48 protein-coding genes and 7 pseudogenes (1 of these 55 running past the window's edge) are annotated in these 57671 nt (G+C 69.5%); 27 read left to right on the plus strand and 28 right to left on the minus strand.

Annotated features, from left to right (window positions below; all coding sequences use genetic code 11):
* Positions 1–880, minus strand: an 880-nt coding sequence (locus ACGF4C_RS26500) for a LysR family transcriptional regulator (RefSeq protein ID WP_393569306.1), incomplete at its 3' end; no start/stop codon positions are given.
* Between the two features lie 71 nt (positions 881–951).
* Between ACGF4C_RS26500 and ACGF4C_RS26505 the strand changes: the two genes are divergently transcribed.
* The 3 genes and pseudogenes from ACGF4C_RS26505 to ACGF4C_RS26515 all read left to right on the plus strand — a co-directional run bounded on the left by ACGF4C_RS26505 (position 952) and on the right by ACGF4C_RS26515 (position 4120).
* Entirely contained in the window at positions 952–1908 is a 957-nt protein-coding gene (locus ACGF4C_RS26505; RefSeq protein ID WP_393569307.1) for an NAD-dependent epimerase/dehydratase family protein, read from the plus strand.
* Positions 1909–1922: 14 nt separating this feature from the next.
* A pseudogene (locus ACGF4C_RS26510) lies at positions 1923–2483 on the plus strand (aldo/keto reductase); the annotation flags it as partial.
* Between the two features lie 239 nt (positions 2484–2722).
* Complete coding sequence (locus tag ACGF4C_RS26515) at positions 2723–4120, plus strand: amino acid permease (protein WP_393569308.1); 1398 nt, start codon at positions 2723–2725, stop codon at positions 4118–4120.
* A gap of 1016 nt (positions 4121–5136) precedes the next feature.
* On the opposite strand, the gene ACGF4C_RS26520 is transcribed toward ACGF4C_RS26515, so the two are convergent.
* Positions 5137–5706, minus strand: coding sequence for a TetR/AcrR family transcriptional regulator (locus ACGF4C_RS26520; RefSeq protein WP_393569309.1), 570 nt, complete (start codon positions 5704–5706; stop codon positions 5137–5139).
* A gap of 86 nt (positions 5707–5792) precedes the next feature.
* Here ACGF4C_RS26520 and ACGF4C_RS26525 point away from each other — a divergent pair, with 86 nt between their 5' ends.
* Complete coding sequence (locus ACGF4C_RS26525) at positions 5793–6644, plus strand: patatin-like phospholipase family protein (RefSeq protein WP_393569310.1); 852 nt, start codon at positions 5793–5795, stop codon at positions 6642–6644.
* A 445-nt stretch (positions 6645–7089) separates the two neighbouring features.
* Positions 7090–8364, plus strand: a complete 1275-nt coding sequence (locus ACGF4C_RS26530; RefSeq protein ID WP_393569311.1) for an APC family permease — start codon at positions 7090–7092, stop codon at positions 8362–8364.
* 41 nt (positions 8365–8405) lie between these two features.
* Here ACGF4C_RS26530 and ACGF4C_RS26535 read toward each other — a convergent pair whose 3' ends face one another.
* Positions 8406–8528: a hypothetical protein gene (locus ACGF4C_RS26535; RefSeq protein ID WP_393569312.1), complete on the minus strand. Its 123-nt coding sequence runs from the start codon at positions 8526–8528 to the stop codon at positions 8406–8408.
* 303 nt (positions 8529–8831) lie between these two features.
* Entirely contained in the window at positions 8832–9737 is a 906-nt protein-coding gene (locus ACGF4C_RS26540; RefSeq protein ID WP_393569313.1) for a LysR family transcriptional regulator, read from the minus strand.
* A gap of 123 nt (positions 9738–9860) precedes the next feature.
* Between ACGF4C_RS26540 and ACGF4C_RS26545 the strand changes: the two genes are divergently transcribed.
* The 3 genes from ACGF4C_RS26545 to ACGF4C_RS26555 all read left to right on the plus strand — a co-directional run bounded on the left by ACGF4C_RS26545 (position 9861) and on the right by ACGF4C_RS26555 (position 11346).
* Positions 9861–10367 (plus strand): nuclear transport factor 2 family protein, encoded by a 507-nt coding sequence (locus tag ACGF4C_RS26545; RefSeq protein ID WP_393569314.1) that lies wholly within the window; start codon positions 9861–9863, stop codon positions 10365–10367.
* A gap of 83 nt (positions 10368–10450) precedes the next feature.
* Positions 10451–10951, plus strand: coding sequence for a cupin domain-containing protein (locus ACGF4C_RS26550; protein WP_393569315.1), 501 nt, complete (start codon positions 10451–10453; stop codon positions 10949–10951).
* Positions 10948–11346, plus strand: coding sequence for a VOC family protein (locus ACGF4C_RS26555; protein WP_351531577.1), 399 nt, complete (start codon positions 10948–10950; stop codon positions 11344–11346). Before ACGF4C_RS26550 ends, ACGF4C_RS26555 begins: the two co-directional genes overlap by 4 nt.
* Positions 11347–11356: 10 nt before the next feature.
* On the opposite strand, the pseudogene ACGF4C_RS26560 reads toward ACGF4C_RS26555, so the two are convergent.
* The 5 genes and pseudogenes from ACGF4C_RS26560 to ACGF4C_RS26580 form a co-directional block, all read right to left on the minus strand.
* Positions 11357–11458: pseudogene (locus ACGF4C_RS26560) on the minus strand (Tn3 family transposase); the annotation flags it as partial.
* Between the two features lie 311 nt (positions 11459–11769).
* Positions 11770–12063, minus strand: a complete 294-nt coding sequence (locus ACGF4C_RS26565; protein ID WP_393569316.1) for a hypothetical protein — start codon at positions 12061–12063, stop codon at positions 11770–11772.
* Between the two features lie 460 nt (positions 12064–12523).
* Positions 12524–13462, minus strand: a complete 939-nt coding sequence (locus ACGF4C_RS26570) for a sigma-70 family RNA polymerase sigma factor (RefSeq protein ID WP_393569317.1) — start codon at positions 13460–13462, stop codon at positions 12524–12526.
* Positions 13463–13472: 10 nt separating this feature from the next.
* A complete protein-coding gene (locus ACGF4C_RS26575; RefSeq protein ID WP_393569318.1) occupies positions 13473–14663 on the minus strand; it encodes an NAD(P)/FAD-dependent oxidoreductase in 1191 nt (396 codons plus the stop codon).
* A gap of 379 nt (positions 14664–15042) precedes the next feature.
* Positions 15043–15492, minus strand: a complete 450-nt coding sequence (locus ACGF4C_RS26580) for a MarR family winged helix-turn-helix transcriptional regulator (RefSeq protein ID WP_393569319.1) — start codon at positions 15490–15492, stop codon at positions 15043–15045.
* A gap of 101 nt (positions 15493–15593) precedes the next feature.
* Here ACGF4C_RS26580 and ACGF4C_RS26585 point away from each other — a divergent pair, with 101 nt between their 5' ends.
* Complete coding sequence (locus tag ACGF4C_RS26585) at positions 15594–15998, plus strand: nuclear transport factor 2 family protein (RefSeq protein ID WP_393569320.1); 405 nt, start codon at positions 15594–15596, stop codon at positions 15996–15998.
* Positions 15999–16099: 101 nt separating this feature from the next.
* The gene (locus ACGF4C_RS26590) at positions 16100–17653 is read left to right on the plus strand and encodes an FAD-dependent monooxygenase (protein WP_393569321.1); all 1554 of its coding nucleotides are present in this window, start codon (positions 16100–16102) and stop codon (positions 17651–17653) included.
* On the opposite strand, the gene ACGF4C_RS26595 is transcribed toward ACGF4C_RS26590, so the two are convergent.
* From ACGF4C_RS26595 to ACGF4C_RS26610, 4 genes and pseudogenes are all read right to left on the minus strand, one after another.
* Positions 17650–18528, minus strand: coding sequence for a GNAT family N-acetyltransferase (locus ACGF4C_RS26595; protein ID WP_393569322.1), 879 nt, complete (start codon positions 18526–18528; stop codon positions 17650–17652). The genes ACGF4C_RS26590 and ACGF4C_RS26595 overlap by 4 nt on opposite strands.
* A gap of 1106 nt (positions 18529–19634) precedes the next feature.
* Positions 19635–20372: a polysaccharide deacetylase family protein gene (locus tag ACGF4C_RS26600; RefSeq protein WP_393569323.1), complete on the minus strand. Its 738-nt coding sequence runs from the start codon at positions 20370–20372 to the stop codon at positions 19635–19637.
* A gap of 216 nt (positions 20373–20588) precedes the next feature.
* Positions 20589–21101, minus strand: coding sequence for an HAD domain-containing protein (locus ACGF4C_RS26605; RefSeq protein ID WP_393569324.1), 513 nt, complete (start codon positions 21099–21101; stop codon positions 20589–20591).
* Positions 21098–22302, minus strand: a pseudogene (locus ACGF4C_RS26610) (IS256 family transposase). The gene ACGF4C_RS26605 and the pseudogene ACGF4C_RS26610 overlap by 4 nt, the downstream one beginning before the upstream one ends.
* A 311-nt stretch (positions 22303–22613) precedes the next feature.
* Here ACGF4C_RS26610 and ACGF4C_RS26615 point away from each other — a divergent pair.
* Positions 22614–23135 carry a hypothetical protein gene (locus ACGF4C_RS26615; protein ID WP_393569325.1) on the plus strand — a complete coding sequence of 174 codons (522 nt, stop codon included), beginning with the start codon at positions 22614–22616 and terminating at the stop codon, positions 23133–23135.
* 64 nt (positions 23136–23199) lie between these two features.
* On the opposite strand, the pseudogene ACGF4C_RS26620 reads toward ACGF4C_RS26615, so the two are convergent.
* Positions 23200–23875: pseudogene (locus tag ACGF4C_RS26620) on the minus strand (IS5 family transposase); the annotation flags it as partial.
* Positions 23876–24695: 820 nt separating this feature from the next.
* Here ACGF4C_RS26620 and ACGF4C_RS26625 point away from each other — a divergent pair.
* The 7 genes and pseudogenes from ACGF4C_RS26625 to ACGF4C_RS26655 form a co-directional block, all read left to right on the plus strand.
* Positions 24696–25883: a cupin domain-containing protein gene (locus ACGF4C_RS26625; protein WP_393569326.1), complete on the plus strand. Its 1188-nt coding sequence runs from the start codon at positions 24696–24698 to the stop codon at positions 25881–25883.
* A 135-nt stretch (positions 25884–26018) separates the two neighbouring features.
* The gene (locus ACGF4C_RS26630) at positions 26019–27089 is read left to right on the plus strand and encodes a hypothetical protein (protein ID WP_393569327.1); all 1071 of its coding nucleotides are present in this window, start codon (positions 26019–26021) and stop codon (positions 27087–27089) included.
* A gap of 239 nt (positions 27090–27328) precedes the next feature.
* Entirely contained in the window at positions 27329–28555 is a 1227-nt protein-coding gene (locus tag ACGF4C_RS26635; protein ID WP_393569328.1) for an MFS transporter, read from the plus strand.
* A gap of 180 nt (positions 28556–28735) precedes the next feature.
* Entirely contained in the window at positions 28736–29551 is an 816-nt protein-coding gene (locus ACGF4C_RS26640) for an SDR family NAD(P)-dependent oxidoreductase (protein ID WP_393569329.1), read from the plus strand.
* Between the two features lie 242 nt (positions 29552–29793).
* Positions 29794–30240, plus strand: a complete 447-nt coding sequence (locus tag ACGF4C_RS26645) for a hypothetical protein (protein ID WP_393569330.1) — start codon at positions 29794–29796, stop codon at positions 30238–30240.
* A 104-nt stretch (positions 30241–30344) separates the two neighbouring features.
* Positions 30345–31274 (plus strand): hypothetical protein, encoded by a 930-nt coding sequence (locus ACGF4C_RS26650; RefSeq protein ID WP_393569331.1) that lies wholly within the window; start codon positions 30345–30347, stop codon positions 31272–31274.
* Between the two features lie 89 nt (positions 31275–31363).
* Positions 31364–31483 (plus strand): annotated as a pseudogene (locus ACGF4C_RS26655) (IS5/IS1182 family transposase); the annotation flags it as partial.
* A gap of 264 nt (positions 31484–31747) precedes the next feature.
* Here ACGF4C_RS26655 and ACGF4C_RS26660 read toward each other — a convergent pair.
* The 6 genes from ACGF4C_RS26660 to ACGF4C_RS26685 all read right to left on the minus strand — a co-directional run bounded on the left by ACGF4C_RS26660 (position 31748) and on the right by ACGF4C_RS26685 (position 40433).
* Positions 31748–31936: a helix-turn-helix domain-containing protein gene (locus ACGF4C_RS26660; RefSeq protein WP_393569399.1), complete on the minus strand. Its 189-nt coding sequence runs from the start codon at positions 31934–31936 to the stop codon at positions 31748–31750.
* Positions 31937–32188: 252 nt separating this feature from the next.
* The gene (locus tag ACGF4C_RS26665) at positions 32189–33043 is read right to left on the minus strand and encodes a hypothetical protein (protein WP_393569332.1); all 855 of its coding nucleotides are present in this window, start codon (positions 33041–33043) and stop codon (positions 32189–32191) included.
* Between the two features lie 228 nt (positions 33044–33271).
* Positions 33272–37141, minus strand: a complete 3870-nt coding sequence (locus tag ACGF4C_RS26670; protein ID WP_393569333.1) for a hypothetical protein — start codon at positions 37139–37141, stop codon at positions 33272–33274.
* Positions 37138–37569 (minus strand): hypothetical protein, encoded by a 432-nt coding sequence (locus tag ACGF4C_RS26675; protein ID WP_393569334.1) that lies wholly within the window; start codon positions 37567–37569, stop codon positions 37138–37140. Before ACGF4C_RS26675 ends, ACGF4C_RS26670 begins: the two co-directional genes overlap by 4 nt.
* 16 nt (positions 37570–37585) lie before the next feature.
* Positions 37586–39589, minus strand: a complete 2004-nt coding sequence (locus tag ACGF4C_RS26680) for a PQQ-binding-like beta-propeller repeat protein (protein ID WP_393569335.1) — start codon at positions 39587–39589, stop codon at positions 37586–37588.
* A 232-nt stretch (positions 39590–39821) separates the two neighbouring features.
* Entirely contained in the window at positions 39822–40433 is a 612-nt protein-coding gene (locus ACGF4C_RS26685; protein WP_393569336.1) for a toll/interleukin-1 receptor domain-containing protein, read from the minus strand.
* A 121-nt stretch (positions 40434–40554) separates the two neighbouring features.
* On the opposite strand from ACGF4C_RS26685, the gene ACGF4C_RS26690 reads away from it, so the two are divergent.
* Complete coding sequence (locus tag ACGF4C_RS26690) at positions 40555–41748, plus strand: helix-turn-helix domain-containing protein (protein ID WP_393569337.1); 1194 nt, start codon at positions 40555–40557, stop codon at positions 41746–41748.
* A gap of 251 nt (positions 41749–41999) precedes the next feature.
* Here ACGF4C_RS26690 and ACGF4C_RS26695 read toward each other — a convergent pair.
* A pseudogene (locus ACGF4C_RS26695) lies at positions 42000–42769 on the minus strand (transposase).
* Between the two features lie 35 nt (positions 42770–42804).
* On the opposite strand from ACGF4C_RS26695, the gene ACGF4C_RS26700 reads away from it, so the two are divergent.
* Both ACGF4C_RS26700 and ACGF4C_RS26705 read left to right on the plus strand, forming a co-directional pair.
* Positions 42805–43281, plus strand: a complete 477-nt coding sequence (locus tag ACGF4C_RS26700; RefSeq protein ID WP_393569338.1) for a hypothetical protein — start codon at positions 42805–42807, stop codon at positions 43279–43281.
* A 57-nt stretch (positions 43282–43338) separates the two neighbouring features.
* Positions 43339–43629: a hypothetical protein gene (locus tag ACGF4C_RS26705; RefSeq protein WP_393569339.1), complete on the plus strand. Its 291-nt coding sequence runs from the start codon at positions 43339–43341 to the stop codon at positions 43627–43629.
* 331 nt (positions 43630–43960) lie between these two features.
* Here ACGF4C_RS26705 and ACGF4C_RS26710 read toward each other — a convergent pair whose 3' ends face one another.
* The 3 genes from ACGF4C_RS26710 to ACGF4C_RS26720 form a co-directional block, all read right to left on the minus strand.
* Complete coding sequence (locus ACGF4C_RS26710; protein ID WP_393569340.1) at positions 43961–44689, minus strand: alpha/beta hydrolase; 729 nt, start codon at positions 44687–44689, stop codon at positions 43961–43963.
* 424 nt (positions 44690–45113) lie between these two features.
* Positions 45114–45833 carry an alanyl-tRNA synthetase gene (locus tag ACGF4C_RS26715; RefSeq protein WP_393569341.1) on the minus strand — a complete coding sequence of 240 codons (720 nt, stop codon included), beginning with the start codon at positions 45831–45833 and terminating at the stop codon, positions 45114–45116.
* 72 nt (positions 45834–45905) lie between these two features.
* Positions 45906–46910: a DMT family transporter gene (locus ACGF4C_RS26720; RefSeq protein ID WP_393569342.1), complete on the minus strand. Its 1005-nt coding sequence runs from the start codon at positions 46908–46910 to the stop codon at positions 45906–45908.
* 238 nt (positions 46911–47148) lie between these two features.
* Between ACGF4C_RS26720 and besA the strand changes: the two genes are divergently transcribed.
* A complete protein-coding gene (gene besA, locus ACGF4C_RS26725; protein ID WP_393569343.1) occupies positions 47149–48534 on the plus strand; it encodes an L-propargylglycine--L-glutamate ligase BesA in 1386 nt (461 codons plus the stop codon).
* A gap of 56 nt (positions 48535–48590) precedes the next feature.
* Here the strand turns inward: besA and besB are convergent, their stop codons facing one another.
* Genes besB through besD form a run of 3 tightly spaced genes read right to left on the minus strand, consistent with a single transcriptional unit; the run spans position 48591 to position 51696 of the window.
* A complete protein-coding gene (gene besB / locus ACGF4C_RS26730; protein ID WP_393569344.1) occupies positions 48591–50129 on the minus strand; it encodes an L-2-amino-4-chloropent-4-enoate dechlorinase/desaturase BesB in 1539 nt (512 codons plus the stop codon).
* Entirely contained in the window at positions 50126–50896 is a 771-nt protein-coding gene (gene besC, locus ACGF4C_RS26735) for a 4-chloro-allylglycine synthase BesC (protein WP_393569345.1), read from the minus strand. Before besC ends, besB begins: the two co-directional genes overlap by 4 nt.
* A 41-nt stretch (positions 50897–50937) precedes the next feature.
* Positions 50938–51696, minus strand: coding sequence for an L-lysine 4-chlorinase BesD (besD, locus tag ACGF4C_RS26740; protein ID WP_393569346.1), 759 nt, complete (start codon positions 51694–51696; stop codon positions 50938–50940).
* Positions 51697–52300: 604 nt separating this feature from the next.
* Between besD and ACGF4C_RS26745 the strand changes: the two genes are divergently transcribed.
* Genes ACGF4C_RS26745 through ACGF4C_RS26755 form a run of 3 tightly spaced genes read left to right on the plus strand, consistent with a single transcriptional unit; the run spans position 52301 to position 55025 of the window.
* Positions 52301–53098 carry a 2OG-Fe(II) oxygenase family protein gene (locus ACGF4C_RS26745; RefSeq protein ID WP_393569347.1) on the plus strand — a complete coding sequence of 266 codons (798 nt, stop codon included), beginning with the start codon at positions 52301–52303 and terminating at the stop codon, positions 53096–53098.
* 38 nt (positions 53099–53136) lie between these two features.
* Positions 53137–53727: a nitroreductase family protein gene (locus ACGF4C_RS26750; protein ID WP_393569348.1), complete on the plus strand. Its 591-nt coding sequence runs from the start codon at positions 53137–53139 to the stop codon at positions 53725–53727.
* Positions 53724–55025, plus strand: a complete 1302-nt coding sequence (locus ACGF4C_RS26755) for a cation:proton antiporter (protein WP_393569349.1) — start codon at positions 53724–53726, stop codon at positions 55023–55025. Before ACGF4C_RS26750 ends, ACGF4C_RS26755 begins: the two co-directional genes overlap by 4 nt.
* A 498-nt stretch (positions 55026–55523) precedes the next feature.
* On the opposite strand, the pseudogene ACGF4C_RS26760 reads toward ACGF4C_RS26755, so the two are convergent.
* Positions 55524–55818: pseudogene (locus ACGF4C_RS26760) on the minus strand (GNAT family N-acetyltransferase); the annotation flags it as partial.
* 371 nt (positions 55819–56189) lie between these two features.
* Between ACGF4C_RS26760 and ACGF4C_RS26765 the strand changes: the two are divergent.
* Positions 56190–57206 (plus strand): GlxA family transcriptional regulator, encoded by a 1017-nt coding sequence (locus tag ACGF4C_RS26765; RefSeq protein ID WP_393569350.1) that lies wholly within the window; start codon positions 56190–56192, stop codon positions 57204–57206.
* Positions 57203–57671 carry the 5' end (the start) of a thiamine pyrophosphate-binding protein gene (locus tag ACGF4C_RS26770; RefSeq protein ID WP_393569351.1) on the plus strand. Its footprint extends 1313 nt past the window's final position, so the window shows 469 of its 1782 coding nt (coding positions 1–469); the start codon lies at positions 57203–57205; its stop codon lies off the right edge, out of view. Before ACGF4C_RS26765 ends, ACGF4C_RS26770 begins: the two co-directional genes overlap by 4 nt.

The raw sequence follows: 57671 nt of genomic DNA on the forward strand, positions 1-57671 counted from the left end.
CCTGGAGGGCCTGTATCAGTGTCCTGACCTGGGGGTGGCTGCGGCGGGGGATCGTGGCAACGCCGAGGTGCCGGGTGGGAGCCGGCGGAGCGATCGGGACGGTGCGCAGACCCGCTATCTGCGGGGTCTGCGCGATGGAGGGGATCAGCGAGATTCCCATGCCCGCAGCGACGAGCGAGCGGGCGAAGAAGTAGTCCGTCGTCGTGCCACGCACCTCCGGGTCGAAGCCGGCGCGCTCGGCGTAGCGGCGCAGGTAGGTCTCGGTCTTGAGGCAGCCGAGTACCCAGGGTTCGGCTGCCAGCTCAACGATGTCGAGTGTCTCGCGGCCGGCCAGGGGGTGGGTGTCGGGCAGGACGACGTGCAGGGGGTCTTCCATGAGGGCAGTCCACGCAAGGCTGGAGCTTTGACCGGGCCGGCCGGGCAGCGGGCCGTCGAAGTGGTAGGCGAGTGCGAGGTCTACGGCGCCCTGGCGGACCAGGGGCAGGCTGTCTTCGGGCTCGCTCTCCCTGAGGTGGACCACGGTGTCGGGATGAGCGGTGGTGAGGCGGGCGAGTGCCTGAGGGAGGAGGAGCCTGCCGCCGCTGGTGAAGGTGGCGATGGTGAGCTGGGTCCGGCCGCTGCCGAGCCGGTCGACCTGCTGTTGGGCATGTTCGAGCTCCGCGGCGACCGACTCTGCGGCCCCGACCATGATGCGGCCGGCCGGGGTGAGGGTGACTCCGCGGGTGCTGCGCGCCACGACCTGGGCACCGAGGCTGCGTTCCAGTGCCGCGATGTGCTGGGACACGGCTGAGGGGGTGAGGCGGAGGGCTGCCGCGGCCTGGTTGAAGCTGCCGTGTTGCGCCACCGTTCGCAGGACACGCAACCGCTGCACATCGATCATCAGTATTCCTTAACACGTATTCAGAAAGCAGGCACTTCTGCTGCTGACGGTAGATCCCCAGGATGGGGGGCGTGCAAAAGATCTGTGTCATCGGCGGAAGCCGGTACTTCGGCAAGCTCCTGGTCCAGCGCCTACAGGCCACCGGCCATCTGGTCACGGTGATCAACCGCGGCTCGACCCCGCCGTCTTCCGGGGTCGAGCACCTCGTCGTCGACCGCAACGACGAGGCCGCCCTGATCGCTGCGCTCGGCTCCCGCACCTTCGACGTGGTCGTCGACCAGGTCTGCTACACCCCCGTGCAGGCGGCGATCGCCGCCCGCGCCTTCAGCAGCCGCACCCGGCGCTACGTCATGACCTCCACCATCGAGGTCTACGACCCGGCGACCGCCGCCCTGCCGACCGTCCCACCCGGCACACCGGTGCCGGAGGAGGTCGTGGACCCGTCCACGTGGCTGGTGGCCATGGACCTGCCGTGGCACGACGCGGCGTACCTGGAGGCGCACTACGCCGAAGGCAAGCGCCAGGCGGAGGCCGTCTTCGCCCAGCAACACGGGTTCGCTTTCGCCGCCGTGCGCAGCGCCCACGTGCTCGGTGGCGGCGCGGCGGATTTCACCGGCCGGCTGGCGCACTACGTCGAGCGCGTCACCAAGGGCACGCGAATCACCGTGCACGCCGAGCCGCTGCCCACGGTCTTCATCCACTACGAGGAGCTGGTGGACCTGCTGCTGTGGGCGGCCACGCTCACCGACGTCACCGGCCCGGTCAACGCCTGCTCCGACGGTCCACTCGACGTTTACGACCTGGGTACTGTCATCGCCACACAGGCCGGCAGGAAAGCCGTGTACCACAGCGCCACCGCGGGCGAGCCGGCCTCGCCGTTCTCCTTCGACCGCCACTACGCCATGAGCAACGCCCGCGCGAAAGCACTGGGCTTCTCCTTCTCCCGCACCACCGACTGGCTCCCCGGTGCCGTCGCCGAATCCCTCGACGCATCCGCCCCCGCCACCTCCACCGCCTCCACCGCCTGAGGAACAGACACCCCATGCAGCACCGCACCCTCGCGAACACCACCGTCAGCGCCATCGGTCTGGGCGCCATGCCGCTGTCCATCGAGCACCGCCCGGACGAACAGCGAGCCATCGCCACCATCCACGCCGCCCTGGACGCCGGGGTCACGCTCATCGACACCGCCGACAGCTACCACTGGCACGCCGGCGAAGCCGGCCACAACGAACTCCTCATCGCCCGCGCCCTGGCCCGCTACGGCGGCGACACCTCCCACGTCCTCGTCGCCACCAAGGGCGGCCGCGGCCGCCCCGGCGACGGCAGCTGGACCGTCACCGCCACCCCCGCCCACCTCAAGCGCGCCGCTGAGGCTTCCCTCAAGCGCCTGGGCGTCGAGGCCATCGGCCTGTACCAGCTGCACAAGCCGGACCCGGCCGTGCCCTGGGCGGAGTCCGTGGGCGCGCTGCGCGAGCTGCTCGACTCCGGCACCATCCGCGCCGCCGGAATCTCCAACGTCACCACCGGCCAGATCCGCGAGGCGCAGGCGATCCTCGGCGACGGCCTCGTCTCCGTACAGAACCAGTACTCCCCCGCACTGCTCGAAGCGGCCCGCCAGATCCTCCTGCCACGAGTGCGCCCCCGCATGCCACGTCGTCAAGGAACAGCCCCGTAACGCCGCCCCCAGGACAAGCACGTACAACAAATTTGACGCGTCCTTGACGGGATTCTGATGGTCTGCTGGCGAAATCCTGACGTAGCGTTGTCATCGGTGTGCCGGGAAGTCTGGTCGGCGAATTCCTTCATCGTTTTCCTCCAAGAGGTCCGAGAGGTCTTCGCGTGCCGACCACCAACCAGGCCGCCGTCACATCAGCGGCCCCCATCGCCCTGAACGGACGCACACCGCGTCGTTCCGTCCTCTTCTTCGCGTTCGCCTTCGCGGTGATCGCCGATCCGGTGTCCTCCGTCGCCTATGCGATCGAGGCGGCGCTGCGGGCTCTGCACGGGGACCTGGCGCTGCTGCTGCCCACCATGAGTCTGGTGATCGGGCTCGTCGTCGTGGTCACCGCGAACTACTGGCAGCTGGTGCGCCGTTTCCCCAAGGGCGGGGGCGCGGCCGCGGCCTCGGCCCGGGCCTTCGGGGCACGGTGGACGTTCCTTCCCATCGGCGCGCTGGTGGTCGACTTCGTGCTGACCATCGGCATCTCCATCGCCGCCGCAGCCAGCGCGGTGATCGCCCTCTTCCCGGGGCTGGCCCCCCTGCGCATCCCGCTGGCACTGGTCCTGCTGCTCGTGGTGGCCGGGCTGACCTGGTTCGGGCACGGCGGCAGACTGCTGTTCGCCGTCATGACCGTGGCGTTCGTGGTGATCTCCGTAGCGGTCCTGGTGCTGGGGTTCGCCGCGCCTCACGCCTCGGGGCACGCGGTGTCGACCGCCAACCCGGGGCACTCTGCCATGCTCGCGGTGGTCCTGGCCTTCCCCGTGGCGATGGCCCTGGCCACCGGTGTCGAGGCGCCGTCGACCGCGATCGCCCAGCTCGGCCAGCTCGATGACACCCACCGCCGCCGCTTCGGCCGCGGCACCCTCGCCCTGCTGGTGGTGATCGTCGGCGGTCTCACCCTGGCGCTCACCGCGCTCGCGGTCCGACTGCACATAGGCATCCCCGGCGCCGACTCCACCCAGGTCGCGGACATCGCGCACGCTGCGGCCGGGCCGGGTTGGCTGTACGGCGCCTTCCAGCTCGCCAGCTCGCTGTTGCTGCTTGCGGCCGCCAGTTCCTCCTTCCAGGCCGGCCCCGGCCTGCTGAAGGCCCTGGCCGGCACCGCCGAGAAGCCGGGCGTACTGCCGCCGGTGCTCGGCCGTACCAACCGTCACCACACCCCGTACTGGTCGGTCGTCGTGTACCTGGCCGCGGCCGCGCTCATCATCGTCGCGGCGGCCGGCCAGGAACAGGAGCTGGTCCTCTTCTACGCAGTCGCCGTATTCGTCAGCTTCCTGGTCGGCCTGCTCGCGATGACCAGCTTCGCCCGCCGCGAAGGCAAGCCCGCCCTGGCCTGGATCAACGGGACCGCCGCGGGCGCCGTGGCCTTCACCCTCGTGGTCAACCTGCTGCGCGGCTGGCCCGTGCTATCCATGGTGGCGTCCCTTCTCATCGCCGCCGGGTTGTACCTCCGCTGGCACCGCGCCGGACGACCCACCGGCATCGAGGATGTCGAGGCCCAGGCAGAGGCCGCCTGACCGCCGGCGAAGAATGATCTCCTGGCCGTGGGATCGTCGAGCCCACGCCCAGGAGGCGCTACGAAGGCGGAGTCAGCCGGTCCTTCCACCCCATGGTGTGTCGGCACGCGCCCACTCCACGGCCCATTGCTTCAGGCGGTGTCGCTGCAGCAGGGCCCGCAGAGCCCGGGTACCGGCCCACACCACGCCACCGGCCGCCGCCGTTGCTCCCGCGCCCGCCACACCGGCCCACAGCATCGCATCCGATCCATCCGGAGGCTGGGAGACCAGATCACCCTGGTGATTCGTCCAGCATCCGCGTACCTGCCGAAGCATGAGGGATCACGCTGGTCCAGCCGGTGCGTGTCCGACCGTCGGGCGCCTTCCAGCGGACCTCGGCCTTGGCTCGGTTACCGTCCCCGGTCCGTGTGTTCACTGTGTCCATGGCGTTCCCCATCAGCACCGCCACCACCTGACGGCGCCCGGACCGCTCCTCCTCGAAGCTCCGCTCCGCCATGACCGCGGTCACCAGGCCCCCGGCCGCGCCGCCCACCACTCCCAGGATCCACGCGACGAGCAGGAGCCACGCTTCGACGAGATCGCTCGTGCGCCGCAGAGGACTACGCCTGAAGCGCCACCACCACACACGAGGGCTTCCTCGGCGTCCGAATCTCTCTCCACCATCAGCCGACACCCCTTCGCGAGCACCAGCGCCTCACCCCCGTGTCCTGCTGATCCGTCGAGACAGCTCCACCGGGGTAGCACGAGAGTATGGACTGCACCGAGCTATCGGAAGTGGCTGATCACTGCGGGATGCGGCCCATCTCCTCGGTGAGGAACAAAGGGTCGCTGTCGAAGCCCCCTTCAGTTGATTGTCGGCTCAACCAAGGGGCGGGTGCGCCCGGGCGTGACGCGCGTTGACGGTTTTCGAGTGGTGGCGAGGGGTACTGCGGTGATCTTCCTGCCATCCGTGAACTACCGGAGACCCGCGGAAAGTTCAGCGCGGCAGCGGCCCTTCGGAGGGGCGGGCCGAGACGTCAGGGTGTGGGCGCCTGCAGGAGGGCGGCGAACTGCTCCAGGGCGAGATCGGTGCGCTCGCGTTCGCCGCTGGTGGTGAGGTCGAACAGCAGGCCTCGCATGACGGCCATGACGAGGGTGGGCGTGGCGGTGTCGTCGTTCCCGGTGGCGATGTCGGCGAAGACGGTGCGCAGTGGGCTGAACCAGTCAGTGACGGCCCCTGGCTGGTCCGGGTAGCGCTCGGGGTGGGCCAGCAGATCGGCGTGGACTTCGAAGAACAGTCGAACAAACGGGGCGCGTTCGGGCGCACTGAGCCACGTCCAGATCCCGCGCAGCCGCTCCTGGACGGTGGCGCCGCTCGGCGGCAGGCCGTGCATCAGGCGCTCAGCGCCACGCCGGCGCGCCTCGGCGAGAACTGCAGCCACCAACTCCTGCTTGCTGCCGAAGTCGTAAAGCAGCATCCGCGGACTGGTATCCAGTGCCACGGCCAGCGGACGAAGACTCAATCCGGCCAGCCCCTCCGCGAGGACGTAGTCGGTGGCACGCGCCAGAACGCGGTCACGCCGGCCGGAATCGGAGGGTCGTCCCACAGCACACCGTCCTCTCGTGCGACAACGCTGTGCACGTATATGACACAGGCGTTTCAATAAGGTGTTCCAATAACGGACGGAGAGCCATGGATACCGACGGCATGCACGACCTCGACCGGGCACTGGTCCTGGGGCCCGGCGGGCGCCTTGGCGCCGCATGGACGGCCGGACTGACGGTGGGCCTGCGCAGCTTCGGGGTTGACCTGGGTGAGGCCGACCTCATCGTGGGCACCTCAGCCGGGGCGATCGTCGCCGCAGTCATCGCCACCGGGCAGGACCCCGCCCGCCTCGCCACCGTCCCCGTCCGGCGCTCCGCCAACGCCTCGTCCGCGCCGCACCGCCCCGATCCGGCAGTAACCGGTGCGGTGTTCGCCGTCCTTGGCGACCCGGGCCTGGACCCTGCCGATGCCCGTCGCCGGGTAGGCCGCATCGCTTTGGAAACGGTCGACGCAGAGGCGGAGAACCAGTTGATCGCCCAGCGCGCCGCAATGATCGCCACCGACAGCTGGCCGCGACGCCCTCTGCTGATCACGGCCGTTGACGCCGAGAGCGGCGAGCCGATCGTGTGGGACGCCGCCGCGGGCGTCCCCCTGGTGCGCGCGGTCGCCGCGTCCAGCGCCTTCCCCGGAATTGAGCCCCCTGTCGCCGTCGACGGCCGCCGCTACCTGGACGGCGCCTTGCGAGCCGGCACCAACACCGACCTGGCGGGCGATGCCCGCACGGTGGTGGTGGTCGACCCGCTCGCCCACCGCCACCCACACCCCACGGCCCACGGCGCCCACATCCTGGCCCCCGATCCAGCCGCGGTGCGCCTCCTGGACGCCGAGCAGAGCGACCCCGAAGCGTGGCAGGCGGCCTACCAGGCGGGCGGGGCCCAGGCCAGCGCGGCAGCCGAGGGACTACGCACACACTGGCGGCCTACCTCGGCCCGCGGCTGAAAGGTTCCGAGCCCTCGGTCGGTGGGGGTCTTCACCTTCCAGCTCGGCGCGGAGCTGGGGGACGAGCACGAAGCCCGGGGTGTGGTACTTCGGGGCGACCTTGCCGCCGCGGCTGCGACAGGTGCTTCCGGCGGGCACCTCACACGTCGGACAATCGAACTGGTCGACGACGGCGGCCGGTTCGGCGAACTGGGGCACCTCGCGGAACCTATCGCGAGGGGCATGGTGCGAAAGCTGTTTGCGAGAGGTGGTGAGAACGAGGATCAGGGGCAAACTGGACACGTTCGGGCAGGGGTCTCCGGTCTCTCAGAACTACTCAATTCTGCGAGCACGGACTGTGCACTCATGGACTGGGGTTGCGGCCGGCGGTCCGGCCCGGCTCCCGTATCGTCTCCCGACATCGGAGTACGTCACGTACGCGACTGTGCCGCCGAGGGAGTGGGCCATGAGCAAGCCATCGGCCGCCGCCGGGATGCCGGACGAACTTCAGCGGCGGCTCGGGACGTCCGACGCCGTGGTGATCGGCCTGGGGTCGATGATCGGCGCGGGGATCTTCGCCGCCCTGGCTCCGGCCGCCCGCGCGGCCGGGTCCGGACTGCTGATCGGCCTGGCGGTCGCTGCCGTGGTCGCCTTCTGCAACGCCACCTCCTCGGCCCGGCTCGCGGCCCGCTACCCGGCCTCCGGCGGCACCTACGTCTACGGCCGTGAGCGTCTCGGCGACTTCTGGGGCTATTTGGCCGGGTGGTCCTTCGTGGTCGGAAAGACAGCCTCCTGCGCGGCGATGGCGCTCACGGTCGGCTCGTACGTCTGGCCGGGCCAGGCGCACGCGGTCGCGGTGGTCGCGGTGGTGGCGCTGACCGTGGTGAACTACGCCGGGGTGCAGAAGTCCGCGTTCCTGACCCGGGTGATCGTGGCCGTGGTCCTGGCGGTGCTCGCCTCGGTGGTGAGCGCCTCCCTCACCTCCGCCACGGCGGAGGTGGCCCGCCTCGACGCCGGCTCGGATGCCACGGCCGGCGGGGTGCTCCAGGCGGCGGGCCTGCTGTTCTTCGCGTTCGCCGGGTACGCGCGCATCGCCACCCTCGGCGAGGAGGTCCGCGACCCGGCGCGCACCATCCCCCGGGCCATCCCGGTCGCGCTGGGCATCACCCTGGTCGTCTACGCCGTCGTCGCCGTCGCGGTGCTGGCGGTCCTCGGCCCCGACGGGCTGGCGCAGACCGCGGCCCCGCTGTCGGATGCCGTCCGGGCGGCGGGCGTGGGCTGGCTGGCCCCCGTCGTGAGGGTGGGCGCCGCCGTGGCCGCCCTCGGCTCGCTGCTCGCGCTGATCCTCGGAGTCTCCCGCACCACCCTGGCGATGGCCCGGGACCGGCACCTGCCGCACGCCTTGGCCGCCGTCCACCCCCGGTTCAAGGTGCCGCACCGTGCCGAGCTGCTGGTGGGCGCCGTGGTCGCGGTGCTCGCCGCGACGGCGGACGTGCGCGGGGCGATCGGGTTTTCCTCCTTCGGCGTCCTGGCGTACTACGCCGTCGCCAACGCCTCTGCCTGGACGCTCACCGAGGACGAGGGACGGCCGAACCGGCTGCTCCCGGCCGTGGGGCTGGCCGGGTGCCTGGTGCTGGCCTTCGCCCTGCCCGGGTCCTCGGTGGTCTCGGGAGCTGTGGTGCTGGCCTTCGGCGCCGCCGCCTACGGACTTCACCGCGCCGTGACCGCCCGCAGGGCGTGACCCCGTGCGGCTGCCGCTACGGGGCGTCGTCGCCGAGGACTTCACGGGCCGGCTCTCAGTGCCCCGAGGTCCTCGGCCAGGGCCTGCTTCCCGGTGCCGGGGCTGATCTGGGAGCCCTGGCGGGCCAGTTCCTCGGCCATCCACGCGCCGTGGATCTCCTCCACGCGGACACCGCCGACCTGGCCCGCACCACAGCCGCGGCCGCCCTGTCGAACCGCCGCGACCTACTACGAGGACTTGGACACGCAAACCCGGACGCGCTCGACGACCGGCTGGTCGGCGCACTGGTGGCCGTGGGAGCAACTCGCCGTCTCCCTGCCCGACTGACGCAGCACACCCGCGTAGGGACCGGCACGAGTGCGGCGCCCTGAAAGCCGTCGCGGCCGGTTCAGGAACCGGCCGCCGACCGGCACAGCCGACGCCACTTGGCGGGCCCTGTTTGACGGCGTCCGGCCCGTCGGTGACGGTCAGGGGTTTGGCGCAGGTGCCTGCACCAGGTTGAGCGCTGCCTCGCTGAAGGCGCGAACGCGCGCCGTCGCACCGTCGGCAGGCCATACCAAGCCCCAGTCCACCGGGGCGGCATCCTCGAAGGGGACATAGACGACATCCGGGCGGGCGAAGTAGCGCCTTGTGTGGGCGCCGACGGCGAAGACCCCCTCACCGGCGCCCACGAGCGTCAGCGTCTCGTTGAACGTCATGGCCGACGGACCGAGTGCGATCGGTCTCCCGGCGGGGGTCCGGCGCGGCGCCCGGTCCTCGCGCAGGGATCCCGGCAGCGTGTCGGGAATCTGCAGCACGGTCACGCGAGCCAGATCTTCCACGGAGACGGTCTCCCGGCGGGCGAACGGATGCCCTGCAGGAACGGCGAGCATGCGTGCCTCCCGCACCAGGACCGGCCCCACGACCATGCCCTCTTCGTGCATCGGATAGCAGGTCAGCGCGATGTCCACCTCGCCGCTGCGCAGCCACGGCAGGACTTGCGGCAGGTGCGCCTCTTTGATCTGGACCTCGCAGTCGGCGTGCCGGGTGCGGAACGCCTGCTTGGCCCCGACCAACAGCTGGCCCGCCGCCGGCCCGGTGAAGGCGACCCGCAACAGCCCGGTCAGGCCCTTCCCGGCGTCGACGGCCCGCTCGAACGCGTCGGTGATCCGGGCCCAGGCGGGGCGTATCTCTTCATACAGCTGCCGCCCCGTCAGGGACAGCTCCACCCGGCGGCTGGTGCGGTTGAACAACGGGACGCCGATACGACGCTCCAGTTTGGCGATGGTCTGGCTGACCCGGGCAGTGGAGACATGCAGCCGCTCGGCGGTGCGGCCGAAGTGCAGCTCCTCGGCGAGCGTCAGGAACGCCTCCAGCTCGTGCCGCTCCAGCATCCCGCATCCTCCATCGTTAATCGAGGCTTCACGGTCGTTGCACAGGTGCGCATTGATGCCCTGTCCGGACCGCAGCAGGATCAGAGGCGTTGAAAAGCCGCCTCACCTGCACAGGAGAACATCATGTACGTCACCCGCGACCACGCCCTGACCGCCCCCGCGGACGACACCGCCGCGGCCGTCGCAGAACTCAGGGACCGGGCGGAGATCACCGACACGCTCTACCGCTTCGGCCTGGGCCAGGACCTGAAGGACAAGGAGCTGTTCGCCTCGGCCTTCGCCACTGACGCCGAGCTGGACTTCTGCCCGGCCGCCTCCAAGTGGGGGGCCAAGCCGCCGCTGATGTCCGGGCGCGACACCATCGTCACCACCATTCTGGAGATGTTCACCGGCCGGGTGGACACCACACACCAGATCACCAACACGCGGATCACCATCGATGGCAACACCGCCCGGCTCACGGCCCTGGTGGAAGCCCAGCACCTGCTCATCGCCGACCCCGCCACCCACGCGCTGCTGAAGAACCCCTACGACGTCGACCTGGTCCGCGACGGCGACCGCTGGGTCATCCGACGGCTTCGCATCGACAACGCCTGGTACACCGGCGACCCCACCGCGATCTTCGGTTGACACCCGCCCCACCGCACAAGGGCCTCATGGCCCGCTCGACTCCCTGCACAACTCCCCACCCCCTTGACCAGGAAGGACACGACATGAAGAGCACAGTGACCGGCGGACGGCCGGTACTGACCCGTCACGCCGAGGCGGAGACCTGTGCCGACCCCAGCAGTGTGATGACGCTGCTCGCCGACTCGGACAGCACCGCAGACGGCTTCACCAGCTACCGGTCCACGTTCGCCCAGGGCGCCGTGGGAGCACCCGCCCACTTCCACACCAAGGCGACGGAGCTGTTCTTCGTGATCAGCGGGTCCCTCCAGGTACTGGTGGGTGAGGAGGTCGCCGTCCTGGACGCAGGCGACTTCCTGGCCGTGCCGCCCCACACCCCGCACGCCTTCGCCGCGGCGCCGGGCTGTGAGGCGGACGTGCTGTTCGTGTTCACGCCGGGCATGGACCGGTTCGACTACCTGCGCCTGCTCGGCCGGGTGATGCGTGGCGAGGCCGACGCGAAGGAGATCGCCGCCTCCGCGGAGCGGTTCGACAACCACTACGTCGACAGCCCCGTCTGGCGGGCTGCCCTGGAGGTCTCGGCGTGATCGACTCCACCGTCCCGGTCCGGGTGGCCCGGCCCTCGCGGGACCTCGCCGCCGCCGAACGCTTCTACGTGGACGGCCTCGGCCTGGCCGTCCTGTGGCGCACGACCGAGCGCATGCCGGGCGAGCACGACCTGCTGATGGTCGGCCCGCCCGGCGCCGCCTGGCATTTCGAGCTGACGCACGATCCGGAGCGGCCGCTGGAGCCGACCCCGACGGTGGACGACCTGTTCGTCGTCTACCTCGGCAAGCCGGCGGACGAGTCCCTGATCGACCGCCTGGTCGCGGCCGGCGGTACCCGCGTTCCGGCGCACAACCCGTACTGGGACGAGCACGGTGTGACGATCACCGACCCGGACGGCTACCGCCTGGTGCTGTGCTCCCGCACCTGGGCCTGAGCTGCATGAACAGGCCCTGGTTGAGGTAGACGGCCTCGCGTACCCCGCACGGGATGAAGTACGTAAACAGCGCCATGCAGGTATCCGAGATGTGGTGGTAGGCGATGCCGCCCGGCTTGCAGGACCGGGCTGGCCATGGTCGTCGTACTGGCCAACCCGGGCGGGCGGACGATCCCCTGGACTCGCCGCACATGATCCTCTCGGCCATGTACGGCGACCTCACTCTCGAAGCTTTCCCTGGAGCCCGGAGGCGCACTCGGTGAGTTCCACAAGGTCGCCGGGCGCAACGGGAGACTACGGAAGGACCATGCGTACGTCAGCGCGGTCGCGGTCGTACGCCCGGAAGACCACGCGGCCCTCTGGGCCGCCCGATGGTTCGACCAGCATGGAAGACTTCGGTCCCGGTGACGCCGATGACGGCGATCAGGGAGTGAAGGCGAGGTTACCCAGGAGGGCGGAAAGCCAGCCGATGCTGCGCCCCATCTCTGCTGCGACGGCTTCCTCGACGCTGTGCGCGGTCAGCGCTTGGGTGAGCAGGCTGCGGGCGGTGCGTACTTCGGTGAAGAGGATGTGCGGTGGGTGTTTGCTGTAGTTCAGGGCGTAGTGCTCGACGGCGGCTTCGGCGAGTTCGGTGATCGCCCTGCTGCCGGCAGGGTCGGCCAGGAGAGCAAGGTGGAGGGATTCTCGGACGGCCGGCAGAGCAGCGGATGTAGTCATCACCACCACCTCTTTGCGTGCGGGTACCTCGCATACCTCGACATCGACTCGACCGGCCGTATCGGATCTTTGGCGTCGGCCCGAGCGTCTCACGGACATCATTGCCGCCGTGCGGGAGCCCGAGTTGCACCGGGCGTAGGTCTCACGGTCGAAAGCTGGGGGCATGCCGCCCCGGCTTCCCCTCCGCATTCGGTGCCCACGCTGGGCCGCCGCGACCGGTACCCACGAATGGACCGATCTGAGCAAGCTCGACATGCACTGCCCATCACCCGGACGTTGATCCGCGATCTGCTGCGGCAGTGCCGAGCGGGCGAGTGAGTTGGCCATCGGTGAACCCCACTGCATGGCCGAGGCTGATTCGGGAGACCGACGTGCTTCGTCCCCCGTGCTGCTGTGCAGCGCGGGGGACGAGGGGGGCGTCCTCGCTCCGAATCAGGTCACCGGATTCCGGTGCCTTGGATCACCATGCGTTGATGACCGGCGCGTCGGGTTCGTGCTGCCGCCAGGCCTCGTTGAGGCGAGTGAGCCGGTGCGCGGCGCCGATGCCGCGCAGGGACGCGACCTTGCCGTCGCTGACTTCGAACGCCACGGCGCCCACGACCCGGTCGTCGACCACGGCGACGACGGCCGGAGAGCCGTTGACCAGCACGATGTGCAGCGCGGTGGAGCCGCCGGCCAGCCGCCGCTTCGCCGGAGTGGGCTTGAAGCCGGCCCGCACGTAGGAGGCGATGCGCTCGCGCGTCTTGTACCGCAGCAGCCGCTTGGCCAGTCCGGCGCCGTCCGAGACCGCGGTCGCGTCGGCGGTGAGCATCGCCACCAGCCGTTCGGTGCGTCCCGATACGGCGGCGGTGAGGAATTCCTGGACGATCCGGCGCGCGGACGCGGGGTCCACCTCGTTGCCGCCGCGGCGCTCGGCGGTGACCCGGCGTCGGGCCCGGTGGACATGCTGCTGGCTCGCGGACTCGGTGATGTCGAGGATGCCGGCGATCTCGGCGTGGGGGTAGGAGAAGGCCTCGCGCAGGACGTAAGCGGCCCGCTCGACGGGTGAGAGGCGCTCCATGAGGGTCAGTACGGCCAAGGACACCGATTCGCGCTGCTCGAAGGTCTCGGCCGGGCCGAGCATCGGGTCGCCCTCGAGGAGTGGCTCGGGCAGCCAGTCTCCGACAGCGCGCTCGTGCCGCGCCTGCGCCGAGCGGAGCCGGTCGAGGCAGAGATTGGTGACGACCTTGGTCAGCCACGCCTCCGGCACCTCGATGTGTTCGCGGTCCGCGGCCTGCCAGCGCAGGAAGGTGTCCTGCACGGCATCCTCGGCGTCGGCGGCCGAGCCGAGCAGACGGTACGCGAGCGAGGCCAGCCGGCCCCGGCTGGCCTCGAACCGATCGAGGGCTGTGCTGTCCATGCAAAGGAGCCTATGCGGCGACCCTCACACCGGCCCGGTCGGGCCCGGTGGCCAGGCGGCGCCTGCGCTTGGGCATGCCGAAGGTCGGGTGGGCGACGCTCCACCCGGACCCCTTGAGCACACCCGACTTGAAGCGTACGGCGGTCCGGCCGCCCAGGTACCAGGACTTCGAGCGGACGTCCTCGCCCACCATCTGGACGATGGCGTCCCGCCGCCCGAGGCTGATGTGGTTGCCGTAGTACTTCAGCCCGGTGGTCGCTACCTTGCTGCCCGTCAGACGCGCGATGATCGCGGCGGTCGCCTGCATGCCGGTGAAGCCGGCCGAGGCGCAGGACATCGGCAGCGGCCGGCCGTTGTCGCCGATCGCGTAGGCGCAGTCACCGGCGGCGTAGACGTCCGGGTGCGAGACCGAGCGCATGGTGCGGTCGACGACGATCTGGCCGGTTTCGGCAACCTCCAGGCCGCTGGCGGCCGCGATGGGGTGCACGGCGAATCCGGCCGCCCACACCGTCACGTCGGCCGGGATGGACGTACCGTCGGCGGCGATCGCCTGTGTCGGCTCGACGGCTTCGATTCCGGTGTGCTCGTGGAGGGTGATGCCGAGCCGGTCGAAAGCCTGGCGCAGGTGGCGGCGGGCCTTCGGGGAGAGCCAGGCGCCCAGCTCGCCGCGGGCCGCGAGCGCCACCGAGAGGTCGGGGCGGGACTCGGCGAACTCAGTGGCGGTCTCGATGCCGGTCAGCCCCTCACCGACGACCAACACGGTGCCGCCCTCGCCCAGGCCGGCCAGCCGCTCGCGCAGACGCAGCGCCGAGGGCCGACCGGTCACATCGAAGGCGTACTCGGCCACGCCGGGAACGCCACGATGGGCCACGGAGCTGCCGAGCGCGTAGAAAAGCGTGTCGTAGGCGAGCTCACCGTCGCCCTGCTCGCCGGTCACCGCAACGGTCCTGCGCTCGGGATCGACACCGGTGACGCGTGCCAGGCGCAGCCGCACCCCGGTGCCTGCGAATACGTCGGCGAGCTTGCGGGCCGCGAAGTCCTGGCCGATCGCGAGCTGGTGGAGCCGCATCCGCTCGACGAAGTCGGGCTCAGCGTTGACGACGGTGATCTCGGTGTCGGCGGGCGAGAGCCGGCGGGCCAGGCTTCCGGCGGCAAAGGCCCCGGCGTATCCCGCGCCGAGTACGACGATGCGGTGCTTCATGGCGTTGCTCCTGTCTTGTTCGCGTGCCCCATGAACGAGACCGCGCACCGATTGCTGACAGGATCCGGATGTGACGCCGGTCACCGATCTCAGTCGACCGTCCACGGACACGCGGACATCCGGGTGAGCGGGCATGTGACTTCCGCGCTGGCGGACACGTCGGGTCCAGCAACGCGATGCCGGTCATACTCACGGATTCCTCTCGGGGGCCGCTGTTGGTGCGGCCGAAGTCGGCCCAGGCGGAAGCGCGGGCTGGACAGAGCGAGCCTCGTCAGCGATGGCTCGCACTGGAGTTCGCCGGGGGGGGGGCGGCGAGGGTCTGCACCATAAACTTCACGGTGGACAGCGGTTCCTGCCGCTCGCGCCTCGCGTGCCGGCGTCATGATTCCGCGAACGGGCTGGTGGTGACAAAGCGGTGGAGTTGGCGGGCGAAGCTCTGCGCCTCCTTGGGCGGCCAGGAGGCGAGGGATGCCTCGATGAGCGTGGCGAGGCGCTGCCGGGTGGTCTGCACCGCCTGGTGTCCGGTTTCGGTCAGGGCGAGCAGGGTGGCGCGGCGGTCGTCGGGGTCGGGTTCGCGGCACAGCAGACCGGCTTCCTCCAGGCGGGTGGCGCGGCGGGTGACGACGGAGCGGTCAAGACCGATCTCGCCCGCGAGGTTGGCAGCGTTGCGCGGGCCGGTCCGGGCGAGCCCGCTGAGGACGGGGTAGGTGGTTTCGTCCACCGCCTCGCCCAGGCCGTCGGTCAGGCGCGCGTACAGATGTGCCCGGGTGCCTCGCTTGAGCAGAGTTCCCAGGGCCTCGGCGATCTCGTGTCCTACATCCTCGGGCATGACCCGAGGTTAGCGTGCGCGACGCACGCAATCTGCAGTACGGTGCATATGCGTGCTCGACGCACGCACTTTCTGTCGAAACGCGACCCCAGAGGACCGTCATGACCACCGTCAGCACCCACACCGACGCCCGCGCCGCCCTCACCGACCTGCTCCTCACCCCGGGCCTCGACCTCGACGAGGCCGCCGACCGGCACTTCACCCCCGACTACCGCCAGCGCACCGACGGAAACTGGGCGGATCGCACCGAGTTCCTCGCCCACATAGCCCACCTGCGTACGGTCGTCGCCGGCGGCTCGGTCGAGGTGCACGACGAGCTCTCGTCCGGCGACCGCTACGCCGACCGCCACACGATGGAGGTCATCAAGACCGACGGCTCCACCGTCCGCATGGAGGTCTACCTCTTCGGCGAGTTCGCCCCCGACGGCCGCTTCCGCCGCATCGAGGAGACCACCCTCATGCTCGAAGGCGCCGACGCCGACCGGAACCTCGGCAGCGCCCGCTGAGCGGCACTGCCCATCTGACGCCACGAGGCTGCCCCTGGGCCGGCGCATCGACGCGCCGCCGTCGTGGCGCATCGTCCCAAAAGTGAGAGGAAGCGGTTGTCATGCTCGACGTGCTCATCGCCGGGGCCGGTCCGGTGGGGCTCTGGCTCGCCGCGGAGTTGCGCCTGCACGGGGTGGAGGTGACCGTCGTGGAGCGCCGGGCGGTACCGGACGGACGGTCGCGCGCGGTCGGCATGCAGGCCGGCACGCTGGACACCTTCGCCACCCGCGGCCTCGCGGAGCGGTTCATCGAACGCGGCACCCCGGTGCCGACCGGCCACTTCGGCGCGGCGACCACCCGGCTGGACTTCTCCACAGTCGGGGCGGTGCACCCGTTCATGCTGTCGCTCGGCCAGTCCGTCACCGAGCAGCTCCTGGAGGAACACGCACTCGCCGTGGGCGCCCGAGTCCTGCGTGGGGAGGAGGTCGTCTCGCTCACCCAGGGGCCGGACGCCGTCGAGGTGGTGATCCGGGCCGGCGGCACCCATCGGACCGTTCGGGCCCACTGGGTGGTGGGCTGCGACGGCACCCGCAGCGCCGTGCGCCAGGCAGCCGGCATCGACTTCCCCGGCCAGGACACCACCCTGACCGGCTGGCTCGCCGACGTCGAACTCGACGATCCGCCCACCGCGCCGCTCGCCGCCACCGGGCCGACCGGTTCGTTCCTGGCGGCCCCGATCGGCAACGGCGTCCACCGACTGGCGGGCCTGTCCACGGCCACCATGCACCACGGCACCGGCGAACCGCTGACCCTGGAGGAGGTGCGCGAGCAGACCCGGGCGCTCCTGGGACGGGACCTCGGCATCGGCAACCCCCGGTGGCTGTCGCGCTACGGCAACGCCACCCGCCAGGCCGCACGGTACCGGGCCGGACGGGTGCTGGTGGCCGGGGACGCGGCACACATGTTCTTCCCCGCAGGTGGGCAGGGCATGAACGTCGGCATCCAGGACGCCACCAACCTGGGCTGGAAGCTGGCCGCCACCCTCCAGGGCCGGGCCCCCGACGGACTGCTCGACAGCTACGACACAGAACGCCGCCCGGCCGCCCGCGCCGTCATCGAAAACACCCGCGCGCAGCTCGCCCTGTTCGCCGCGGCGAGCCCGGAGCAGATCGCACTGCGCGAGGTCTGGTCCGCCGCGCTCGCCGAACCGCGGACCAACCGACAGTGGGCCCGCCGGATCGCCGGCTTCGACGACCCGCACCCCGCCAACACCACACCCGGCGCGCACCCCCTCAACGGCACCCGACTGGCCGGCCTCGCCCTGGACGCGGCCGGCGTACCCACCGCCCACCCGCTGATGCACCACGGCCGGCCACTGCTGCTGGACCTCGGCAGGACCCCCACACCGTGTTCCGCGGACGGCCTGGAACAGCGGGCGGCCACCGTCAACACCGCCACGGCAGACCCAATCTGGCGGGACGTCACCGCAGTCCTCATCCGGCCGGACGCCCGGATCGCCTGGACCAGCACCGACACCGACCCGCAGCGCCGGGCCGCGGACTGCCTCACCGCCCTGCGCACCCAGTGCCCGCTGAACGCCGCTAGGCCGTGTATCGAAAGCGCGGACAGGCCGGGCGGGGTGATGCCCCGGTCCGGCCCGTCCGCTCTCTGCTAGAGGTCGAGCTGATGCTGGTGTGTCGTGTGTGTGGGCGTGTAGCCGAGACCGTCGTTGATCCGTCGCATGTGCGCGTTGCTGTCGGCGGTGTCGGTCAGGAGGCCACCGAGGTCCGGATAGTCCCTACGGGCCTGTCGGATCGACTCGGCCTTCATCCACCGGCCGAGGCCGTGACCACGGTGCTCGGACAGCACACCGGTGCCGTAGTGCTGGCCGTCACCTGCGCCGTTGCCGGGGATGACGAGTTCCGTGAACCCGGCGATCGAGCCGTTGGAGGTGTCAATGGCGACGACGGTGTGCAGATGGTCGCCGCGCTGTTCGACGGCCTTCGCCGCGGCCCGCACGCGGTCCACGTCCCAGGTCACGATGCCGTAGTCGGTGTCGTCCATGGGCATGTCGTCCATGGCGCGGCGGGAGGCGGCGAACGTCTGGGCGAGGTCGTCGGGGACGGTTCCCCTCCATGACATCAGCCGGTAGCCGGGATGCGGACGTTCGATGATCTCGGTGACGACGGCGGTGTCCACGTCGGCCAGCGGCAAGCAGGTGTACCTCAGGGCAAGGACCTTGCGGAAACCGCGCGCTGCCAGGAAGTGGTCGCCGGGCGATCCAGCTTCTGCCTGCGCGACGACGCAGCGTCGGGCGTTGTCCCGGGCGGTGGCCACGACGCTGTCGAGGAGCCGGGAGCCGACGCCCTTGCGGCGCTCCGCAGGATGAACACGGAGGTCGAGCTCGGCCAGGTGCTCTTGTCCGCCATCGAACAGTCGCAAAAAGGCCGCCCCGGCAGGGATGGAATCCGCGCCCGACGCCAGCCAGGCAAGACGCCGGCCGTGCGGCCCGTGAGCGGGGTCGGTCAGTGGGGTGATGCGAAGGGACAAGGTGTCTCCGTCGTGAGGAGGTGGCAAAGGTCAGTACGCGAGCTCAATTCCCGGGCACTCCTGCGCATGTGCTCCACACCTCCTCGTCGACAGCGCCGGCCTGCACCGATGCAGGCGGCTGGGCGAACCTAGCTGGCCAATCGGCTCCGGGGCAACGGGTTAACGACAAGGCAGTGCGCGTGTGTGGTCACAGCCACTCGTTGATGGCCGCGACGAGGACGGTCGCCTCATAGCGGACCGCGAGCTTGTCATAGCGCGTGCGACAGCACGGTGCCTCTTGAGGCGGTTGATCCCGCACTCGACCGCATGGCGCTCGCGGTAGTCAACCGGGTCAAAGCGCGGCGGCCGGCCGCCATGAGAGCCCAGCCTCTGACGGTTGCGTGCCTGGTCGGCCCTGTCCGGGATGGTGCAGCGGATCCCGCGGCGGCGGGCAGGTCGCGAAGGGTGCTCTCCGCGCAGGCGGAGGTGAACCGGGTCCAAACGCTCCTGGGTGCCGCGCGCTTACGTGCTCTCCGCGCGAGCGGAGGTGAACCGGGGACCCGCGAATCCCGGCCCGCCTGTGGCCGGTGCTGATCCGTGGAGTGCACGTCGCCGCCCGGCCGCACGCGGTGCTCGACCACCCGGCGCCGGGCGCGGAGCGGCGGCTGGAGGTTTATCGCCCTCAAGGTGGGGCCGTCACCGAGTAACGCCCGCTAGGACCGCGTCGCCTTCCCGCACGCGTCCCCGGAGGACTCGCCCCGCCCGACTGGCAGACTGCGGTCGTACGGATCGATCTGCGTGCCGGCCCCGTCCGCCTGGCGATCCGTGCCGAAGAGCGGGGTGAACCCTGGCAGTCCAGCTCGCAGACGCGCCGGTGTCGTAGTCGGCCCGAATTCTCTGGGCTCTCACGCCTGAGGCGTGACGTCGCACCCCCGTCGTTGGGGCCCTACGGCAGGTTCTCAGGGGGTGTGGCTCTGCGGTTAAGCGTGCTGCCGGTGAGACGCAGGCCCGCAGCACACTCCACCGCGCACCTCCACCCTGGTTTCCCCGGCCGCCCCGCGCGTCGAGCGCGGAAAGAGGTCTTGGGAGTGCGCCCGGCCCCAACGGTGCCTGAAAGCGCCCGACCATCACCGGCTCCCGAGGTGATGGATCGCCCGTGGGAGGAGAGTACGGAGGTCGACGACGCGGTATCCACGGGCGGCGATTGCATCGAGGATCCGTGGCAGGGCCTGGGCGTCGATCACGTCCGTGCCGCCCTCGCGGTCGCCGACGTGCATCTGCAGGATCGCCCCAGGGCGCAGGGCGTCAAGGGCCCTGCGCACCGCGCCGTCGACGCTCATGCCGCCCCCGAGGCCCATCCACCCGTTGGTGTCCGTGGTGAACTCGATGTCCGCGAAGCCGTACCCGTTGACCTCGCTGATCAGGGCAGGAGTGGTCTCGCTGTAGGGGAACCGGAAGAACGGGGTCAGGGCCCGTCCTGCACCGGCCGCGCGCAGGGCCCGGTCCGCTGCCCGGACCTCGCGACGCACCCCTGCCGCTGTCAGGTCCTTGAAGTGGGGGTGGCTGTAGGAGTGGTTGCCCAACCCGTACCCGCCGGTCGCGATCCTCTTCACGACCTGCGGGTAGCGGTCGGCGAAATCGCCAGTCAGGAAGAACGTGGCCGGCGTATGCCGACGGTCGAGCCCACCGAGGACGCGGTCCAGGCCTGCGTCGTTCCAGGCCGCGTTGAACGTCACCGCGACCACCTGCTCGCGCGTACGGATCAGCCGGTTCTCCGATCCGAACAGCGCCCGCAGACCGTCCCCGTCCGCAGTCGCCGCCAGGCACGGCGAAAAGGTGGCCGCGGCCGCCACAGTTGGGGCCACGGGCACCGCCACCCACAGGACAGCCAAGCCCCCGGTAACCATCCCGGACAGACAGCGATACAGAAGACAGCGAGCGGCGACGAGACAACGCGTTTCCATGCCAGCGCCATCGGCCGACCGGTACCCGCCCTTGAGCCCTCTTCTGACCCCCGGTCCATCCCAGGCAAGAACCCGGAAGAGATCTCGCGGCCAGGAGTAACTGTCAAATCCTGTGGATCATCGCGGAGAACCTGAAGCCAGCTGTAGCCATTGATCGAGGACTGCGAAGTCCTGGTGGGTGAGGCCGCGGGACGACGCGACATGATGGAGGATCGCCTGTGCGGGGTGGTGGGTGGATACCCAGTCTCGGTCGGCGTCGGTGATCTCGTCGTCGACCCAGGCGAACGGGCGTCCGTCCGCCCACGCGACGAGGGTTCGGGTCTTCCAGTGGAGCCCGAACCACTGGTCTTCGTGTTCGTGGGCGGCTGAGGGCTCTGGCCAGTTCACGACCTGCAGCTGCGGCAGGCCGAGCCGCGGTGCCAGCTCGAAATTGGCCTCTTCTTCCCAGGTGGTGGCCCAGACCAGGTCGCACGGCAGCGCCGCGAGCCGCGGCCCGATCTGCGGGTCGAGCCGCGCCAGATGCGAGTTCGATGCGGTGCCCGCCAGAACGCGCTGCGGGCCGTCACCGAACGGCAGGAGCGGCCCGTCGACGTCCAGGAAGAGCAGTGGACGGTTCCCGTGCCTGGTCATGCTGCGCTCACCTCGGGACGCTCGACGAGGTAGCCGCTCTGGAATGTGGCGCCGTTGCGGACGAGGGCGACGAGGTGTGGTGCGGTGATCGCGCGCCAGCGGGCCTGGGCGGACTCGGCGAGCTTGAACACCATGGCCAGGGCCGCTGCGGGGCTGCCAGCTCTGCGGGTGACCCGGGTCCTCAACTTGACGGAGCTGAAGGTGGATTCGATCGGGTTCGTCGTCCTGAGGTGGACCCAGTGTTCGACGGGGAAGCCGTAGAACGCCAGGAGTTCATCGGTCTCGTCGGTGACCTTCTTCACCGCCTTGGGCCACTTCGCGCCGTAGGCGCGATCGAAGTCCTTGACCGCCTTCTCGGCGTGGTCACGGTCTTCGGCGTTGTAGATCTCCTGCAATGCCTTCTTCGCTCCGGGCTGGGCCGACTTCGACAGGGCGTTGACCAGGTTCCGGGTTTTGTGAACCCAGCACCTTTGGTGCCTGGCCTGCGGAAACACCTCCGTAAGAGCCCGCCATAGGCCCATCGCGCCGTCACCGACCACGAGCTCGGGGGCTCGCATGCCGCGCCGTCGGCAGTCACGTAGCAGGTCGGCCCAGGACTCGGTGGACTCGCGCAGCCTTTGGCGAGCGCGACGAGCTCCTTGCGGCCGTCGGCGCGCACTTCCATGAGGACCAGGACGCAAAAGCGGGCCTGGCCGAGGCGGATCTTGGGGTGAACCCCGTCGGCCCACATATAGACGTAGTCGGATTCCGACAGGTCGCGGGCTTGGAAGACGGCGTGGTCGTCACTCCATTGCTTGGTCAGCCGGGTCACGGTGGCCGGCGAGAGCCCGGCTGGGCTGCCGAGGAACTGTTCCATGGCGGGCACGAAGTCGCCGGAGGACAGTCCGTGCAGGTAGAGCAGGGGAAGGACCTCGCTGATCTTCGGGGACTTCCGGCACCAGGGAGCCAGGATCTTCGACGAGAACCGTTCGCGCTCACCCCTGGCGGCGTCGACGCGCTTGTCGTTCACGCGCGGCGCCTTGACCGGGACCGGGCCGGCAGCCGTGGTCACGGTGCGCTCGCGGTGGTGGCTGTTGCGGGCCACCAGCCGGCGACCGGCTTCGTCACGCTGGTCGGCCAACTCGGCTATGTACTGGTTGGCTTCGGCTTCCAGGGCCGCGGCGAGCATCCGCCGGGCGCCCTCGCGGACGATGTCGTCCATCAGGGAGCCGGTCTCGGTGGTTCCGTCGTTGTTGCCTACGCTGAGCACGGGCGTGCCTTCCCGACCCGCGCGCCAACGCGGACCTACGCGATGACCAGAAGTCGATCACTCGGGAAGGTACGCCCTCTGCGTTCCGCGAGGCACCCCTGCCGAGGCCGATCCACAGGTCTTGAGCATTGCTCTCCGGCTCATTGACGGCACGGACAACGAAACCGGCGGCCGTCGACTCAACTCCGTGTACACCGCGAACCGGATCCTTCGACGGCGATCCCTCCTTCGTAAATATTACGAGCTAACCCAAGGAAGACACTGTGGCGCTGCTCGCCGAACACACCGTTAAAGCCCGACCCGCACACGGTCTCGTGGAGGTCTACGACGCCGACGCCTACCTCGACGACAGCACCGCAGCCGAGGCATCACGCCAGCAGGTGGTAGCCGGCAACGGCCACCACCTGTACCTGCACAGCCTGCAACCCGACATCAAGGTCGACGTCACCATCCGCATCTGGGATCAGCCACAAGCACCACCCAAGGACTCCGAGGGCTCCACCCCCGTGACCATCGAGTCCGCCACCGCCTGCCTGGTCATCAACCAACTCACCTTCGGTCCCGCAGGAACCATGGATCTCCCCCGCCCCGGGGTCTACGAAGGCCACGCCTGGTGGACCGGCCGAAACGCCACACGCAACTACTACAACCGCACCCTGACCGAGCACACCGAGCCAGAAAGCCTCAAACGCGCCTGGCAGAACAACGCCACCCCTGAGCGCTACTACCTCGACCTCCACCGCACACAAGACGTCCCCCCGGACGACGAAGACAGTGCCTGTTAGCCCAACTGCGGAGGGTGTGCGATGAAGTTGTAAGCCTTGCCTCGGGCCTACTACGACCTCAGGTCACGACCCATCGCTTGGTCCCCAGCCCGGAGCCATGCTCAGTGCCGCGCCGGGCGATGCCGGGCTTGAGCCCAGACCTGGCGGCGGTTGCAGTCGTGGTCATAGCCTCGGTCGGCATAGACCTCCTCTGGTCGCTTGCGGGGCCGGCCACGCTTGCCGCGGATGGACGGGATCGCTTCCAACAGCGGCATCAGCTGGGTGCGGTCATGACGGTTGCCGCCAGTCAGCGTCACCGCCAGCGGGATGCCGCTGGCGTCGCAGATGACGTGGTGCTTGGAGCTCCGCCGGCCCCGGTCGACCGGGCTCCCTCCGGTTTTGGGCCGCCCTTGAGCGCCCGGACGTGGGAGCTGTCGATCACCGCCCGCGACAGGTCCAGACGGTCGATGACCCGCAGTTCGTCCAGCAGCACCTCATGCAGCGCTGCATGACCCCGGCCTTGTTCCAGTCCCGCAGCCGCCGCCAGCAGGTCATCACGAGCCCAGCCCAAGCTCACCAGGCAGCCACTCCCACCGGATGCCGGTGCAGAGGCCGAACAAGGTGCCGCACAGGACCTTGCGGTCCTCCAGTGCCTTCTTCCGCCCCAGCCGCCGACCATCAGGTGACGAGGGCAGCAACGGCTCAATTCTCGGCCACAACTCAGCGTCAACCAACCACTGTTGAGGGTTCCGCTTGCCCATACCAACCACCGACGCATGAGATGTCCGTTCTCAGATCCTCAGGATCCAGCGTCTCGTGTGTCCAAGATCAGGGGTCAAGGCCCCTGCCTGCCCTCGCCCTTGACCTCCACCCCCGTAGGTCAATCCGGTGAAGCAGCGCATTACCCCGTTGGAAGCGCACCGCACCTACGGGTTCCGGGCTGTTGACATTGGTATCCGCCAATCTCCGTGGAGACAACCCGCACGACATTGGGTGACGCCCGTCGGCTCCGCGGGGTCTCCCCCGCACGTCATGACGATGAGACGGCGCGCGGCGAACTCGCGGCCGGCAGCATCGAGTGTTGATCCTGGCGGCCCTGACCAGCGCGGGGATACACGCCGGCCCGCCACCAAGGGCCTCTCGAAGTCACCCGCTCCGCCATCCACTTGAGGCCACTGTCGGTACCGCATTCGGAAACGATCAGTACCCCACCCCTCACAGCGCACAGTTGCCGATGATTGGCAAGTACCCGAAGGCTATGGCTCGATTTGTCGCCCGTGATCCTTCACACGTTTCCCGCAGTTATGGACAAAAAGTAGTAGGAATGGAGAGGAAGTTCCCTACTCGAGGAGACATCGATGACCAAGGTTTCCGTAGCACCCAAGAGCGGGACGCACGCGGCCCCTCGGCCGAAGCGGATTGGATTCTCCGTGGAGACAGTGAAGACGGCCCAGGTCAAGAGCGTGCCGAACCTCGAGGTCGACCAGAAGGACGTGTAAGGGCAGGGGTCAAGTCACTGTCCTGACCCGCCCGGTGGCTCCTGGAGTCACCGGGCACTCCCCTTAAACCGTGAGGAATGGCGTGTTCGATCTCGAATCCCTGCTTGACCCGATGCCCCTCGATCAATTTCTTCGCGAAAACTGGACAACCCGGGGCGTCATCTTACGTGGGCAGGACCGGGACCGTTTCCGTTCACTCTTCTCCTGGGATCAGCTCAACCACCTGCTCAATTTCCATCGCCTCCGGTTCGGCGAAGAAATCCGCCTGGCGGCGATAGGCAAAAAGATCTCCGGCCAGCCCGAGACGGCCGATGAGTGGATCAAGCATTGCCAGGACGGCTACACCCTGATCATCAATCAGTTGCAGCGGCGGATACCCGCCATCGCCGAGCTGGCGACGGCGGTCGAGCGTGCGATCGGCCACCGGAGCCAGGTCAACATGTACTGCTCCTGGCCCGAGCAGCAGGGGTTCGACCAGCACCACGACGACCATGAGGTCTTCATCCTGCAGATCGAGGGGACGAAGCGATGGGTCGTCTCCGAGGAGACGTACAAGTACCCGCTCGACAAATACAACAACGTCTCCGTCGACACAGGCGAACCCAAGGGCCCCCCGTACATCGAGACCGAACTCCGTCCGGGGGACGTGCTCTACATTCCACGGGGCCACTGGCACTACGCAGTGGCCGGTGACGAACCCTCTTTGCACCTGACGCTGGGCGTGACCTGCCGCACCGGCGTCTACTGGCTGAAGTGGCTCGCGGACGAGCTGATGGACGAGGAGGAGTGGCGGCGCAATCTGCCGCCCGTCGTCCGAGGTGACACGGCCCAACTCGCCGACCACGTACGGGGTCTGATGGACAGGCTCGTCGCGCTGGCCGGCGACGAGCAATTGGTGAAGGCGTACCTCGCCAATCATCTGACCACCCAGGACAGCCGCCACCGGGAGGTCGGTCTCCCCAGTCAGTCCGGGTTTCATCCCCTGTCCACGAAGGCCGACACACGTCTGCGGCGAGCACAGTTCAACCCCGTCAAGGTTGATTACGATGCCGAGTCCGAACAGCACCGTCTCCAGTTCGGCACAAGAAAAATCACCCTCGACGGCGCTCCCCCGGAGCTCATCGACAATCTCCTGCGCCGCGAGTCGTTCACCCTCGCGGAAGCCATCGAATGGGCCCCCGGATTCGACCCGGCCGAAGACATCGCCCCCCTGCTACGGCTGCTGGTCGAGCAAGGACTCCTGCTGGAAGAGCTTCCTCCGTCGGCGTGAGCACTGCCAGAATCCCGGCCCGGCCCTGCGGCATGACGGACAGACGGTCCATGTTCCCCGGCGCTGCACCACGGCGTCAGCTCCTTTCGCAGCCACTGATCCCGCAGGGCGCTCACCACTGACGGAGACACCTCGATGAAGATCGGCCTGATCGAGCTCAGCGCACACAGTGAGGTCCTCGACAGTCTCATACGACAAGTCATTGCTCTCGGGGCGAACCCGACCGTCTACACCAACCCCTTCTGCGCCGAGGCCTCAGAGGCCGTCGCATCCTCGGCAGTCGAGTGGCAGGTGTGTCCCCCGGATCTGCCCTACGCGGAATTCCTGGAGCAGTGCAAGTCCTCGATCGGTGCACAGGATCACCTGATCCTCATCACCCCGATCGACGCCCTGTGCGACCTGCTGTGCAATGCGCGCACGATGAGACCCATCTGGCACTGCCTGGTGCACAACCTCAACACGTTCACCTCGTCGGACGACAAGCGGCCGAGCGCGGCCATCGCGAAGCTCGTTCTCGACGGCGCGGCGGGTGTCCTTCTCCCGGACATCCGACTCAGGAAGGCCGGCGACCCGCTGCGGGGCCGCGCAATCAACATCGCCTACCCGCAGCATCCGCCCAGGGAGTTCGTACGGGACGAGGTGCGGTGCTGCGTTCCGGGAAGGCTGTATTCCGGCAGGGACCACGCCGAGGTGCTGTCCGCACTGGAACTCGCCGCCCCCCGGCTGACGAAGCGACTGCGCGTCGACTTTCTGGGAGAGCACTCCACGGAGGAGACCAAGGCTGCCGTCGAAACGGCAAGGAAGGCGGTCGCTCCCTCGGTCGATCTGCGGGATCACCCCGGTTACGTCGCCCAGGAGGAGTTCGACCGGACGCTGTCGGAGGCCGACTTCCTCATTCTTCCGGTCTCCGAATACCTCACACGCAACGGCATCGTCGAGACACGCGGCCGGACCTGTGTCACGGGCAACGTCAATGACATGGTCCGGTTCGGCCTTCCCTCGCTCCTGCCCGCCTTCTATCCGTTGAGCGGCCATATCGACGGGATGACGGCCCGCTACAACGGCATTCCGTCCCTGGCGGACCTGATCGTCACCTGGGTGAACACCGGTGAGTTCAACCGCAGGAAGCAGGCGGCGGCACCGGGGCTGGAGGCCTATCGAGCCGAGTGTCTGTCGGCCCTGCGCGAGCAACTGGCCTGCCGTTAGCAGCTCGCGAGGGAAAGTTCTGCGGCGGTTCCACCGCTGCCTCTCACCGTCCGGCCACCACCTGGCCCGATGTCGCCTCTCGGCCGAGAGCCCGGCCGGGTGCCGCCGCCGCAAGAAGCGCCGGCGCGCACCCCCGTGAGGCCCGGGAACCTGTCCCGGAACAACCAGGCATCCGAACCCGAACCGAAAGAAAGCGCCGTGTGCCACCAGCAGAACAACAGCGCCCCGCAGAGGCGTATATGAACAGCAATGCCGTGCGTGGCCCGGTCCGCTTTCTTACGATCGCCAGCTTCGTCACCACCGTCGGCAGCGGCCTCTATCTCGCCGGCAGCATGCTGTTCTTCACCCGCGTCGTCGGGCTGAGCGTGTCGGCCGTGGGCAGCGGCCTCGCCCTCGCGACGGTCGCCGGCATCCTGTCGGGACTCCCCTTCGGCGCGGTGGCCGATCGCGTCGGCCCCCGGGGACTGTACGTCGCCACCCAAGCTGTCCAGGCGACCGCGATGTTCCTGTTCCCGATGACCCACTCCTTCGCCGTGTTCCTCACACTGGTCACCGTCGCCGCCATCGGCCAACGCGGCGCCCAGGCAGTCGGCGGCGCCCTCATCGCACGGATCAGCGAGCCCGGAGAACGCACCCGAGTCCGTAGCCATCTCCGAGCCGTCACCAACCTCGGCATGGGCATCGGCGCCGCCGCGGCCGGCATCGCGCTCCAACTCGACTCGACGACGGGCTACACCCTTCTCACCTTGGCGAACGGACTGAGCTTCCTCGCCGCGGCAAGCCTGCTGCTCAAGATCCCGTCCGTCGAGCCGGTCCCACGCCCGCCCGGCGCGCCACGCATGGAGGCCATGCGGGACAGGCCGTACCTCGCCCTGTCGCTGTTGTGCGGGGTCATCGCGTTCCAGTACGACGTGGTGTCCCTGGTCCTGCCGCTCTGGCTGGTGTCGCACACCGCGGCGCCGCGGTGGTGGCTCTCCGCACTGCTGGTGGTGAATACGGCAGTGGTCGTCCTGTTCCAGGTCAGGGCGACCCGGTGGGTGCGGGGCCCGTTGCCCGCTTCCACCGCGCTCCGCGGCGCAGGGTGTCTGGCTCTCGCCGGCTGCACCGTGCTCGCCCTCGCCGCCGGGACTTCCGCACCCATCGCCGCTGCCCTGCTGCTCGTCGGCGTGCTCCTGTTGTCATCGGGTGAACTCGGCCTGGCGGCAGGGGCGTTCGAGATCAGCTTCACGCTGGCCCCGGAACACGCCCAAGGGCAGTACCAGGGAGCCTTCAATCTGGCTGACGGCGCGGTACGTGCGGCGGCGCCGGTCGTGCTCACCGCCCTCTGCCTCCAATGGGGCCGGCCCGGCTGGGTGGTACTGGGCATCATCCTCGCACTCTGCGGCCTCGCCACCCGGCCGCTCACCCGGTGGGCACTACGGACCCGGACCCTTCCGGCACCACAAGCACCGGCCCTCGTGGGCTGAGGTCTCGGGCCCCCCACCCGCACATCAGTGATCGCCGCTGCCCTTCGCCGCGGTCATTCCTCACCCGCATCCACTCGTGGTGCCGACGGCGGCTGCGCCCGGTCGGCTCGGCGGTGCCGGCGCTTCGTATGCTCGCCGTGCGGGGTACCGGAAGTTGACCACCTTCGGAGGCGAACGAGCATGTCGGAACAGCGTGTTGTCCTGGTGACGGGCGGGGGAACGGGGATCGGGGCCGCCACCGCCCGGCTGCTGCGCACCGCCGGGCACCAGGTCGTGATCTCCGGGCGGCGACCCGAGCCGCTGCGCCGGGTGGCCGAGGAGACCGGAGCGCTGGCCCACCCTTCCGACGCCGCCGACCCCGCGGCCGTGCGCGAGCTCGTCGAGACGACGGTGACGGCCTACGGGAGACTCGACGGTGTGGTGCTCAACGCCGGAATCGGGCGGGGCGGCGCGGTCGGCGACACCGACGTCGAGGACTGGGAAGAGCTGATACAGACCAACCTCACCGGCCCGTTCCTGTTGCTGCGTGCCGCACTGCCGCATCTGCTGGCGGCCCGCGGCGCGGTGGTCGCGGTCGCCTCGGTCGCCGCGCTCCGCAACAGCGTCGGCAACGCCGCCTATGCGACGTCCAAGGCAGGCTTGCTCCACCTCTGCCGCTCCCTCGCCGTCGACTACGGGCCGCAGGGGTTGCGGGCCAACGCGGTGTGCCCGGGCTGGGTGCGTACGGAGATGGCCGACCAGCGGATGGCGCGGTTCGCGGCGGAGGCGGGGCTGGCGGGCGGTGCCGAGGCGGCGTACGAGGAGGCGAACCGACTGACTCCCGCCGGGCGGCCGGGTGATCCGGAGGAGGTCGCCGAGGCGATCGACTGGCTGCTGTCGCCCGCCTCGTCCTACGTCAACGGGGCCACCCTCACCGTCGACGGCGGGGTGACCCAGGTCGGCGTCGGCGGTGCCGCCTTCGACTACCGGATCGAGGCGCGCGGCCCGCGGCTTTAGCGGACTACCGGACGGGTCCGTTCCACAGCGCCCGTGGCGGGGCGGGTCCCCGAAAAGGGGCTGGGCCTGGCCGGCGCCCCGGAGGCAGCGTGCTCGTCCGGCCTCCACGGCGGGGAGTGGCAGGTGCCGGCCAGTCGTTGAGCAGGCCGTCCTCAGGGGGTACACCTCGGGAACCCAGCTCGCGCAGTCGATACCCTGCCGGGGTATAGTCGCACGGCCCGACTGAACGAAAAGGAAGGGGCATGGCCGTGGACGGCGCACAGGCAGGCACGCGGGGCGTCGCCCGGCTGCTGGCAGTGTGCGCGGTGCTGTTCGGGCTTTTCCTCATGCACGGAGCCCCGGCCACGGCCGCGGAGGGCTGCCACGGCGCCAAGACCGCGACCTCGCCGATGACCAGTGGCCACGACACCGCTGCACTGCCCACGGCCCACGCGCCGACCGGGCACGGTCCCGGCCCCGCCGTTCGGGCCGCCGACGTCTCCGGGATGCCCGGAGCGCTGTGCGTGTCGACTGCCCCGCACGAGCGGACCCCCCTGCCTGCGCCCAGCCTGCTCGTCGTGGCGGGTGCCGCCGGACTAGCCCTGTGGACGCTGACCCGACTGCGGGCAGCGGCCGGCGGGAGAGGGCGGCGCGGGCCACCGGGTGGCGGACGAGATGTCCTTCTTCGGGTGTGCATCGCGCAGACGTGACAGGTGCGCGCCGGACCCGGCCCCAGGCCGGAAACCGGCACCGTGTCCTGCTCGTTTCCGCGCACCACCGGTGTGGTGCGCCCACCTGGAAAGATCCCACTTCGATGGTCACCTCGTACCGTTTCCTCGCGCGCCGCCGCGGCCTCGCAGCGACCGGCGCCGCAGCCGCTCTCGCGCTGACGCTGGCCGCCTGCGGCTCCTCCTCCAGCGACTCCTCCTCCATGCCCGGCACGGACCACGGCGGCAAGTCTTCCGCGTCCGCCTCACCCAGCGCGTCGCAAGCGATGGGTGACATGCCCGGCATGGACCACATGGCCTCCGGCAACGGCCTGTCCGACACCCGGGACGGCTACCGCCTCATCTCCAAGGACGCGACCCTGCCGTCCGGCAAGCAGACCGCCTATCGGTTCACGGTCACGGGCCCGGACGGCCGGCCGGTCACCGGTTTCGCCCTCGACCAGACCAAGCGGATGCACTTCTACGCCATCCGCTCTGACCTGACCGGCTTCCAGCACATCCACCCCACCATGTCCGCCGACGGCACCTGGAGTGCGAACCTGTCCTCCCTCGCACCGGGCTCCTGGCGCTTGTTCGCCTCCTTCACCCCCGATGCCGGGCCTGGCAAGGGCAAGGACTTCGTGCTCTCGCGCACCGTCACCGTGCCCGGAAACGCCACCAAGACCCTGCTGCCCGCCCCCGCCACCAGCACACAGGCCGACGGGTACACCGTCACCGTCAAGGGCGAGCCCATGGCCGGCATGGCGCACCCGCTGACCGTCTCGATCGCCAAGGACGGCAAGCCCGTCACCGACCTTGAGCCCTACCTGGACACCTACGCCCACCTGACCGCCTTCCACGAAGGCGACGCCGCTTTCGCCCACCTCCACCCCACCACCAAGGTGACCGGCGACAACGGCGGCCCGGACCTGTCCTTCCATGCCGAGCTGCCCGCCTCCGGCAACTGGCGGCTGTTCCTGCAGTTCCAGACCGGTGGCAAGCTCCACACCGCGGCCCTGACCCTGCGCGTCGGCTGAACCCCGGCGGGGCGCCGCCGACACGGCGGCGCCCCGCACCCCGGCCCGACAGACGCGCACCCAAAGAGGGCGCGTCCGTGGGTGTCAGGGAGGCATGGGAGCTGTCCGGCGCGAAGGACGCTGCTGGAAGGACAACGGTGATCGTGGACGGCGGCTACCAGGGGACCGGCCTGGTCATCCCGCATCGCCGCGAGAAAGGCCAGGCCGAACGGACGCCTGTTTCGTGGTTCAGGGGTAGAACAAGCGGATGCCCACCGAAGGGCTACCTCGATGGGCATCCGCTTCTCAGGAATTTGCTACTCGACTCGCCGCAAAGAAATCGCGTGGTCCCCGTTGGAAACCATGTCTCTTACTGCCGCGAACATTTCACCCCAGGGCGGTGTGTCACCACCAGATCAGGGCAGGTGAAGTATGTTCCGGCAAGACATTTGGGTTCGTTGTCCTTGCCGGCCTTGGCGACGGTCTGCATCCCCTCACTGGTATTCCGGAAGAAGACCCTGCCGCTCTTGCGCCCTCGCGAACCGCCCCCGCCAGGTCCGCACGGTGTCCGCATGCAGTCCGGTCTGCCGGGCGATGCGCGCGTGGGAACGGCCCCTGGCCGCATGAAGCACGATGTGCGAGCGGATCCGGGCCTGGTAGGGAGTCTTGTGGCTGTAGGCCACTTTCTTCAGCCGGTGCCTCTGCGAGGCAGTCAGCAAGATCAGGTGGGCAGCGACAATACGCAAAGCAGGCAGGCCGATCAGCAGAAGTGGACCTTATCGGCCAGAGCCTGCGGTCTCTACCTCGCCGCCCCCGACATCTGCCACAACACCAGCTCCGGAGTCAACCCCCGAAGGACTTCCGGAGCCGACCGTTTAGTTGATCCCCCGTCAGACGCCCCACTCCGTCAAAGTGCGAGGCTAGCCCGGGTGGTCTTACAGCATGACGTCGAGACGTTCGCGGAGCAGCGTGCGGCCGAGATCGTCGTAAGCGCGAGCCCACAAGGGGTGGAGGTCCGGCAGGCGCCCTACATCCTCGTGGTAGGCGGCGGTGAGTCCCAAAAGAGCGCTCGCCGGGTAGCCCGCGTCGAGCATCCGGGAGGCATCAGCCAGGATGAAGTCAGTGTCCCGGGTGAAGGCGGGATACTCATCGGCGAAGGCGTCGTTGGGTGCGAGAACGCCGACACCGATGCCGGACGGGTCGGGTTCGTGGCGCCAGCCGGCCGGCGGCGCAAGATCGAGGGGGACCTCCGCGTCGCTGCGGCCGCCGGGGGTAAGGCCGTACTCCGGGGTGGGATGGATGCCCAGTTCGGCCGACAGACGTGCCACCTGGGTGCGACGGCGCTCTCCTCCGCTGCGCAGGGCGAGGGAGAGCAGAAAGGTGAGGCCGTCCAGGGTATTCCGGCCGATGACGCCCGGCTCCGTGTGGCCGAATGAAGCAACGGGATGGTCGGTGCGTCCGAGTTCCGGCGCAGGGACCACCCATCCGACGCAGGTGCCGGTGCCAAGGTCCGCGGGCAGGAGTTCCGGCACGGACATGAACGGTACGTGGTGCCGGCGGAACGCTTCCCCCGCGTAGCAGTACTCCCACTCCTGGGGTGCGAAGGGTACCTCGCACAGGTCGAACGGCAGGGCAAAGCTGGTCTGCACGCGGGGAGCGTCGTACAGGCCCTCCTCGTATAGGTCCGTCGTGAGGAACCCCTCCTCCCAGGCGATGTCGATCACCTTGGCGAGTGCGGGTGGGGTGGGGAACGGGAACAGGTCATCGGTCCAGGGTGGTGGTGCCGTCATGGGAGGAGAGTGTGGCAGCCACGTCTGACAGCCGGAGAAGAGGCGTCAACCCCCGAAGGATTTCCGAAGCCGACTACTAAAGCGATCGCGTCGAACACCCCCCCGGTGATCCCGCCAGCGGCCGCCCCTCTTCGGCGACCGGTCCGGGAGCAACGGCTCGATTCGCGCCCACTGCACATCAGTTGATGCCAGACCCGGACCAACGACCGACTGGCCCAACGGAACTGCCTAGGTGGTCACGCAGGGTGGGTCGTACGGCAGTTGGGGAACGTATCGGCTCCATTGCTGCCGGCTCAGGGCGCCGGAGCTCCCGGCACAGATACGGCTGATGGCGGACTCGACTTTCAGGTCCCAGAGCGTGGCCACGCCGTCGTCGGTGGTGGCGGCCAGGGTGTGACCGTCCGGGCTGAACGCCAGAACGTCGACGAATCCGGTCTCCACGGTCAGCGGCTGGCCAATGAGGGTGGGATGGTCGGGATCGGTGACGTTCCACAGGTTGATGGTGCCGTTGTCGGTGTGGCCGGCCGCTGCGAGGGTGTGCCCGTCCGGGCTGAACGCCACCGTCCCCAGGCTGCCGCCGGGCACAGTCAGGGGACTGCCCCTGCGCGTAAGGTGGTTGGGGTCGGTGGCATTCCACAGGGTGACGGTGCCGCGGCTGTTCCCGGTGGCGAGCGTGCGGCCGTCCGGGCTGAACGCCACCCAGGTGCTGGTGGCGGTCGGCTGGCCGATCGGCTCCCCGATGCGGACCCCGGGGTCCGTCGTACTCCACAGTCCGACGGTGCCGTTGCTGCCGTCGCCGCCGGCCGCCAGCATCGTGCCGTCGCGGCTGAACGCCAGGGACTCGACGGACCTCGTGTGGTCATTGGAGATGCCGGGCTGGGCCTCGGGCTTCGCGGGGTCGCTGACGTCCCACAGGGCGATGCTGCCACGCTCGTTGTCGCCGGCCGCGGCCAGGGTGTGACCGTCGGGGCTGAACGCCAGGGAGAAGATGAGCCCGTCCGCCCCCTTGAGGGTCTCAGGGAGGCGAACGGGACGGCTGGGGTCGGCGGTGTTCCACAACGTGACGGCGCCGCCGCTGTCGCCTGCGGCCAGGGTGCGCCCGTCCGGGCTGAACGCCACGGCGTTGACAGGGTCCTTGGGGCCGGTGAGCGGATCACCGCGGGGAGCGGGGTGGTGGGGGTCGGCGGTGTTCCACAGCGAGACGGTGTTGTTCTGGTTTCCGGCGGCCAGGGTGCGCCCGTCGGGGCTGAACGCCACGGACGCCACATTGCCGCCGGCACCGATGATCCGGGTCGGCGGCAGACTCCACAGATCGACGTTGCCGTCGCTGTTCCCGGCGGCGAGGGTGCGGCTGTCCGGGCTGAACACCACGTCGGTCACCGCGTCGCCGGGACCGGTCAGCGGCCGGCCCAGCGGGCCGATGGCCCCGAGGTGGGTGACGTTCCACAGATGGATGGTGTGGTCGGCGCTGCCGGCTGCCAGGGTGTGACCGTCCGGGCTGAACGCCACCGACATGACGGGCTGGGCGGGACCTGTCAGCGGCTTGCCCAGGGGGGTGGGGTGGCCGGGGTCCGCGACCTTCCACAGGTGGACCTTGCTGTCGCTGGATCCGGCGGCCAGGGTGCGGCTGTCGGGGCTGAATACCAGGGAGTTGACGTGATGCCCGGCCTTCAGGGAAGGGCCGCGGCCGGGGTGGGCCGGGTCGGCGGTGTTCCACAGCCTGATCGTGCCGGCGGCGTCGTCGCATGCGGCGGCCAGGGTGTGCCCGGTGGGGCTGAACGCGATGCGACCGGAGTAAACGTCGGGGCATTTGAGGTTCAGGGGCGCTCCCGCGGGGTTGACGTCGTCGGGGCGGGTGACGTTCCACAGGCTGACGAGTCCGGAGTGCCATCCGGCGGCCAGGGTACGGCCGTCGGGACTGAACGCCAGCGATTCGATGGAGGCCATGGCGTCCCAGTCCTGAATGGCGGGGCTCTTCGGCCGGCCGAGCAGGACCGGGTGGCTGGGGCTGGTCAGGCTCCACAGGTCGACGAATCCGCCGGAACCGGCGTCGCCGTTGTGGCTGGTGTGGCCGCCGACGGCCAGCACCCGGCCGTCCGGGCTGAACGCGAGCGACAGGATCGAATTGACGGAACGGTCCACGGGCACGGGTTGGCCCAGCGCCACCGGACGGCTGGGATCGGAGACGTCCCACAGCCGGACGAGCCTCTGGTGGACGTTCCCGGCCGCCAGCATGTGCCCGTCGGGGCTGTAGGCCACGGTGTACACCGCGCCGCGCGGGCCCGGAAGCCGGGTGTCCAGCGGTGTGTTCTCGGTCGTGATGAGCCGGGACGCCGCGTTCGGGGTCGGGTCCATGCGGTAGGCGGTCAGCGCGAGTTGAGCGGAGAGCGAGGGATCGGTCGGCGCCAGTTGCACGGACGCGGAGGTGACGGCGGCGTTGATGGCCTGGTCGCGGGCTTGCAGGGCGTTGGACTCCTGCCGGAAGGCGAACACCGCGGCCAGCGAGGCGATCACGGCCAGGGCGGTGATGGTGGCGACCGCGGCGCGCCGGAGCCGTTGCCCGCGCCGCTGGTGGTGGCGGGCGGCTGCCAGAAATGCCCGGGCGGCGCCGCTGAGTTCCGGCCCGTGCGTTTCGGCCCAGGCAAGGGCGGCCTCCAGGCGGTTGCCGCGGTACAGCGCGGCTACCTCCCGGTCGGCCTGTTCCCAGAGCTCGGCCGCCTCTTCCAGATCCTGTCGTACGAGGTTTCCGCTGCGGTCGTGCTCGATCCAGCCCCGCAGCCGGGGCCAGGCGCGGATGAGCACCTCATGTGTCATCACCACCGTGTCCTGGTCCCGGGTCAGCAGCCGGCCGCGGGTGAAGTCGTCCAGGACCCTGACGGCCGCTTCCCGGTCCGGCGCGTGCCGCAGCAACTCGTCGTACCGGACGCGCCGGCGGCTGTCGTCGGCGTCGCGCCCCACGATGACGAGCCGCAGGAACACCCACCGTGCGGCCTCCTGACAGGGCGGCGGCAGACTGTCGTAGAGCCTGTCCGCCGTGGTGGCGATGGCGCCCTGGATGCCGCCGGTGACGCGGTATCCGTCCACGGTGAGCGTATGGCCGTGGCGCTGCTGCCAGGTGGCCCGCAGCGCGTGTGCGAGCAGCGGCAGCCGGCCCGTGGTGCTCGTACCGACCGGTCCCCCAACCGCGCCCAGGTCCGCCAGCAGCACCTCGACCAGGCCGTCTTCGACGTCGAGTCCCACGTTGTCGGCCGGGCGGCGGATCGCGTCCTTGAGTTCGTCCTCCGTCATCGGCTCCAACAGGACCGGTCCGGCCCGGAGCGCCGCCCGGAGCTGCGGATGGGCCGTGCACGCGGCATAGCAGTCCGCGCGCACTCCCAGCACCACGACCGCACCGCCCGCGGGCCGGGCCAGACGGTCGAGCACGTCGATGAACCACTGCCGTTCGGTCTCGTCGCCGCAGGCCGTGAAGACCTCCTCGAACTGGTCGACCACGACGACCAGGCCCGTGGAGGGGGACTCCCCGGCGGGCGCCGGATCGCCGGCTCCGGTGATCTCGCGCAGCTCGGCAACGCAGCGTGCGGGATCGGCCCGCCACGCCGGTGCCGTGTGCCGGGCCGTCTCGGCGTCGAGCTCGGCGGCGGCCGCCAGTGCCAGGGCCGGGTGTGCCGTCGGGGTCAGCAGCAGCCGCGGCCAGGTGCTCGAACCCGCCACCGGAAGCCGGCCTTCGTCCAGGGCCGGTAGCACCCCGGCCGCGAGCAGGGACGACTTCCCGGCTCCCGAGGGGCCGATCAGCACCAGCGGGCCGCCCTCACGCATCCGGGCGTCCATCCGCTCGCACACGAGGTGAACCATTCGCTCACGGCCGTAGAACCACTGCTTGTGCCATGCGTCGAACGGGGCCAAGCCCGGGTACGGGCACTGTACTTGGTCGGCGCCGGGGCCGGGGACGGTTCTGCGCCCCTCCTCGCCGAGGCGCACGTGGAGGTCGCGGCCGGCCTGGAAGACGCTGCCGCCGCCGGTCGCGCTCGCCTCCTGCCGTTTCGGCTGCCAGAGGGGCGGCCCGTCGGGGGGCGGGGCACCGGTGCTGCGTTCCGTCACGCCTGTCCGCCCCTGGTGACGGTCATGTCCCGGCCGGCCAGGAACGCGTCGCCGCCGGAGACGTGTGCCTCCAGCGTCATCGAGCCCGTGATCTGCTGTTCCGGGGTTCCGGCAGCGCGCGGTTCCTCGCCGAACAGCGCGCGCAGCTCGTTGACGGCGTCCGGCCGCGCGGCCATCAGCCTGCTGATGCGGGCCTGCCACTCGGCGACCAGCAGCCCCTGGAGCTCCTGGCCGTCGCCCGTCTGCTGTGCTTGGAGCAACTCGCCGCGCGCATCGGTGAGTTCCTCCTCGATGCGCTCCGGGTGCGCGGACCGCCACAGCGACAGGACCGAGGACTTGACCGCGGCCCAGCCGTCCGTCGTCAGCAGATCGATCAGGCGCGCCGCGGCCGCCGATGCCAGGCCGGCGAGTTCCACACCCGTCTCCATGTCTTCTCCTTGTCCCTTATCGCCCGTGGGCCGCGATCGCGGTCACTGTCAGGTGAGAGGCGATGAACACGTGGTCGCCGCCCACCGTCCACCGGAACCCCACGTCCGGCTGCCCCGGGTCGCTGTATTTCCACCGAGCCCTGCCGGTGGCCGCGTCGATGGCCCACAGCGTCTTGGCGCTGTCGGTGGCGAAGACGGTGTCGGCCGAACACTGCGCGCTCTTGCCGGAAATCCTGAGGGCGGCCTTGAACACGTTGGACGCCCCCATGTCGCTGGCTCCGCCGAGCGTCGCGACCCACTGGATCGTGCCGTCGGCCGCGGCCAGGGCGGCCAGGTCGCTGCCGACCGGTACGTAGACGGTCGCGCCGTCCAGGCTGGAGAACGGAGCGCCGATCTGGACCTGGTCCCCGTTCTTCGCATCGAAGCGCCGATGCCACTTCTCGCTGCCCGTGGCCGCGTCGACGGCGAACAGCGTTTCGCCGTTGCCGCCGGCGAACAGGAACAGCCCGGCGGCGTAGCACGTCAGCGGCCACCCGGTGGTGAAGTAGTACCCGGCGTGCGGGACGGATACCTTCCAGCCGCGGGCGCCTTTCCTGCCTGCGTCGATCATCTGGACGCGGCCGGGCTTCCTGCCCGGCACGGCCGAGGTGGCCAGCAGGTGAGAACCGGAGGGCGGCACGAGCACGTTGTTGATGTCCGTGCCCTTGACCCGCCACAGTCCCTTGCCGGTCGCGGCGTTGAACGCACGGATGTAGCCGGTGGTCGGAGACCCGGGCGAGAACGACCCGGATGTCTGACTCAACTGCCCGCACACGTACACCGTGTTCCCCGCGACTGCCACATAGTCGCTCAGGTACCTCGCCGCATGCGTGCCGCCGCCGGGATCGACGTCGGCCATCTTGGTCGCCCACTTCACCTTCCCGCCGACGGCGTCGAACGCCGCCAGCATGCCTGGCTGACTCGGGGTGTCGCAGAGCAGGTAGAACACTCCGTCCGCGTACGCCGTCGGGTAGTTCAGGCTGGTCGTGCCCAAGAAGTTGGTCGTGTTCAGCTGGCGGAACACGGACTTTCCGGTCGCGGCGTCCAGGAACGACGTGCCAGTGTCCGTGACCACCATGACCACCTTGTCGGACGCTTCCAGGCAGGTGGGGGCGTGTTTTCCGGCGCCTGACCATGCCTTGGCGGCGTCGGGTCCGGCCAGTTCGATCGATTCCGGTCGCTCGGTCGAGGACGGCGACGCGGAGGGGGCCGACGTGGGTCGCACGCCGGACGGAGAGGCCGGCCGCGCAGTGGACCCGGGCCCGCCGGCCCGGCCGTCGGGTGCCGACGACGAGTCGCCGGAAAAGGCGAGTGCCGCCGCGGCCCCGCCGAGTACGGCCGCGCCCCCGGCCAGACCGAGGATCAGCTTCCGGCGGCTGAAGCCCGTGCCGGCAGCGATCACCGGCGGCGGAGGAAACGGGCCCCGGCCGCCGCCCCCGGCGGACACCGATCCCACCGCCGCGGTCGCGGCAGCCATGTCGGCGGTCACCGCCGGCGGCAGCCAACTGCCTGCCAGGGACGGCAGGTTCTGACGCCTCAGGTAGTCGACGACTTGCTCCGCGGTGGGACGGTCCGGAGGTTCCGGGTACAAGCAGCCGCCGATCACCTCGCGCAGCGACACGGGGAGGGCGCCCATGTCCGGCTCGCCTCCGGATGCTGCGAACAACACGGTCGACCCGAGGTCGAACATGTCGTCGGTCGGTGAGGGTGCCGGACTGCCGGTGGCTCCGACGATCCCCAGGGCCGTGATGCGGGGCCCGTCCATGGTCAGCAGCACCGAGTCCGGGCTCACCTCGCCGTGGACCGTCCCGGCCGCGTGGAGTGCGGCCAGCGCCCGGGCGAGGCCGTCGGCGAGCACCCGCAGAGCTGGTTCGGACAGCGGGCCGTGCCGGTCCACCGCCTGCCGGAGCGGCAGTCCGGCGGTGAACTCGGTCGCCAGCCAAGGAATCGGCGCGTCGGCGTCGGCATCCACCACCGGCATGAGGAAAGCATCCGACAGCGTCCGTGCCGCCTCTACTGCGGCTCGGAACCGGTCCCGGAACCCTGGGGCCGCAGCGAGTTCGGGTTCCACGACCGTGACCGTGACGAGTAGCCCCTCGTCCGTGCGGGCCGTGAAGACCTCGCCCCCGCCGACCGTGCTTCGCCTTGCGAGCAGCGCATACGGCCCGATCCGATGAGCACCGTCTGCTCCAGGATGATCCATCGTCCGTCCCTCACGCCAGCCTGATCGTCTGATCACGGGCCGCCTGGTAGGCGCTGCCACCGCCGGACACATGGGCCGTCATGGTCATCGATGGCTCCGGATCGGCGGCCGGCGCGGTGCCGTGCCCGGGTTCGACAGCGGGGTCGGTATCGGTATCGGACAGGAGAGCGGTCAACGCGTCGCCCAAGTGCTCCAGTCCGTCCGGCAGATGGGTCTCCGGAACGCGGAGGAACTGCAGGCGCGCCAGCTCTGCGATCTCGGCCGGCAGCGCCGAGGCGTCGGGCAGCATCGTCGCGTCACCCAGAAGGACCGGGACGACGCGGTTTCCCGCCCGCAGAGCTGTCGCGATCTCCAGGCGGACCCAGTCGTGAGTCCGGTCCAGGAGTCGCACACCGTCCTCGCCCCTCGCGTCGAGCCACCCTGGCCCGATCAGTACGCACATGAGCTCGCACTCGGCGGCCTGCCGCCGCAGGATCTCGGCGAAATCGGCCCCGGGCGGAATCGACTGGCCCGACTTGAAGATCTCGTTGGCACCTAAGCGGTCGGACAGCGCGCGGTAGACGCGGTCTCGCATCCACCGGGAGTCCGGTTTGCGAAAGCTGAGGAAGATGCGCGGCACCATTGCCCCCTATCCGGCAAGCCTTGACGTCAGGGATCGTGCTCACCCTAGGAGTGGAGTACACGCTCGGTGGCTATTCGCCGGGGATTGAATAGCGGCTGCAAGGCTCCGTACGCTGGCCGGTATGGACCCAGCGGACAGCGCGGCAGGGACGGTCTCGGCAGGGAGATCGACCAGCACGCGTCTGCCACCGGGCGACTTCGGCGTCGTACTGGCCACACTCCGGGCACGTCGGGGGTGGAGCGTGCGCGAGTTCGCCCGGCGTGCGCACGTGTCCGAAGGGCAGATCTGCAATCTGGAGAGCGGGTTGCGCAACCCGACGCCCGCTGTGGCGGCGGCATGCGACGCGGCCTTCGGCACCGGCGGGGAACTCGTCGAGCTGGCCGGGGCCGGCCGCCGCGGCGCCCGGACCGAGGGCATCGTCGAGGCCGGCCCCGTGGTCGCCGGATACGAGCGGGTCCTGTGGGAGCTGAAGGGCATCGGCAGATCCACCGGACCCAGGTTCGTCACCGCCTCGATGAAGTCGATCACGCGGATCCTGACGGACGCCGGTCCGCATGCCGTTGGCGAGCAGCGTGCCGAGATCTGGCGGCTCGCCTCAAGGTTCGCCGAATACACGGGGTGGATGGCACAAGAGGCGGGAAATCCCGCGGAGGCGTTGCGCTGGACGAATCTCGCCGTCCGCTGGGGCGCACTCGGCGGGGACGAAACGGTGGCCGCCTATGCCCTGGTGCGCAAGGCGTTCATCGCCCAGCACCGCGGTGACACCCATGCGGCGATCGGATTCGCTGACCAGGCGGCCGGGCACCCGGCGGCCAACCCGGTGATCCGCGCGCACGCCGCGCGACGCGCGGCCCAGGGGCATGCGTGCCGTGGCGATGCGGGGGCGTGCCGGGAGGCACTGGAGCGGTTCAGAAGCTACGCCGCCGAAGTCACTGGCGACCGGACCCCTCACTGGGGCCCGCGCATCGAGAACGGCAACCCTCGACTCATCGAGGCGTCCTGCATGCTCAGCCTCCGTCGCTTCGAGCTGGCCGCCGACCTTTTCGCCGCCGAGCGCCGGCGCCGGCCGGCCGTCCCGGCGGACGACAACTCCCAGGCCCGCTTCGCGGTTCGGCAGGCGACAGCCCTGGCCGGTGTCGGCCGCCTCGACGACGCCTGTCAGATCGTCGAGGCCACGCTGCCCGTGATCAAGCGCATCGACTCGGCCACCCTCCGCGCCGAGCTGGGCCCTTTCGTCGAACAGGCCCGGCCCCGAAGAGCCAGCCCGGGCCAACTCGCCCTCATCGACGCATCGACCGCCCTCGCGATCGGCTGACAGTCGCGATCAGCTGGCAGTACGGACAGAACTGGGGTGCTGGTCGGTGAGGTCGGTGACGCGGCTGGCTGGGATGTGGCCGCTGATTCCGGAGAGGAACAGCCAAGCAGGAAGGTTGCGGAACAGAGTCGACTTCGAAGAATGCGGCCTCACTGACCGTCCCTTCGAGCTGGCAGAGATTACGGAGCACGTGGCTAAGGGCTGTCCCGTAAATGATCTACGGTGTGCTGGTTGAAGAGCCCGTTTCTCCGTTACCCGGCCAGGGTGAGGTTGTGCAGGCGGGCGATGCCGAGCATGGCGTGGTGAACGCCGTCACCCTTCAGGCGGCAGTCGCGCAGGATCTTCCAGCGCTTCATCCGGGCGAAGACGTGCTCGACGCGAGCCCGGACCTTGCGGTGAGAGGCGTTGTGTTCCTCTTTCCAGGACGAGAGTTCGGCCTGGCCCTTCCCGCGGCGGTGCGGGATGACCAGGCCGGTGCCCCGGTAAAAGCCGTCCGCGATGACCGTGGTGCGGCCGACGGCGGCCTTCGCGCCGGACAGCTCCCACGCCTTGCAGTCGTTGCGGTTGCCGGGCACCGGCTGGCCGACGGCGACCACGAGCCGAGTGTCGGCATCGATGACGACCTGGTGGTTGGTCGAGTACCTGTAGTTCTTCGACTGCTCGGCGACGGTGTGGTCACGGGTGGGCACCAGGGTTCCGTCCACGATCAGCACGGTGTCCTTGCGGAATCGCCTCCGCGGCTGGAACGCGAGCGACGGCCCGAGGTGGTCGATGATGCGGTCGGCCGCCGACTCGAGATGCCGAACAGCGGGGCGAGCTGCCGCAGGGTCAGGTTCGTGCGCCAGTACGCGGCGACCAGCGGAATCCGGTCCTCCAGCGACAGGCTCCCCGGCCGGCCCTTGCGGACCGGATCCGCGCCTTCGCGACGTAACTCGCTGTTCAGCTTGCCGAACTGGCGTGGGCTCAGCCCGATGAACGGGGCTATCCAGGACGGCTCGGACGCCGTGATCACACCAGCCACAGCGAGATCGTCTCAAAGATCGACGGCATGGAACGATGGCCACCATGTCAGGTCAGGTCTGGGTGTCACTCATATCGTTGGGCGGCGTTGTCCTCGGCGGCATGCTGTCCTACCTCGTTCAGCACAGGACTCAACTGTCATCGGAGCGCGCTGAACAACAACGGCAGCAGAACGTGCTGTCGGAGGCCCGGCGCGCGGAACGGTTGGCGCTGCTGGAGCGGTTCGTGGAGGTGGGGGCCGAGGCCGAACGCTCCGCGTTCAGCCGGCCTTCCGAGTTCGACGACACCCACCCCTGGTACCCCAAGACCCAGGACGTCATGAACAGGCTGTGGGTCGCCGAGCGGCTCATCCGCATCCAGTTCCCCTTCTCCGTGCATGACGCAGCACGTGCGTACTTCCTCGACCTCAACCGGACGGTGTGGGAAGGCTTGCCCGACGGCGAGAGCATACGGGACTACCTTGAGGAGAACCGGCTGGCGTTCCTCGACGCGGCCCGAGCGGTCATGGGGTAGCCCACCGCCGAGGTCCGAAGATCCTTTACGGGACAGCCCTTAGGAAACCCGGCCGCAGTGTTCGGCCTGGATATCGCGCGATCCGGCAGCCCGATGCACCGCGTCGGCGCGGCAACGGGCATCGCAAACATCGGCGGTTACACGGCCGCCCTGCTGGCCGTGATGCTCATCGGCGTCACCCTCGATCGCGCACACGCCACCTCTGCGGATCCGGGCGTTGCAGACTTCCGTCTCGCCCTGGCCACCCAGTTCTTCCTCCAGGCCCTCGGCGTCGTCCTGCTCTTGCGTCTGCTCAGGAGGCGCCGAGCGGGGTCCGGTCCGTCGCCGGTCTGCGTGAGCGATACGTGAGCGGACGGGCCATCACCTGTTGGACCGCAGTAGGAAGCCTTCGGTCGAGGCACGGCCCATCGGGGCACTGCTGGAACCAGTGCTGTTACAGCCTGTCGACCATTCGGTTCACCAGGGCGCTGAACGCTTGGGGTCCAGCAGGTCAGTCCGTTGGTCCGAAGCGAGCACGAGCGCAGACAGCGCAGCTCCACAGAAGGTAGCGCGGGCCCCTACCGAGAGTCTGGCAGGGGCCCGTGGTGCAGAGAGCCGAGGAGAGCCGGAACCTGTCCCTGGATGAGCAGCATCCTGGCCAACACGGCTTACCGTCTGCTGGGGGCCTGACGGTCCGGCGTCACTTCAGGTGTCGGGCGAAGAACTGGCCCGCGGCGTTCCCCGCGAACTGTGGGACGCCGGTGTGCCCGCCCATATTGGCGTGCAGCGTCTTCTCCTTGGAGCCGAAGGCGTCGAACAGGTCCAGGGCCGCCTGCCGGTCGTTCCCTTCGTCGTCCCACTGCAGCAGGACATGCAGCGGAATGGTGACCTGGCGGGCCTCCTCGAACATGGCGCGAGGCACGAAACTCCCCGCGAACAGAACGGCGGCCGAGATGCGCGGCTCGACCACCGCCAGCCGGGTCCCGATGGAGATCACTCCCCCCGAGTACCCGACCGGGCCGCCGATGTCGGGCAGCGACAGGAGGGCGTCCAAGGCTGCCTGCCATTCCGGGACCGCCTTGTCGACCAGCGGGAGGATGAGGGCGCCGATGATCTCGTCGTTGACCGGCTCGCCGGCCTCCATGGCCCGGCGCAGGTCGGCGAGGGCCTGCTCGGCGGCGGGCCAACGGGGCCGGTCGCCGCTTCCGGGGAGCTCGATGGTGGCCGTGGCGAAGCCGTCCGCCGCGGAGTGCCGGGCCCGGGCCACCAGTCGGGGGTACGTCTTGCGCAGCCCGAGGGGAGGGGGGCTGAGCAGGATCAGCGGCGCCGGTGCGGATGCGGGCGTCCACAGGATGCCGGGGATCTCGCCGAGGGTGAATTCGCGCTCGAGGAGGCCGCCGTCGAGACGCCGTTCAGAAGTGAATCGCATGGTCGTGCCTTTCGGGAGTGCCATGGAACGGCGCTCCCGGACGACCTATCGCCCGACCATGGCCCCAAAGGGGAGCACCCATGTCGATACGTTCACGGGTACCACCTCCTCGTTCTCCTGCACGGCCTCCGGAAAAGTAGCAGTGGCCGCCGTGGTTCCACCAACGGGTTTTCGCAGCGGCTCCGTGGCCGGATGCCGCGGCGTCGGAACACTACGCAGAGCAGCTCGGGGGCTCATCGCAACTTCCCGAGTGGAGGCTTTCCTTGCCTCTTCCGCTACGAACCGGGAACCGGCCTGGAACTGACCAACCCCCGCCGGAGCCGTCCGACCGGGGTTCCTCACCTCGCAGGACCCAGGCTTGCTGTGGCGGCCCGGTGCCAGGACGGGGCCGCGACCAGCGTGGCGGATCCTGCGCGGACGGCCGTCAGGATCCGTCGGCCGGGGCAACCGTCACGTGGGCTGCCTCGTAGCCGACCTTGAGGCGGCCCGACTTGATTTTGACGGAGCGGATGGAGACATCGGTGAGGCAGCTCAGGTCGGTGACGTGTGTGCCACCGCAGAACTCCGTCGCGAGCCCCTCGATGGTGATCGTCCGCCGCCCGTCGCACTCACCGGAGCTGATCGGGAGGCCCTGTGCGATGGCCTTGGCCACTCCCTCCTGGACGGATTCGGCCAATTGTTCCTTGGCCACTTCCGCGCCCTCCAGCTCGTATTCGACCCGAGCCTGACCGGGAAAGTGGTTGCTGCCCACGTGCCGCACCCCGAAGGGGCGAATCAGCGCGTCGACCAGGTGACCCGCACTGTGGAGGGCGGCATGCAGGCGTCGTTGTTCGGCGTCGATGGCCGCGGTGACCACTTTCCCCTCGGAGAATTCCAGCTGGTCGTTTCCGGATTCCAGGGCCAGGTCGACGTAGACCCAACCCGATTCCGGGTCGCGGACGGGGGAGGCAGGAATATCGTCGACCCGGCCCCGATCGCTCGGCTGCCCTCCGCCCTGCGGGTGGAAAATGTTGTCCACCAGGGCAAGCCGAATTCCGGCGGGGCTCGCCGCGCAGCTCAGAATCCTGGTCTTGGCCTCGTAGGTGTACGTCTGGGTCAGATAGACGTGGTTCTGCGTGTCCACTGTGCGTCGGGTGCCTTCCATGCGGCTCACGGTGTGTTGCGAGAGAGTGCTCATGGTGCGCTACAGGAGAAGTTGAGGGGCAAAAATGGCGAATTATTTAAGCCCTGGTGCCGCCGGTCCGGGCCGCTCGGCCGGTCGGGCCGTTCGGTGATGGGACGGCGGCTCCTTCCTGTCCGGCCCCTCCGTGTGGACCATCCCGGACTCTGCGGCCAGCGCGTCGGTGGCATCGTCGCGGACGGCTCGGCGTGGGCGGCGATTGATGAGTGCGACGCCCGTGATCCCGAGCACCCCGCCGACCAGCGCCAGGGGGGACGGCACCTCCCCCAGCCATACGTAGGCGACGATGAGGGCGACCGGTGGCACGAGGTACAGGGCCGCGGTGGACGAGGCGATGGAGAGCCGGGCGACCGCGTACCCCCACACCACGAAGCCTACGGCGGAGGGGAACAGTCCGAGAAAGACGGTGGACGCCAGCGACGCCGCCGACGCGGTCGCGAAGCCGTGCACCATCCAGGGGAGGAGGGGCAAGAGGAAGAGAGTCCCGGCCCACATCGCGTAACAGGCGACCTCCAGGCCGGTGTACCGGACCAGGAGGGGCTTGGTCGCGAAGTGGTAAACGCCCTGGACAACGGCCGCGGCGAGGACGACCCAGGCCGAGGCGGTGTATTCGGCGTGACCTCCGGCCACCGCGATCACCGCCGCGCCGACGATTGCCACCACGCTTCCGACCGCCTTCAGCCAGGTGATCCGCTCCCCCAGGAAGGCTGCCGCGAGCAGCACGCTGAACACCGGCGCGACGGCGATGAGCAGGCTCGCGGTGCCGGCGGGGACGTGCACCTCGCCCCAGTTCAGAAGAATTTGGTAGGCCGACATGCCGCTCGCGCCGCACAGCACGATCATGGGCAGGTCGCGCCGGCGTGGGGTGCGTACACCGAGGAACGGTGCCGCGATCGCCAGGGCGACCGAGGCGACCACGAGGCGGGCCAGCGAGAGACCGGCGACACCGAAGCCTCCCAAGCCTACGCGAATGGCGGGGAAGGCCGACGCCCACGCGAAGACAGTGAGGGCCAGGGCCCAGATGGCTTTCGGGATCTTCACAAGCCCGATCGTGTCACCGACGCATGTATGGATCAAATGACCCAGACGTGAGTGAAGGGGCGTCGGGTTATTTCTGGCCACGCACCTTACGCTAACCGCTCGCACTCTTTTACGAAAAATCACCGGAACGTGTAATTCCGATCCCGTTTCTACCGACAGGTTCGTACCCTTGCCTGAAGCATCCGGCCCGTATGGGACCGGCGGCCGCAACTCGGACAAGCGAGGCAGGGCCCTTCTTATGGCTGATTTCGGCTTCACGCGGATTCTGATCTACGCGTTCAACTACGCGGACCGGATACTGCAGGAGGTGTCATATCTTCAGTACTCGGCGGAGCGGAGCCTTTGTTTCCTGTGGGACCTCCGCGACCCGGCAGTGCGGGCGGTCGTCGTGACGTCGGAACCGGTCGATCCCTACACGCTTGAGTACCACTTCCGCGATGTTTTCCAGTTCGACGACCGAATGATCGAAAGCGCCCGTGAGCGGCTGACCCTGCTGACGCCGAGCTCCGACCAGCCCCGCCCGCTCGATGACCTGGTCCTCGGCGAGGACCGGATCGTGGACGCGCTGCGGGGCGCCGCGCAGGAGAGTGCACGGACCTCCATCGTCCACTTCATGGCCTCCAACTCCCTCGACACGTTGGCCCGCAGGATCGGTGCCGATCTCGAAGAGGGCCACCGGTCGTTCGTCGCCCGCTGGGGGAGCAAGGCCGGCGGCAAGGAGATCCTCCTGCGCGCCGGTGTCGCGGTGCCCGACGGGTCGGCGGAGGAGCTGCGCAGCGAGGAGGCCGTGGTACGGGAAATCGAGCGGCTCGCCTCGGGCCCGCGCAGGGCGCGGCGCGTCATGGTGAAGCTGAGCCCGGACACGTATGCCGCGTCGATCGGCAATGTGCTGGTCGACTGCGCCAAGCTCGGCAGCACGGGGGACCTCCTCGCAGCGGCCGAGGTGATCCGGATGCCGTCCGACGACTTCTACCGGGAGCTCGCCAGCGGCGGGGCGATCGTGGAGGAGTTCCTCGACGACGTCGCCTCGTCGCCCAGCGGGCTCGGGGACATCGGCGCGGACGGCACGGTCAGATTCGTCGCCAGCCACGACCAGGTGCTGTCGGGCGGCCAGTACTGGGGGTGCCGGTTCCCGGCGGAGGAGCGGTGGCGGCCCGTCATCAGCGACGCGGTCCTGCGCACGGGTGCAGTGCTGGCCGAGCTCGGCCACCGGGGCACGTTCGGTATCGACTTCGTGGTCGCGGGAGAGCGCGGGCCGCTGGCGGTGGAGATCAACCTGCGCAAGGTCGGTCCCAGTCACGTGCTGAGGTATGCCGAGGCACTCGTCGGCACGGAGGTGGGGGACGACGGACTGCTGCGGCGGAGCGACGGGCGGCCGATGTACTACGTGCACGGGCGGCTGCACGAACCGGAGGCGCTCGGCAGGATCGACCCGAGGACCGCTGTCGAGCGGCTGCGTGCGGAGGGGTTGCTCTACCACCCGGACAAGGGCGAGGGCGTGGCCCTGCATGTGCTGGGGGCCCTGAAGTCCTGTGGCTTCGTGGAGTTGACCGCCCTGGCGCCCACCTTCGAGGCCGCCGACGCGTACGGCAAGGCGGCGAGAGCGTCCCTGTTGCGTGATTGAGGGCGCGTACTCATAAAGGGGAACCGCCCCAGGTGTACCGGGGCGGTTCCCCTTCCTCAGAGGGGGCGCAGGGCCTGCTCGAAGGTCTCCAGGATGCGCTCCGGTTCCTCGGTGCCGACGGAGATCCGCAGCATGTCCCGGTGCAGTCCTCTGGCTCGCAGAGCGGCCCGGCCCTCCGGCGTCGAGAGCAGGTCGTAGTGCGCGATGAAGATCTGTGGTGACGCCATCGTGAACTCGGCCCCGAAACTGGGGCCCTTGGCCACCGCGAGGTGGTCATACACCTGCTCGAGCGGGACTTTGAGGTCCACCATGAGCAGGCCCCCCGGTGCGTCGGGCCGGCGTTCGACCTTGCGGTAGTTCCCCCGGGAAGCGGCGTCGTACGCCCAGCCGACGCGTCGGACCACTTTGTCGTGGCGGGCGAGACAGGCCGCGAGGGCAAGGGTGTTGGCGTTCACCCGGTCCATACGTTCCGCATAGCCGCGGATCCGGGCGGCAACCCGTGCCGTGTCGCGGTGGTAGGGCTCGTCGCCGTGACGCCGCAGCTCGGTGCGGAGGTCCGGCCCGAAGGAAGAGGCCGGGTTGACCACGGCCGCGCCCATCAGGACATCGGCCGATCCGGTGGCGTACTTGGTGAGGCTCTCGCAGACGACGTCGGCGTACGGGAGCACCTCGACGTTGTAGGGGGTGGCGATCGTCGCGTCGACCACCAGCGCACAGCCGGCCCGGGTGGCGATCTCCCGCAGCGCCGGGATGTCCGGGGTGCGCAGGCTCGGATTGCTCGGAACCTCCGCGATGATGCCGGCTAGCTCCCCGGCGTGGGCATCGGCGACGCGGGCGATCTCCGACAGGTCGAACGGGTCGGGGACCGTGGTGTGTTCGACGTCGATGACGCGCTTCTCCAACAGGCTCATGGTGTCGAAGAAGATCCAGCCGAGCTGGAGCCATCTGCGCCGGCCGTTCTCCCGCTGGATCCCGGAGACCGCGGCGAGGGCCGCCGCCACCGCGTTCATGCCGCTGTTGTGCAGCGATACGTCCGCGGCGTCGCGCACACCATAGGCCTGGGCGAGGACAGCCCGGACGGCTTCCGCGGGCGCTTCCTCCACCGCGGCCTCGGCTTGCCGGTTCTCGATCAGGCCGGCGTCCAGCAGGATGTCCTCCGCCTCGCGCGAGGACAGGTGGCTGCCCGTGTGCTGTACGTACGCACGGGCCCGTGCGGCCGAGGGGCCGTCGGCGGGGAGCCGCACCCCGTGCAGGCCGTTCCGCTCGAACACAGTTTCAGGGGTGAGGCCGGCGTACGTCGCGGCGGCCCCTGCGGCTCGTGCCGAGCGGGTCAGGAGGAGTGCGTTGGCCGGACCGATGCCGTCCTGAGCGAGGAGCCCCGCCACCCGTGTCACATACGGGTGGGTACGGAAGCGCGGGTAGCCCCAGGAGATGCGGCTTCGGGTAGCCGCGTCGCCCGACTCGTAGCCGATGACCGCAGCGATGTCGGGGATCGAGACGGACACCGAGTGGAGGGAGCCGGGGACGGGGCGGCCGACGGCGGTGTGCCGCAGGCTGCAGGCCGCCCCGAGCTCCCCGGATGCCTCGGTGGTCATACCCCGAGGCCCACGAGTTGCTGCACGCCGTCCCAGTAGTGCTCCACGAGCCCGAGGAATTCGAAGGCCCCCTCCTCGAACTTCTCCCGGGTGGCCGGCGATCCCACATAGGGAGCGATCGCGTTGAAGACGGAGTTGCTGTGGCCCACCTCGACGTCGATGTGCAGCTGCCAGAAGTGGCGCAGGTCCTTGTCGTAGCCCTGATTGGCCAGGCCGTCATTGATCTTGGAGACCATGATGGACGACATGGTCTCGTCGGCGTACAGCGCGCCGAGGGCCTTGTGGATCGGCGATTCGGTGTAGAGGACCCGGATTCCGTCGTTCAGGCGCTTGGTGACCTCAAGCGGCTCGTAGCCGTCGAGGTGTTCCTTGTCGATTCCGATCCGGGCGAGGAAATCACCGAAAAGGACGGAGTGGGTCGGATCGCCGCCGACCTCGTCGGCCACGTTCAGGATGATTTCCCGGAGGATCATCTCGTCCCGGGTCTTGATCGCCATCCCGGTGATGTAGAAGGGGAGATGGCGGAAGAAGTAGTAGCACTCGCTGTACATGAGGCGTTCTTGCTCGGGGGTGAGCCGCGTGGTGCGGTAGGCGTTCAGATACGGGTGCTCGACACCGCGGTGTCCGGCGATACGGACCAGCAAGCCGTCCAGGTATTCCTTGATTGCCGGGTCCTGGACGGCTATCCGGCGGCGGATCCCCGGTTCGACGTTGTCGAAGTGGTCCCGTAGCGCCGTGGCGGATTCCGGGGCGTTCATCTCGGTCATGGCCGTCTCTCCTCGTGGGCGGGAATCGGTGTCGGGGACTTTCACTTCTTGATGGCGGACGCCGCCGAGACGTTGGCGTCGTCCCACCACCGGTCGTCTGCGTCGAGCTCGCGCTTCATGTCCCGGTCACCTGCCCACGTCATGTTCAGGATGATGCGGGTGGCATCCTCGCGCAGCGGGATCGTGCGGTGCAGCGTGGTGTCGGTCCGAAGGAAGTACACGTCTCCCGAAGCGAAGTAGTAGGTGTTGATGGGGTTTTCGGCGAGGTAGTTGTTGATCCGCGGTGCGGCCTTGTCCCACGTGGTGTGGGGCACGCACTGGAGCAGGCCGCCGACGTCGATCGGCGGTGCCACGAGCACCCAGATGAGGGCGAAGCTGAAGTCGCCCCAGTGCCAGCCGTGCGTATCCCCGCGCTGTTCCTGGCGGGTGATCAGGTATTCCTCGTCGGCCTTCGGGCAGGGGTGCAGCTTCTCGCCGGCGAGGGCTTCCAGAGTGCGTATGAGGTCGGGATTCGAGTAGATCGAGGTCACCAGTTCGCTGTTGGCCGCGATCATCTCGCTGGGCACCACGGACATCGAGCGGCGGGTGTAGCCGGTGGTCTGAAGGCGTAAATCGCGTCGCTCGGCGTGCTTCTCAAGGAGGCGTTCCGCTTCGGTGCGCACCAGTTGACGTGTGTGCTCTTCGATCAGGTCGGTCACTGTGGCGATGCCGTACCGGTGGTAGTGGTGCGACAACCGGCGGATCTCGCTGCTGTCCAGCGGCGTGCATACGCTCGTGGGACCAAGTCCGTTACCGCTCACGAAGTGTCTCCGATGTTCGGCTGGTGAATGCGGGATCGGCAGCACTGTTCAGAGGGGGACGCCTGGTGGAAAGCGTGTTCAGGACCGTAAGTGCGCTTCCCGGCCCTGATCAACCACGCGATCACGGGAAGGCGTGCATTCCGGTCAACTCGCCTGGCAAACTCCATGCACTTATGGCAGGTTGGCGCAGGATGACAGGTGCCGAACGATGAAGTCGCGGGTGATCCACTGTCGGGGTATGGGCAGACGAGCGTTCGGGGCACGACAGGATGGATCTTCCCGGCCGCTCACCACGTCACCGTCCGATTAACGTGGCGTGAATCGCATGACGGCCATTTTCGACCTCTCGACGGTTCGACAACTACGTTCTATCGAGGGGGCGTTGCTACGCTGCCCACTCGCGCGAACAATCAGCGGGGCATACCGTAGTGCGTCCCAACCTCCACCAGGCTCCGCATTCCGGTAGTTGACGACCGCCCGGCCTTTTTCCCGATGGGCGCCGCCAATGTCCGGAGCCCGTACATTCCCGTGTGCGAAGACGCTGCTCTGCCTCGCCCTGCCCCAACCCCGGCACCCCAGTCTTGACCTCGGATGTGGAGGCATGATGCCCAGCACAGCGCTCGACCCGAGTTTCTTTGCCGAGGACGTGTCCGCCTTCTCCAAGGAGCACATCACCGCTATCGCGACGGGCGAACTCGCCGCGGCCCGCATACCCGGCTTCTTCGAGCGGGTCGGTCTCGACGGTATGACGTCCGTACTGCACCGTCTGCCCACCGTCGACTACTACCCGGTCCGGGTCGCCATGACGAGGTTCGGCCCGGCCCTCAACGACTACCGCACTCCCCAGGGTGTGTTGCAGGCGGATCGCTACTGGCCGGATGCCGAAGCCGCGGAGCGGATGTGGCGGGAGGCCGGCATGCGTCCGGACCCGACCACGGTGTCGCTGGACATGCTCGGCGAGGCGTGGGGGGCGAAGGTGACAACCGCCACCATCGGTGGGCGGCCCGCCTTCGTGGGGATGATGCGCGAGATCAACGCGGGCACACTCCTGCACTACGACGACATCCACCTCGAATACCCAGGTGGCCTCTTCGATCAGGAGATCGTCTCCCAGCTCACCTACAACGCCTACCTGGTGGTGCCGAAAGAGGGCGGCGGGACGAGCCTGTGGCAGCACCGCTGGGAGGCGTCCGACGACGTCCACCGTCAACGGTACGGGTACGCCCCCCGTGTGGTGGACGGCTGCCGGCGCCTCACCATTGCCCCCGGCCGGGGGGACGCCCTGCTGTTCAACCCGAACCACTACCACCGGGTGCTGCCGAACGGGGAGGGCCAGCGGCGCATCACGGTGACGTTCTTCCTCGGCCTCACCCCGGCCGGCGATCTGGTCGCCTGGTCCTGAATCCGCCCGCCACACGGCCTGGAAGGAAACGGCGCCCGATGGACGTCATGACCGCGATCGTCACCCGCAGGAGCGAGAAGGTACTCGGCGAACCGGCCCCCAGCGACGAGGAGTTCGCATATCTCCTCCGCGGCGCGGCCACAGCACCCGATCACGGAAGGCTGCGCCCCTGGCGCTGGATACTGGTGCGCGGTGACGCACGCGCCGCTCTGGCTCGTACGCTGACTACAAGGGAACCCCGCGCCGTCGAGAAGGACCCCGCCAGCCTCCTGGAGCCGCCGCTGCGGGCGCTGCTGGTCTTCGCCCCCCTTCCGGGACACAAGATCCCCGAATGGGAGCAGCTCGCCGCCAGCTGCTCCATGACGCATGCGCTCATGATGCTGCTGCACGCCCGGGGATACGGCAGCATCTGGCGCACCGGGCGGCTGTGCACCAGCCACGGCCTGCGCGGACTGTTGCACATGGCGGACGGCGAACGATTACTGGGCTCCCTGGACATCGGTACGCCTCCGAAGGGCCCCCGGCAGCGCAGGCCGCTTCCGGACATCTCGGACCGGGTCTCCGTCTTCGAGGCTGTGCCCGCCGTGCGGGCAGCGGGCGGGCCCCGCGAAGCGGCCGGCGCGGAGTGAGCGGCGGACTTCTCGTACCGGCCGGTGTACTGCTGGCCACGGCCCTGGTCCTGGGGCGGCTGGCCGTACGCGTCGGCATGCCGGCGGTGGTCGGTGAACTGTGCGCGGGGATCCTGTTGGGCCCCTCGGTGCTCGGCCACGCCGTCCCTGCCCTGTCGTCCTGGCTGCCCCGCGCGGCAGTGCCGCACGGTCCCCTGGACTCGATCGGACAGCTCGGCGTGGTGCTCCTGGTGGGCACCACCGGTATCGAGATCGATACGAAGATGCTGCGCCGCAGGAAAGCAGCGACCCTGACCGTAGGCACCACCGGCCTGCTCGTACCGCTGGGACTGGGTGTGTCGGCGGGGTTCCTGTTGCCGTCGTCGCTGGTCGCCGTGGGAAGCGGGCAGCCGGTGTTCGCCGCGTTCCTCGGCGTGGCGCTGTGCGTCAGCGCCATCCCCGTGATCGCCAAGATCCTCGCCGATATGCGCCTGCTCCATCGCACCGTGGGACAGCTCATTCTCGGGGCCGGCATGGTGGACGACGCCATCGGCTGGCTCCTGCTGTCGGTGGTGTCGGCCATGGCCAGCAGCCAGGTCCGGGCCGGCCATGTCCTCCTTTCCGTCGGGTACATGGCGGGCGTGGTGATCCTGGCACTGACCGTCGCCCGGCCCCTGGTGCGCCGGGCGCTGGCCATGGCGGAGCGGGCCGGCGATGCCGCCCCCACGATCGCCGTGGTCACGACGGTCCTCGTCCTGGGCGCCGCGGCCACGCAGTCACTCGGCCTCGAAGCGATGCTCGGAGCGTTCATCGGGGGCGTTCTCATCGGCTCCGGAAGCGACGTCGACCTCAGGAAGCTCGCTCCGCTCCGGGCCGTTGTCATGGCGGTGTTCGCCCCCCTGTTCTTCGCCACCGCGGGCCTGCACCTTGACCTGGCCGCCCTGGCCCATCCCGTGGTGGCACTCGCCGCCGGGGTGGTGCTGGCGATCGCCGTGCTCGGGAAGTTCGCCGGAGCGTTCCTCGGGGCGCTGCTCGCCCGGCTCGGGATGTGGGAAGCGGTGGCCATGGGTGCGGGGATGAACGCGCGCGGTGTCATCCAGATCGTCGTCGCCACGGCGGGCCTGCGCCTGGGCGTACTGACCACCGCCACGTACACCATCGTCGTCCTGGTCGCGGTCGTGACCTCGGTGATGGCTCCCCCCGTCCTGCGTGTCGCGATGCACAGGATCGAACAAACCGAGGAAGAGGAACTGCGCCGCCGCGACCTCGCCGCGTTCTCCGAACCGAGCATCGAGGGCCCGCCTCCACAACGGCAGTGACCGGGCTGAGCCGGTTCTTCGCGGATCGGCGGCAACAACACGAAGACCCGGAACCGTACGGGTCGGCACACCCACGTCCGACTCACCACGCACGGCCGGTTGGCGTTCCAGCGGCATGCCGCAGCCCTACAGAGGATCGTGGCGGCGGCGCACGAACCGCAGGAGTGAGGCGCCTGGGCCGGATCGCCAAAGGGCCTCCCGTGCAGGGCAGTTGGCGGGGATGTCTTCCCCGGGGCGATTCGGGTGCGGGTGGCTCCCGCCAGAGGAAGGACTGAAGCCTTCCGCCCCCCATTCGTCAGGTCGCCGGGGCTCGGTCGGCCGGGCTGCCAGGGTTCGGGAAGCGACGGCAGTCGGGCGCGAGGAGGTCCACTGCCCGTCGTACGGGCACCTCAGCCGCGTTGTCCCAGGCCCTCTTCGTCATGCGGGCACCCCGGACTCGTCCATGACCACAGCCATCTCACCTGGGGGAAGGGCAGTGGGAATGCAAACGGATCGGGTCGCCGCGAGGCGCATCGAGCCGACGTCGGCAGTCTGGGTGTGGAGCACTACCGGCTCGCCGGGAAGGGCGTCCTCGAACCAGTCGAGTGCCGACGCGCACGCCTCGGCGGTATACCCGAATCCCCCCGCTCACTCCCGGGCCACCGCTCAGGCACCCCGGGCAGCTCGCGCTCAAGCTCTTCACCCGGGCGGGGCCGCCGAGGTAGGTGTGCACCTCTGGCGACGCCAGCAGTTCGATGAACGCCGCACGGTCCCGGGCCTCGGGCTCACGGAGTACGAGCCTGGCGGTCCTGATCGGGCGTACCGCGCGAGGTCGTGCCGCAGAAGGGGGAAACGGTGCGCGAGGTCGTGGATGACATCAATCGCACCCGCCCGGTCGAGGCGGCCGAGCACCACGGCCACTGGTGCGCCCAATGCGGGACCGTCAGGGGGAACTCGCCCGTGCGGCACACCACTTCGAGCCGGAAATTCCGGTGGCACGGCAATGAGTCGCCGCCCCGTACCACTGCGCCAACGCCCTGTGAGCCGCCCCACCCAGCGTTGTCCGCCCAGGCACACGAACTGCCTGGCCAGTCCCCCTATCCCCGATCCGACGGCCGCCTTCTGGCCGGATACGTCAGTAATCTGTCATTGCAGCCAGTGCGATGGCCAATACAGACTGCGACTGTGTTGGAGCGACGTGTTGTTGTGGTGGTGTACGCGGGGGCGATGGCCCTGGACATCACCGGACCGATTGAAGTGTTCGATACCGCCAACCGGCTCCTCGACCCGTCGGGCGCCCGCTACCGCGTTGACTTCGTCTCCGCCGACGCACCACTGGTGCGCACGAGTTCAGGAGTGGTGGTGGAAGCCGCGCCCCTGGAGGCGGGGCAGGGACCGATCGACACGCTCCTCGTGCCGGGCGGCTGGAGTCTCCAGAACGCACTGCGGAACCGGGTGCTGGTCTCCTGGATCCGTGGGGCGGCAGGACGTTCGCGCAGGGTCGCCTCCGTATGCGGCGGATCCTTTCTGCTGGCGGAGGCGGGGCTCCTCGACGGCAGGCGCGCCACCACCCACTGGGCGTACAGCGAAGCGATGGCGTGCCGCTATCCGGAGGTGACGGTGGACGCCGAGCCGATCTTCGTCTGGGACGGCCCCTTCGTGACCTCCGCGGGCGTGTCGACGGGCATCGACATGGCGCTGGCTCTGGTGGAGGCCGATCACGGGGCGGCCCTCGCCCTGGAGACGGCACGGTTTCTGGTGCTGTTCCTCAAGCGGCACGGAGGGCAGTCCCAGTACAGCGCCGTCCTCGACGCCCAGTTGGCCGATCACCCGCCGATCAGGGCAGCGCAGGAGTGGATTCTGGGCAACCTGCACAACCCGCTGCCCGTGGCCGAGATCGCCCGGCACGCCAACATGAGTGAGCGCAACTTCGCCCGCGTCTTCCGGCGCGAGGTGGGCACGACACCCGGCCACTACGTCGAGCGGACCCGCATCGCCCGGGCGCGCGAGCTGCTGGAGACCACCGAGCTGGCGATCACTCAGATAGCCGGCCGCTGCGGATTCGCCACCCCCGAGACCTTCTTCCGCTCCTTCGCACGAACCCTGGGGCTCACCCCCAAGGAATACCGACACCGCTTTCAGGTCATCTCGCCGGCCGGCCTCGTCGACCGGCACCACGAGAGGGACAGGAACCCCTTATGACCGGCACGACCTCCCACCTGCGCGACGCGGAAACGGCACGCCTGGTCGACCATCTGGTCGCGGAACTCGCCGGGGCCGGCGTCTCCCACGTATTCGGCGTCGGCGGCGCGAACATCGAGGACCTGTACGACGCCGTGCACCGCAGCGGCGCCGTCCGCGGCATCGTCGCCAAGCACGAGTTCTCCGCCGTCACCATGGCCGACGGGTACGCACGCACCACCGGGCGCCTCGGCGTCGTTGCCGCCACCTCGGGCGGTGGGGCGATGAACCTCGTACCGGGCCTGGCGGAGGCCCATGCCTCGCGGGTGCCGGTGCTGGCCCTGGTGGGTCAGCCGCCGACCGGCCAGGAAGGCCACGGGGCGTTCCAGGACTCCAGCGGCAAGGCGGGCTCCTTCGACGCCCGGGAGGTTTTCGCCCCCCTCTCCCGGTTCTGCGCCCGGGTGGATGACGCGGACTCGCTCATGG

It is taken from the genome of Streptomyces sp. NPDC048197, from assembly GCF_043202395.1.
Taxonomy (GTDB): domain Bacteria; phylum Actinomycetota; class Actinomycetes; order Streptomycetales; family Streptomycetaceae; genus Streptomyces; species Streptomyces siderophoricus.

Coding starts and splice junctions, on each gene's coding strand:
- ACGF4C_RS26525 (WP_393569310.1), top strand. CDS start 5,793: ATGGATACCGACGGCATGCACGACCTCGACCGGGCACTGGTCCTGGGG.
- ACGF4C_RS26530 (WP_393569311.1), top strand. CDS start 7,090: ATGAGCAAGCCATCGGCCGCCGCCGGGATGCCGGACGAACTTCAGCGG.
- ACGF4C_RS26540 (WP_393569313.1), bottom strand. CDS start 9,737: ATGCTGGAGCGGCACGAGCTGGAGGCGTTCCTGACGCTCGCCGAGGAG.
- ACGF4C_RS26545 (WP_393569314.1), top strand. CDS start 9,861: ATGTACGTCACCCGCGACCACGCCCTGACCGCCCCCGCGGACGACACC.
- ACGF4C_RS26550 (WP_393569315.1), top strand. CDS start 10,451: ATGAAGAGCACAGTGACCGGCGGACGGCCGGTACTGACCCGTCACGCC.
- ACGF4C_RS26565 (WP_393569316.1), bottom strand. CDS start 12,063: ATGACTACATCCGCTGCTCTGCCGGCCGTCCGAGAATCCCTCCACCTT.
- ACGF4C_RS26570 (WP_393569317.1), bottom strand. CDS start 13,462: ATGGACAGCACAGCCCTCGATCGGTTCGAGGCCAGCCGGGGCCGGCTG.
- ACGF4C_RS26575 (WP_393569318.1), bottom strand. CDS start 14,663: ATGAAGCACCGCATCGTCGTACTCGGCGCGGGATACGCCGGGGCCTTT.
- ACGF4C_RS26580 (WP_393569319.1), bottom strand. CDS start 15,492: ATGCCCGAGGATGTAGGACACGAGATCGCCGAGGCCCTGGGAACTCTG.
- ACGF4C_RS26585 (WP_393569320.1), top strand. CDS start 15,594: ATGACCACCGTCAGCACCCACACCGACGCCCGCGCCGCCCTCACCGAC.
- ACGF4C_RS26590 (WP_393569321.1), top strand. CDS start 16,100: ATGCTCGACGTGCTCATCGCCGGGGCCGGTCCGGTGGGGCTCTGGCTC.
- ACGF4C_RS26605 (WP_393569324.1), bottom strand. CDS start 21,101: ATGACCAGGCACGGGAACCGTCCACTGCTCTTCCTGGACGTCGACGGG.
- ACGF4C_RS26630 (WP_393569327.1), top strand. CDS start 26,019: ATGAAGATCGGCCTGATCGAGCTCAGCGCACACAGTGAGGTCCTCGAC.
- ACGF4C_RS26635 (WP_393569328.1), top strand. CDS start 27,329: ATGAACAGCAATGCCGTGCGTGGCCCGGTCCGCTTTCTTACGATCGCC.
- ACGF4C_RS26640 (WP_393569329.1), top strand. CDS start 28,736: ATGTCGGAACAGCGTGTTGTCCTGGTGACGGGCGGGGGAACGGGGATC.
- ACGF4C_RS26645 (WP_393569330.1), top strand. CDS start 29,794: ATGGCCGTGGACGGCGCACAGGCAGGCACGCGGGGCGTCGCCCGGCTG.
- ACGF4C_RS26650 (WP_393569331.1), top strand. CDS start 30,345: ATGGTCACCTCGTACCGTTTCCTCGCGCGCCGCCGCGGCCTCGCAGCG.
- ACGF4C_RS26665 (WP_393569332.1), bottom strand. CDS start 33,043: ATGACGGCACCACCACCCTGGACCGATGACCTGTTCCCGTTCCCCACC.
- ACGF4C_RS26675 (WP_393569334.1), bottom strand. CDS start 37,569: ATGGAGACGGGTGTGGAACTCGCCGGCCTGGCATCGGCGGCCGCGGCG.
- ACGF4C_RS26680 (WP_393569335.1), bottom strand. CDS start 39,589: ATGCCGGTGGTGGATGCCGACGCCGACGCGCCGATTCCTTGGCTGGCG.
- ACGF4C_RS26685 (WP_393569336.1), bottom strand. CDS start 40,433: ATGGTGCCGCGCATCTTCCTCAGCTTTCGCAAACCGGACTCCCGGTGG.
- ACGF4C_RS26690 (WP_393569337.1), top strand. CDS start 40,555: ATGGACCCAGCGGACAGCGCGGCAGGGACGGTCTCGGCAGGGAGATCG.
- ACGF4C_RS26700 (WP_393569338.1), top strand. CDS start 42,805: ATGGCCACCATGTCAGGTCAGGTCTGGGTGTCACTCATATCGTTGGGC.
- ACGF4C_RS26710 (WP_393569340.1), bottom strand. CDS start 44,689: ATGCGATTCACTTCTGAACGGCGTCTCGACGGCGGCCTCCTCGAGCGC.
- ACGF4C_RS26715 (WP_393569341.1), bottom strand. CDS start 45,833: ATGGAAGGCACCCGACGCACAGTGGACACGCAGAACCACGTCTATCTG.
- besA (WP_393569343.1), top strand. CDS start 47,149: ATGGCTGATTTCGGCTTCACGCGGATTCTGATCTACGCGTTCAACTAC.
- besB (WP_393569344.1), bottom strand. CDS start 50,129: ATGACCACCGAGGCATCCGGGGAGCTCGGGGCGGCCTGCAGCCTGCGG.
- besC (WP_393569345.1), bottom strand. CDS start 50,896: ATGACCGAGATGAACGCCCCGGAATCCGCCACGGCGCTACGGGACCAC.
- ACGF4C_RS26745 (WP_393569347.1), top strand. CDS start 52,301: ATGCCCAGCACAGCGCTCGACCCGAGTTTCTTTGCCGAGGACGTGTCC.
- ACGF4C_RS26750 (WP_393569348.1), top strand. CDS start 53,137: ATGGACGTCATGACCGCGATCGTCACCCGCAGGAGCGAGAAGGTACTC.